The organism is Bradyrhizobium oropedii, from assembly GCF_020889685.1.
GTDB classification, from domain to species: Bacteria; Pseudomonadota; Alphaproteobacteria; order Rhizobiales; family Xanthobacteraceae; genus Bradyrhizobium; species Bradyrhizobium oropedii.
Genome location: NZ_JACMYO010000045.1, coordinates 1 through 51092 on the forward strand (window position 1 = coordinate 1; position 51092 = coordinate 51092).

At 65.2% G+C, this 51092-nt stretch carries 50 protein-coding genes and 1 riboswitch; of the genes, 31 read left to right on the plus strand and 19 right to left on the minus strand.

Going from position 1 to position 51092, the window contains the following annotated elements; translation table 11 throughout:
- Positions 1-320: 320 nt before the first annotated feature.
- Complete coding sequence (locus tag H8A95_RS14900; RefSeq protein ID WP_229183816.1) at positions 321-1547, minus strand: ABC transporter substrate-binding protein; 1227 nt, start codon at positions 1545-1547, stop codon at positions 321-323.
- Positions 1548-1729: 182 nt separating this feature from the next.
- Between H8A95_RS14900 and H8A95_RS14905 the strand changes: the two genes are divergently transcribed.
- Both H8A95_RS14905 and H8A95_RS14910 read left to right on the plus strand, forming a co-directional pair.
- On the plus strand, positions 1730-3361 hold the full coding sequence (locus tag H8A95_RS14905) for a flavin-containing monooxygenase (protein ID WP_229183817.1): 1632 nt from the start codon (positions 1730-1732) through the stop codon (positions 3359-3361).
- 159 nt (positions 3362-3520) lie between these two features.
- Positions 3521-3931 carry a (R)-mandelonitrile lyase gene (locus H8A95_RS14910; protein ID WP_229183818.1) on the plus strand — a complete coding sequence of 137 codons (411 nt, stop codon included), beginning with the start codon at positions 3521-3523 and terminating at the stop codon, positions 3929-3931.
- 11 nt (positions 3932-3942) lie between these two features.
- Here the strand turns inward: H8A95_RS14910 and H8A95_RS14915 are convergent, their stop codons facing one another.
- The 6 genes from H8A95_RS14915 to cobU all read right to left on the minus strand — a co-directional run bounded on the left by H8A95_RS14915 (position 3943) and on the right by cobU (position 7561).
- Positions 3943-5058 carry a LacI family DNA-binding transcriptional regulator gene (locus tag H8A95_RS14915; RefSeq protein ID WP_338027852.1) on the minus strand — a complete coding sequence of 372 codons (1116 nt, stop codon included), beginning with the start codon at positions 5056-5058 and terminating at the stop codon, positions 3943-3945.
- Between the two features lie 62 nt (positions 5059-5120).
- A complete protein-coding gene (locus H8A95_RS14920; protein ID WP_229183820.1) occupies positions 5121-5858 on the minus strand; it encodes a CbtA family protein in 738 nt (245 codons plus the stop codon).
- Positions 5859-5868: 10 nt separating this feature from the next.
- Entirely contained in the window at positions 5869-6060 is a 192-nt protein-coding gene (locus tag H8A95_RS14925; RefSeq protein ID WP_229183821.1) for a CbtB domain-containing protein, read from the minus strand.
- On the minus strand, positions 6057-6401 hold the full coding sequence (locus H8A95_RS14930) for a hypothetical protein (RefSeq protein ID WP_229183822.1): 345 nt from the start codon (positions 6399-6401) through the stop codon (positions 6057-6059). Before H8A95_RS14930 ends, H8A95_RS14925 begins: the two co-directional genes overlap by 4 nt.
- The gene (gene bluB, locus H8A95_RS14935) at positions 6379-7011 is read right to left on the minus strand and encodes a 5,6-dimethylbenzimidazole synthase (protein ID WP_229183859.1); all 633 of its coding nucleotides are present in this window, start codon (positions 7009-7011) and stop codon (positions 6379-6381) included. Before bluB ends, H8A95_RS14930 begins: the two co-directional genes overlap by 23 nt.
- 46 nt (positions 7012-7057) lie before the next feature.
- Positions 7058-7561 (minus strand): bifunctional adenosylcobinamide kinase/adenosylcobinamide-phosphate guanylyltransferase, encoded by a 504-nt coding sequence (cobU, locus tag H8A95_RS14940; RefSeq protein WP_229183823.1) that lies wholly within the window; start codon positions 7559-7561, stop codon positions 7058-7060.
- Between the two features lie 126 nt (positions 7562-7687).
- Between cobU and cbiB the strand changes: the two genes are divergently transcribed.
- Together cbiB and cobD are read left to right on the plus strand one after the other, a co-directional pair.
- Positions 7688-8629: an adenosylcobinamide-phosphate synthase CbiB gene (cbiB, locus tag H8A95_RS14945; protein WP_229183824.1), complete on the plus strand. Its 942-nt coding sequence runs from the start codon at positions 7688-7690 to the stop codon at positions 8627-8629.
- 11 nt (positions 8630-8640) lie between these two features.
- Entirely contained in the window at positions 8641-9606 is a 966-nt protein-coding gene (gene cobD / locus H8A95_RS14950) for a threonine-phosphate decarboxylase CobD (RefSeq protein WP_229183825.1), read from the plus strand.
- A 54-nt stretch (positions 9607-9660) separates the two neighbouring features.
- On the opposite strand, the gene H8A95_RS14955 is transcribed toward cobD, so the two are convergent.
- Both H8A95_RS14955 and cobO read right to left on the minus strand, forming a co-directional pair.
- Positions 9661-11109, minus strand: coding sequence for a cobyric acid synthase (locus tag H8A95_RS14955; RefSeq protein WP_229183826.1), 1449 nt, complete (start codon positions 11107-11109; stop codon positions 9661-9663).
- An 11-nt stretch (positions 11110-11120) separates the two neighbouring features.
- Entirely contained in the window at positions 11121-11774 is a 654-nt protein-coding gene (gene cobO / locus H8A95_RS14960) for a cob(I)yrinic acid a,c-diamide adenosyltransferase (protein WP_229183827.1), read from the minus strand.
- Positions 11775-11810: 36 nt separating this feature from the next.
- Positions 11811-12021, plus strand: a riboswitch (cobalamin riboswitch).
- A 93-nt stretch (positions 12022-12114) separates the two neighbouring features.
- Between cobO and H8A95_RS14965 the strand changes: the two genes are divergently transcribed.
- Genes H8A95_RS14965 through cobJ form a run of 7 tightly spaced genes read left to right on the plus strand, consistent with a single transcriptional unit; the run spans position 12115 to position 20019 of the window.
- The gene (locus H8A95_RS14965; protein ID WP_229183828.1) at positions 12115-12489 is read left to right on the plus strand and encodes a DUF1636 family protein; all 375 of its coding nucleotides are present in this window, start codon (positions 12115-12117) and stop codon (positions 12487-12489) included.
- A complete protein-coding gene (gene cobW, locus H8A95_RS14970) occupies positions 12486-13520 on the plus strand; it encodes a cobalamin biosynthesis protein CobW (protein WP_229183829.1) in 1035 nt (344 codons plus the stop codon). Before H8A95_RS14965 ends, cobW begins: the two co-directional genes overlap by 4 nt.
- Positions 13520-16768, plus strand: a complete 3249-nt coding sequence (gene cobN / locus H8A95_RS14975) for a cobaltochelatase subunit CobN (protein WP_229183830.1) — start codon at positions 13520-13522, stop codon at positions 16766-16768. Before cobW ends, cobN begins: the two co-directional genes overlap by 1 nt.
- Positions 16765-17925 (plus strand): precorrin-3B synthase, encoded by a 1161-nt coding sequence (gene cobG, locus H8A95_RS14980; protein WP_229183831.1) that lies wholly within the window; start codon positions 16765-16767, stop codon positions 17923-17925. The genes cobN and cobG overlap by 4 nt, the downstream gene beginning before the upstream one ends.
- Positions 17925-18554 carry a precorrin-8X methylmutase gene (locus tag H8A95_RS14985; RefSeq protein ID WP_229183832.1) on the plus strand — a complete coding sequence of 210 codons (630 nt, stop codon included), beginning with the start codon at positions 17925-17927 and terminating at the stop codon, positions 18552-18554. Before cobG ends, H8A95_RS14985 begins: the two co-directional genes overlap by 1 nt.
- Positions 18555-18556: 2 nt before the next feature.
- Complete coding sequence (locus tag H8A95_RS14990) at positions 18557-19288, plus strand: precorrin-2 C(20)-methyltransferase (protein WP_229183833.1); 732 nt, start codon at positions 18557-18559, stop codon at positions 19286-19288.
- On the plus strand, positions 19285-20019 hold the full coding sequence (gene cobJ / locus H8A95_RS14995; RefSeq protein WP_229183834.1) for a precorrin-3B C(17)-methyltransferase: 735 nt from the start codon (positions 19285-19287) through the stop codon (positions 20017-20019). The genes H8A95_RS14990 and cobJ overlap by 4 nt, the downstream gene beginning before the upstream one ends.
- Here cobJ and H8A95_RS15000 read toward each other — a convergent pair.
- A complete protein-coding gene (locus H8A95_RS15000) occupies positions 19995-20744 on the minus strand; it encodes a cobalt-precorrin-6A reductase (RefSeq protein WP_229183835.1) in 750 nt (249 codons plus the stop codon). The two genes, cobJ and H8A95_RS15000, sit on opposite strands and share 25 nt — an antisense overlap.
- Here H8A95_RS15000 and cbiE point away from each other — a divergent pair.
- Genes cbiE through cobF form a run of 6 tightly spaced genes read left to right on the plus strand, consistent with a single transcriptional unit; the run spans position 20743 to position 25869 of the window.
- Positions 20743-21924 carry a precorrin-6y C5,15-methyltransferase (decarboxylating) subunit CbiE gene (gene cbiE, locus H8A95_RS15005; RefSeq protein ID WP_229183836.1) on the plus strand — a complete coding sequence of 394 codons (1182 nt, stop codon included), beginning with the start codon at positions 20743-20745 and terminating at the stop codon, positions 21922-21924. The genes H8A95_RS15000 and cbiE overlap by 2 nt on opposite strands.
- Positions 21921-22289, plus strand: coding sequence for a cobalamin biosynthesis protein (locus tag H8A95_RS15010; RefSeq protein WP_229183837.1), 369 nt, complete (start codon positions 21921-21923; stop codon positions 22287-22289). Before cbiE ends, H8A95_RS15010 begins: the two co-directional genes overlap by 4 nt.
- On the plus strand, positions 22286-23083 hold the full coding sequence (gene cobM / locus H8A95_RS15015; protein ID WP_229183838.1) for a precorrin-4 C(11)-methyltransferase: 798 nt from the start codon (positions 22286-22288) through the stop codon (positions 23081-23083). The genes H8A95_RS15010 and cobM overlap by 4 nt, the downstream gene beginning before the upstream one ends.
- Positions 23080-24390, plus strand: coding sequence for a cobyrinic acid a,c-diamide synthase CobB (locus H8A95_RS15020; protein ID WP_229183839.1), 1311 nt, complete (start codon positions 23080-23082; stop codon positions 24388-24390). The genes cobM and H8A95_RS15020 overlap by 4 nt, the downstream gene beginning before the upstream one ends.
- Entirely contained in the window at positions 24387-25115 is a 729-nt protein-coding gene (gene cobA, locus H8A95_RS15025; RefSeq protein ID WP_229183840.1) for a uroporphyrinogen-III C-methyltransferase, read from the plus strand. Before H8A95_RS15020 ends, cobA begins: the two co-directional genes overlap by 4 nt.
- A gap of 7 nt (positions 25116-25122) precedes the next feature.
- Positions 25123-25869, plus strand: coding sequence for a precorrin-6A synthase (deacetylating) (gene cobF / locus H8A95_RS15030; protein WP_229183841.1), 747 nt, complete (start codon positions 25123-25125; stop codon positions 25867-25869).
- 36 nt (positions 25870-25905) lie between these two features.
- On the opposite strand, the gene H8A95_RS15035 is transcribed toward cobF, so the two are convergent.
- Entirely contained in the window at positions 25906-26097 is a 192-nt protein-coding gene (locus tag H8A95_RS15035) for a hypothetical protein (protein ID WP_050421878.1), read from the minus strand.
- A 401-nt stretch (positions 26098-26498) separates the two neighbouring features.
- Positions 26499-27035 carry a carboxymuconolactone decarboxylase family protein gene (locus H8A95_RS15040; protein ID WP_229183842.1) on the minus strand — a complete coding sequence of 179 codons (537 nt, stop codon included), beginning with the start codon at positions 27033-27035 and terminating at the stop codon, positions 26499-26501.
- Between the two features lie 130 nt (positions 27036-27165).
- On the opposite strand from H8A95_RS15040, the gene H8A95_RS15045 reads away from it, so the two are divergent.
- Positions 27166-28158, plus strand: coding sequence for an AraC family transcriptional regulator (locus tag H8A95_RS15045; RefSeq protein ID WP_229183843.1), 993 nt, complete (start codon positions 27166-27168; stop codon positions 28156-28158).
- 66 nt (positions 28159-28224) lie between these two features.
- On the opposite strand, the gene H8A95_RS15050 is transcribed toward H8A95_RS15045, so the two are convergent.
- Positions 28225-29151: a response regulator transcription factor gene (locus H8A95_RS15050; protein WP_229183844.1), complete on the minus strand. Its 927-nt coding sequence runs from the start codon at positions 29149-29151 to the stop codon at positions 28225-28227.
- Positions 29141-32509: a hybrid sensor histidine kinase/response regulator gene (locus H8A95_RS15055; protein WP_229183845.1), complete on the minus strand. Its 3369-nt coding sequence runs from the start codon at positions 32507-32509 to the stop codon at positions 29141-29143. The genes H8A95_RS15050 and H8A95_RS15055 overlap by 11 nt, the downstream gene beginning before the upstream one ends.
- Before the next feature lie 170 nt (positions 32510-32679).
- On the opposite strand from H8A95_RS15055, the gene urtA reads away from it, so the two are divergent.
- From urtA to H8A95_RS15090, 7 genes are all read left to right on the plus strand, one after another.
- Positions 32680-33942, plus strand: coding sequence for an urea ABC transporter substrate-binding protein (gene urtA / locus H8A95_RS15060; RefSeq protein ID WP_050400067.1), 1263 nt, complete (start codon positions 32680-32682; stop codon positions 33940-33942).
- A 116-nt stretch (positions 33943-34058) separates the two neighbouring features.
- Entirely contained in the window at positions 34059-34985 is a 927-nt protein-coding gene (gene urtB, locus H8A95_RS15065; protein WP_229183846.1) for an urea ABC transporter permease subunit UrtB, read from the plus strand.
- 17 nt (positions 34986-35002) lie between these two features.
- On the plus strand, positions 35003-36139 hold the full coding sequence (gene urtC, locus H8A95_RS15070) for an urea ABC transporter permease subunit UrtC (RefSeq protein WP_229183847.1): 1137 nt from the start codon (positions 35003-35005) through the stop codon (positions 36137-36139).
- A 12-nt stretch (positions 36140-36151) separates the two neighbouring features.
- On the plus strand, positions 36152-36907 hold the full coding sequence (urtD, locus tag H8A95_RS15075) for an urea ABC transporter ATP-binding protein UrtD (RefSeq protein ID WP_212023053.1): 756 nt from the start codon (positions 36152-36154) through the stop codon (positions 36905-36907).
- 11 nt (positions 36908-36918) lie between these two features.
- Entirely contained in the window at positions 36919-37608 is a 690-nt protein-coding gene (urtE, locus tag H8A95_RS15080; RefSeq protein ID WP_229183848.1) for an urea ABC transporter ATP-binding subunit UrtE, read from the plus strand.
- Between the two features lie 26 nt (positions 37609-37634).
- Complete coding sequence (gene fmdA / locus H8A95_RS15085) at positions 37635-38864, plus strand: formamidase (RefSeq protein WP_176532317.1); 1230 nt, start codon at positions 37635-37637, stop codon at positions 38862-38864.
- Positions 38865-38950: 86 nt separating this feature from the next.
- Positions 38951-39301, plus strand: a complete 351-nt coding sequence (locus H8A95_RS15090) for an FmdB family zinc ribbon protein (RefSeq protein ID WP_229183849.1) — start codon at positions 38951-38953, stop codon at positions 39299-39301.
- Positions 39302-39316: 15 nt separating this feature from the next.
- Here H8A95_RS15090 and H8A95_RS15095 read toward each other — a convergent pair whose 3' ends face one another.
- From H8A95_RS15095 to H8A95_RS15115, 5 genes are all read right to left on the minus strand, one after another.
- Positions 39317-40102: an ABC transporter ATP-binding protein gene (locus H8A95_RS15095; RefSeq protein WP_229183850.1), complete on the minus strand. Its 786-nt coding sequence runs from the start codon at positions 40100-40102 to the stop codon at positions 39317-39319.
- The gene (locus tag H8A95_RS15100; protein ID WP_229183851.1) at positions 40099-40872 is read right to left on the minus strand and encodes an ABC transporter permease; all 774 of its coding nucleotides are present in this window, start codon (positions 40870-40872) and stop codon (positions 40099-40101) included. The genes H8A95_RS15095 and H8A95_RS15100 overlap by 4 nt, the downstream gene beginning before the upstream one ends.
- 78 nt (positions 40873-40950) lie before the next feature.
- On the minus strand, positions 40951-41895 hold the full coding sequence (locus H8A95_RS15105; RefSeq protein WP_229183852.1) for an ABC transporter substrate-binding protein: 945 nt from the start codon (positions 41893-41895) through the stop codon (positions 40951-40953).
- 151 nt (positions 41896-42046) lie between these two features.
- Positions 42047-42790: a histidine utilization repressor gene (hutC, locus tag H8A95_RS15110; protein ID WP_229183853.1), complete on the minus strand. Its 744-nt coding sequence runs from the start codon at positions 42788-42790 to the stop codon at positions 42047-42049.
- Complete coding sequence (locus H8A95_RS15115) at positions 42787-44145, minus strand: formimidoylglutamate deiminase (protein WP_229183854.1); 1359 nt, start codon at positions 44143-44145, stop codon at positions 42787-42789. Before H8A95_RS15115 ends, hutC begins: the two co-directional genes overlap by 4 nt.
- Positions 44146-44230: 85 nt before the next feature.
- Here H8A95_RS15115 and hutI point away from each other — a divergent pair, with 85 nt between their 5' ends.
- From hutI to H8A95_RS15145, 6 genes are all read left to right on the plus strand, one after another.
- Positions 44231-45445: an imidazolonepropionase gene (hutI, locus tag H8A95_RS15120; protein WP_229183855.1), complete on the plus strand. Its 1215-nt coding sequence runs from the start codon at positions 44231-44233 to the stop codon at positions 45443-45445.
- On the plus strand, positions 45442-47001 hold the full coding sequence (gene hutH, locus H8A95_RS15125; RefSeq protein ID WP_229183856.1) for a histidine ammonia-lyase: 1560 nt from the start codon (positions 45442-45444) through the stop codon (positions 46999-47001). The genes hutI and hutH overlap by 4 nt, the downstream gene beginning before the upstream one ends.
- Before the next feature lie 17 nt (positions 47002-47018).
- Positions 47019-48686, plus strand: a complete 1668-nt coding sequence (hutU, locus tag H8A95_RS15130; RefSeq protein WP_229183857.1) for a urocanate hydratase — start codon at positions 47019-47021, stop codon at positions 48684-48686.
- Between the two features lie 373 nt (positions 48687-49059).
- Entirely contained in the window at positions 49060-50214 is a 1155-nt protein-coding gene (locus tag H8A95_RS15135; protein WP_206685311.1) for a transporter substrate-binding domain-containing protein, read from the plus strand.
- On the plus strand, positions 50211-50852 hold the full coding sequence (locus H8A95_RS15140; RefSeq protein WP_229183858.1) for an ANTAR domain-containing response regulator: 642 nt from the start codon (positions 50211-50213) through the stop codon (positions 50850-50852). The genes H8A95_RS15135 and H8A95_RS15140 overlap by 4 nt, the downstream gene beginning before the upstream one ends.
- 127 nt (positions 50853-50979) lie before the next feature.
- Positions 50980-51092: twin-arginine translocation signal domain-containing protein (locus tag H8A95_RS15145; RefSeq protein WP_229183860.1), on the plus strand; the 113-nt coding region annotated here is incomplete at its 3' end.

Here is a 51092-nt window from a genome sequence, read left to right on the forward strand (position 1 = left end):
AACCCCCGCGGCGGAGACTGTGAACGGGATTCGTCGTTCCGCCGTCGCGCTACAATCTGCCTCTGTGGTTATGGGTCCCTGCTTTCGCAGGGACGACATCGAATGTGTTGCGCGGGCGGTGGACCACAGCTCCGCATTCTCGCGACATGAGATGCCAGAGCTTTTGGATTTCGTTCCGCCCTCTCTTGCAGAGGACGCAGGGAAAGCCGGGTGCCGATCGCACCCATGGACCCCGAGCAAAGGGTAGAAAACTCGGGGATAGGGCCACAGGTGTAATCGGAGCGACCGTAGGCCACAACAAAGCATGACGCGCGGAGGTGCTACTCGCTGCCGACCTCGCCGGTGATGATGTTGCCGAACAGCTTCCAGCTCTCGCCTTCGAACCGCATCAGTTGCGACTGCTCGATCGGGCGGAAGTCGTTCGGGCCGGTGTTGATCCTGATTCCGGGCAGGATCATCTTCGGCGCAAAATCCTTCAGGCTGGCGGCCTGCTTCATGACGTTCTCGCGCGTGAGATCGTCGCCGCACTGCTTGAGCGCCTGCGCCAGCGTTTGCGCGGCGGCGTAGCCATAGACGTGGTTGCCGTTGGTCTTGTCGCCGTCGGGCATGTACTTGTCCATGAAGGCGCGCCATTCCTTCGTTTCGGCGTCGTCGTTCCAGATCGTGTCGGTCGGGTCCTTGAGGTAGGCGACCGAGATGATGCCCTGCGAGTTTTCGACGCCCGCGGCGCGCATGACTGAGGCGACCGAGGTCGCGGTCGAGGTCAGGAAGAAGGTCGGCTTCCAGCCGAGCTCGGCGACCTTCTTGATGGTCTGCGCTGCGCCCTTCGGCGCCGCCCAGGTGAACAGGATGTCGGCGCCCGAGGCGCGCAGCGCCACGATCTGCGAATCCAGCGTCGGATCGGTCAGTTCGTAGGATTTGTCGGCGACGATCATGCTGCTCGCTCTGTCGCCGAGGCCGTCACGCAGCCCCTTGAGCGCGTCCTTGCCGGCATCGTCGTTCTGCCATAGCACCGCGATCTTGCCGTTCGGGAATTTGTCGAGGATGTATCTGGCGTAGATGCGCCCCTCGCTCTGGTAATTCGGCTGCCAGCCCATCGTCCAGGGAAAGTTTTGGGGATCGCCAAAACGCGTCGCACCCGAGGCGATGAAGAGGTGAGGGACCTTCTTGCCGTTGAGATATTTCTGGATTGCGACATTGGGCGCGGTGCCGAGCGGCTGGAACACCAGCAGCACCTCGTCGCCTTCGACCAGCTTGCGCGCCTGCTCGACCGATTTCGGCGGCGAGAAGCCGTCGTCGTAGCTGATGAAGTTGATCTTGCGGCCGTTGATGCCGCCCTGGTCGTTGATCATCTTGAAATAGGCCGCCTCGGTGCGGCCGATCGCGCCGTAGGCGGAAGCGGGGCCGCTATAGGGCATGATGTTGCCGATCTTGATCTCGGTATCCGAGACCCCCGGGCCATAGCTCTTCTGCGCGAGAGCCGGCGACAGCGCGCCGATCGTTGCCGCGAGCGCTACGCACGCGCGAAGACAAAAGCCGTCCAACATCCCTTGGTCACTCCCTGATGATTCCCGATCGCCTCGTGACGTATGCGCAGCTCCCCTTGTCGGGGGCCGGCGCGTTGACGCCCGGCGACAATTATCGTATGCGCTTCCAGTCTGGAAACGTTTCCAGATTAGCGCGCGTTCCCACCGATGGCAATATTCCTGTGGCCGGAGAGATGTGACAAATGAGCAGACTGGAGCAGACGAGCCCGGACCATGGGTCGAGGCCGCCGCTGGTTGCCGAATGCGATGCCGTCGTGGTCGGTGCCGGCTTCGGCGGGCTGTATGCGATCTATCGGTTGCGCGAGCTTGGGCTGAAGGTGATCGGCATCGAGGCCGCGTCGGATGTCGGCGGCACCTGGTACTGGAATCGCTATCCCGGCGCGCGCTGTGACATACCGAGCCTGCTTTATTCCTATACCTGGTCGGAGGAACTGCGGCAGGAATGGCGCTGGAGCGAGAAATACGCCGGTCAGCCCGAAATCCTGCGCTATGCGCAGCACGTCGCCGACCGGTTCGAGCTGCGCTCCCTGATCCGCTTCGATACGCGCGTCATCAGTGCCGATTGGGACGAGGCCGGCGAGAGCTGGACCGTGCGCACCGATCGTGGCGATTGCATCGTTGCATCGACTTGCGTGATGGCGACCGGCAATCTCTCTGTTCCCAACAAGCCGAAACTGCCCGGCGTGGAGCGATTTCGCGGACCGATCTATCACACCGGGCAGTGGCCGCATCAGGAGATCGACTTCTCGGGCTTGCGCGTTGCGGTGATCGGCACCGGCTCGTCGGGCGTGCAGACGATCCCGATGGTCGCGAAGTCGGCGAGCCGCCTGACCGTCTTCCAGCGCACGCCGAACTATTCGGTGCCGGCACGCAATGCGCCGCTGTCCGACGCCGATATCGCGGCCGCCGAGCCGATGATCGCGAAATATCGCGAGAGCCTCGAGACGCCGGAGTTCGGACGGGTGCCGTCGAATGCGTTCGACGCACCGGTGCCCGAGCGGGATGTGCAATGGGCACGTTACGAACAGCTCTGGGAGCAGGGCGGCGGCGGCATCCTGACCGCATTCCCGAACATCCTGACCGATGAGGCCGTCAACGACGTCGCCTGCGACTTCGTGCGCGACAAGATCCGCGGCATGGTCGACGACGCGACGACGGCGGAGGCGCTGTCACCAAAGGATTATCCGCTCGGCGTCAAACGAATCTGCATCGATACCGGCTATTTCGCGACCTATAATCTGCCGCATGTCGAACTGGTCGATCTCCGCGCGGAGCCGCTGACGACGGTCACCGAGACCGGCCTCGAGACCGCGGCGCGGTCATTCGCGCTCGATGCGCTGGTGCTGGCGACCGGCTATGACGCGATGACCGGGGCGCTCGCCGCGATGAACATCCGTGGGCGCAGTGGTGTGACCTTGAACGAGGCCTGGGCCGAGGGACCCCGTGCCTATCTCGGCCTGATGGTGTCGGGCTTCCCGAACCTGTTCGTCGTGACCGGGCCGGGTAGTCCATCTGTCATCGGCAACGTGATCCATGCCTGCGAGAACCATGTCGAGTGGATCACGGCTTGTCTCGGCAGCATGCGCGCCAAGGGATTGACGCGGATCGAGCCGGAGCGCGATGCCGAACGCGCCTGGATGGCGCATGTTGCGGATGCTGCCAGCCGCACGCTCTATCCGAAGGCCAATTCCTGGTACCAGGGCGCCAACATCGCGGGGAAGCCGCGCGTGTTCATGCCCTATGTCGGCCAGGGCTATCGCCACCGGATCGCGCAGATCGCGCAGCGCAATTACGAAGGCTTTGTGCTGCGCTGACACCAGGGGCGGGCACAGTCGTCCTTGGTCATTGAGAGTGGCGATAGCGACGAAGCAATCGATCGCTCCGCGCGACCGGTAGCCGTGGATTGCTTCGCTTCGCTCGCAATGACGATAAACTGGAACCGTTTCCAGATTGGAACAGTCGGAGGACAGAAGATGGACATCAAGCGTGCAGGATCGATCGCAAGCCGGCGCGGTAACGCCGAGTGGTTCAGCGGCACCGTTTGGGCTGACTCGATTGTCAACGCATCCGCGCCGGCGCGGGTGCAGGCCGCGCGCGTCACCTTCGAGCCGGGCGCACGCACGGCCTGGCACACGCATCCGCTCGGTCAGACGCTCTACGTGACCGCCGGCGCCGGCTATGTGCAAAGCTGGGACGGTCCGATCCGGGTGATCCGACCCGGCGACGTGGTGTGGATCCCGCCGGGCGAGAAGCACTGGCACGGCGCGGCACCAACCACGGGCATGAGCCACATTGCGATCCACGAGACGCTTGACGGCGACTATGCGACCTGGATGGAGCACGTCTCCGACGCGCAATACGCAGCGGCGCCGCAGGCGGATTGACCGGTGCTAGGCTATTTCAGTCCGCGTGCGGGCGTCGCGGGCGCGGCGCAGGAATGGCGCAGGATCAGGCGCGTCGGCAGGAACACCGGGGCGCTGCTACCGGGCCTGTCGCTGTCGCGGATCCGCTCCAGTAACAATCGCGCGGCGGTGCGGCCGACCTCGTTCATGTCCCAGCTCAAGGCCGAGATCGCGGGCGTCGCGTGGCGGGCGAGGTCGGTGTCGCCGCTGCACACGATCGAGACGTCCTGCGGATAGCACAGGCCGTTGCTGGTGATCGCCTCCAGCACTTCGGCCAGCATGCTGGTGCCGAGCGAGATGATCGCGGTTGGTGGCTTGGCGGACTGCAAAAGCTGGCACACCGAGCTGAAGGCGGTGCTGGCGCCCTGCATGTGCGGACGGATCAGGCTAGCATCGACCTCGAGCTTCGCCTCCTGGTGTGCCTGCCGGTAACCCGCGAGCCGCTCCGAGCTCGGTAGCACCGCGGCGCTTCCGGTGAGCAGCGCGATCCGGCGATGGCCGAGGCCGATCAGATATCGCGTCGCCTCCAGCGCGCCGCCGCGGTGATCGACGCGAACCTGGATGCTATCCGGCACCTCGCGGTCGACGGTGACGCAGGGCAGATCGAGCGTCGCCAATCCCTTCATGAAGTCCTTGTGGGAGTTATCGCCGGCAAACAACAGTAACCCATCCATCTGGCGCCGGCGCACCGCCGACAGGAATGCCGCCTCGCGCGCCTCCTCGTGCTTGGTCGCGGCGAGCATCAGGAGGAAGCCGGCGCGCTGGAATTCCTCCTCGGCTGCGCTCACCATGCCGGTGTAGTGCGGATTGGAGAAATCGGCGACCATGCAGCCGATCGTGTTCGATGCCCGCGAGCGCAGCGCCTGCGCTGCCTGGTCGGGCTCGAAGCCGAGGCGCTTCACCGCGCGCATGATGCGGGCATGCAGTTCCGCGCTGGTATAGATGCCGCCATTGAGCGTGCGGCTGACGCTTGAGACCGACACGCCGGCCTCCGCCGCGACGTCACGAATCGTCGGTCGTGTCCGTCGCGCTTTGGTCATGGGTCGGTGGGCCCTGTCGGTTCGGCATCGCCGCCGCCACGCGCCGATTGCGGGCGCGCCGGACGGCATCGCCGAACCTAATCAGGCTCCGCCGCGAATCTCAAATGATTCCTGTCGCTAAGGTCGCGGGGTTACGCCGATGCGGGCCGGTCGAAATAGGCGAACGAGGCGCTGGTCAGGCTGCCGAGCAGCGACCAGAACACCAGGCTGGTCAGCGTGACCGCGACCACGAACTGATGCGACAAGGACGACGGCACGTTGGTCTCGACATGCTCGAGCTCGGGCGCACCGATCAAATGCGGCAGCATGATCAGGACCACGCCGGCGATCGCGGCGGGCGCCGAGCGCCGGAAAACGATCAGCCCGAGGCCCGCTGAGGTGGCCAGCACCGCCGTCGTCCACCAGATCTGGCGCGAGAGCAGCGGCGCGGCGGGGACCCCGGGTAATTCGGGCGGCAGCCCAAGGCCCGGCGCGAGGGTAAAGACGGCAAAACCTGCGAGGCCCCACATCAGGCCTTCGTGCCACGAGATCGCCTCGCCGGTCGCACCGCTGCGAACCGAAAAGAAGCCGCAAAGCAGAAGCGCAAAGCCGATTCCGGTCAGGATGTTCGCGCCGGCCGTATAGAGGTTGCGTTCCCAGCCGTCCTTCGGCTCCCAGGCCTCCGCACCATGAGCATTGTCTGCATGATCGTGCACGAGGATCGCCTGCGGCGGCGCCGAGGCTTCGTGCTTGTGCTCGGCCGCCTTCTCATAAACTTCGGCCCTGAGGATCAGGGGAACGGTGCCGAATTGCTGGACCGCCGTGACGATCAGGCCAACGATGAATCCGGCGATGACCGACGCGAAGACGATCGAGCGAAACGTGCTCATGCCGACGGGGTCAGTGGCAGGGGAATGCGTTGGAGTGGCGCACGTCGTGCGCGGCGTTGTGGATCACATCGATATGCGAGAAGCCGACCACGCCGACGATGAACAGGCCGAGCGTCATTGCCATCAGCGACTGGGCAAGCCGTCCGACCTGTCGAGTCGCGACCGGCAGATGCTGGGCTTGCGCGGACTGGGACTGGCTCATGATCGTTCTCCACGTTCGATTTGGTCGGCTTCTAGCAGCTTTCGGGCGATGTCGCGACTGGTAAGATGCAGATTTGTTCCAAGAGGTATGCGCTTGCGTAAAATCTTGGCGTGTGCCGCCGCCCTGAACGTCTCTCCATACCGCGCGAAATAGCCGATACACGCCTCAGGCGTCGGGTCCACGTCGAGCAGCGTGCGAAACGCGCCCCTATGCACCGCGCAGATCGCGCTGTGCTCTGGAACGGCAAACACCAGGGAGGCGATGTCGGCGCGCCAGTGGACATCGCTATTGGCGGCGGCGCTGACCGCTCGCGCGCTTTCAGCGCCGGATGGTGAATTCACCTGGGCCTCGCCGTGATTCCCACTTGGCCTGCTCGAGTTCCGGACGGTCGCATTCTGTCTGGGGGTAACCGATGCAGAGGTAGCCGATGAATTTCCAGGCGTCTGGTATCTCCAGGATCTCGTGAATGCGGCCTGGATTGAGGATCGATACCCAGCCGAGCCCGATGCCTTCGGCGCGCGCGGCGAGCCACATCGAGCAGATCGCGGCCACCACGGAATATTCAGAGGTCTCCGGCATCGTCGCGCGGCCGAGGCCGGAGCCGATGTGGTCGGTCTTCTCGGCGAACACGGCGAGATGGCCTGGCGCCTCTTCAAGACCCGACAGCTTCAATGCCGCATATTTTGCGGCGCGTTCGCCTGAGTAGGATCGCAGCGCATCGGCGTTGCAGGTCTTGAAGTCGTCGATCACGGAGCGGCGCCGCGCCGCATCGTCGACAATGACGAACCGCCAGGGCTGGCTCAACCCGACCGAAGGCGACAGGCAGGCGATCTCGATCAGCCGCTCGATCGACCCGTCAGGCAAGGGATCGGTTCGGAAGCGGCGCACATCGCGCCGCCACACGAACAACTCGTGCAGTTGCCGACGAAACGTATCGTCGAATGAGACCATCGCGGGGTCTTTGGCAGGATCGATCGCAGACATCATCTAAGCTTCATTACTTGAGCTTCATGGGCAGGCCTGCAACGACGAACTCGACCTCATCCGCCGCGCCGGCGATGCGCTGGTTCATCAGGCCGGCGGCATCGCGGAAGGTCCGCGCCAGGGCATTGTCGGGCACGATGCCGAGGCCGACCTCATTGGTGACAAGAATGACCGGGCTGCGCTGGCGCGGCAAGGCATCCGCCAGCCGCGCGACTTCCTGCGACCAGTCGCGCTCGGCATGCAGCAAATTGGACAGCCACAGCGTCAGGCAATCGACCAGCCTTGCGCCGCCACCGTCGGTCTCGGAGAGCGCCTCCACCAGATCGAGCGGCACCTCGCGCTCGATCCAGTCGCTGCCGCGCCGCGCGCGATGTTTTGCGATCCGCTCGTCCATTTCCGCATCGAGTGCCTCGGCGGTGGCGATATAGACCGGCTGCCCGGGAAAGCTGCGCGCACGAAGTTCGGCACGCCGGCTTTTCCCGGACCGGGCTCCACCCGTGATCAGAATGACGGCCATGCAATCTCCTGTTACGTCCGCTCTAACCACCAATCGCAGTGAAACACAAAGCCGAAATCCGCCACGGAGGGCTTGCACTCGGCCGATGTCTTGCGCATCAGGGGGATCGCGGCAAGGAGAGGGTGCGTGTTTTTTGCGGGAGCAATGGCGGTGGCGATGGCTTTGGATGCCCTGATCGGCTGGCCGCCTGCGTTGTTTGCACGCATCGGCCATCCCGTGACCTGGCTCGGCCGGCTCATCAATCTTGTCGATGGCGCCTGGAACCGGGACGCTGATGCGCCTGTGCTTCGGCGCGCCGCCGGCGTTGTGGCCGCGATCCTGGTGATCGCGCTGGCGACGGCGATCGGTTGGGCGGTCCAGTCCGTGCTCGCCTCCGGATGGGTGCGCGCTATTCTAGTGGGTGTTCTGGCGTGGCCGCTGGTGGCCTTGCGCTCGCTGCACGACCATGTCGCTGCGGTGGCGAATCCACTTGTCTCCGGCGACATCACGGCGGCACGTTCGGCGGTCGCGCAGATCGTCGGACGCGATCCGGCAACGCTCGACGATGCCGGCATTGCGCGCGCGACCATCGAGAGCCTCGCCGAGAATGCCTCCGACGGCATCGTGGCGCCGGTGTTCTGGGGCGCGCTGTTCGGCTTGCCGGGAATCCTCGGCTACAAGGCGATCAACACGCTGGACTCCATGATCGGGCATCGCACCGAGCGGCATGAAGCCTTTGGCTGGGCCGCGGCGTGGATCGACGATCTCGCCAATCTCGCTCCGGCGCGGCTGACCGGGCTCTTATTCGTGCTGCTTGCCCCAAACCGTTCGCGGGCGTGGTCATGCATGCTGCGTGACGCGCACCGCCATCGCTCGCCGAATGCCGGGTGGCCGGAAGCCGCGATGGCCGGCGCGCTCGATGTGCGGCTCAGCGGGCCCCGCATCTATCACGGGCACGTCGCGGATGAGCCGTGGCTGAATGAGGGCGCGCGCGATCCGGCGGCAGCCGACATCCTCGCCGGATTGACGCTCTATCGTCGCGCCATGATGCTGTTGGCCGGGGTGTTCGTCGCCCTGGCGTTGCTGTAAGAGACCGACGCATGCGAGAGCACGGCGGAAATCTCGACGTCGCCCAGCAACGCTTCGGTGGAGCTGGGGAAGACTGGATCGACCTGTCGACCGGGATCAATCGGGTGCCTTATCCCCTGGTCGATGTCGAGCCGCGGCAATGGAACGCGTTGCCGTCGCGATCCGAGATCGAGTCCCTTCACGCCGCCGCGCGGCAGGCTTACGCGACCGACGCGCCGATCGTGGCGATGGGCGGTGCACAGGCCGCCATTCAGTTGCTGCCGCGTCTCGCGCCTTGGGGACAGGCGTGCATCCTGGCGCCGACCTACAATGAGTACGCCGCGGTGTTATCGGTTGCCGGCTGGGACGTCAGTGAGGTGTCCGATCTCGCAGCGCTTGCCGGTGCGGACATTGCCGTCGTCGTCAATCCAAACAATCCGGATGGAAGACGCCACGATCGGAACGAACTGCTTGCATTGTTGCCGCGCGTCGGCCGGCTCGTCATTGACGAGAGCTTTGCGGACGCTGTACCCGACATCTCGCTGGCATCGGAAGCAGGACGGCCGGGTCTGCTGATCCTGCGTTCATTCGGGAAATTCTATGGCTTGGCCGGCTTGCGGCTCGGCTTCGCCCTCGGTTGCGAACCGGATATCGTCGCGCTTGCCGCGATGACTGGACCATGGCCGGTTTCCGGTGCCGCAATAGCGATCGGGCGGCGCGCTATGCTCGATCACGACTGGGCAAAGGCGACGGCTTCACGTTTGGAGGACGACTGCGTCAGGCTCGATGCCGAGGCGCGCGTGCAGGGGTGGACGCTGGTCGGTGGCACGCCGCTGTTCCGCCTCTACGATGTCGGCGATGCGCTGGCCGCGCAGGAGAAGCTTGCCCGTGCGCAGATATGGTCGCGTGTCTTCCAGCAAAAGCCGGGCTGGTTGCGCCTCGGTCTGCCGGGCAGCGAGACCGAATGGTCGCGCCTTTCTGCCGTGCTGTCGGTTTGATTTTTTGACGCGTTTTCTTCACGCGAAGCGGTGTCCACTTCGCTCGAAAACGCTTTAGCGCGCCAGCGCGAGCAGGCCTTCGACATCGAGATGGGTCTCGATGTGCTCGGCCAGCGCGTCGAGTGCACCCTCGACCCTCGCGCCGTATGGCTGATCCGCCGCGGGGATGTCGAGCTGCGCAAGGAACGCCTTGCGAAATTCGTCCGAAGTGAACAGGCCGTGCAGATAGCTGCCGTGTACGCGCCGATCACTGGAAACCGCGCCCTCTGCCGCGCCGTCAAGCGTTGCAAAAGGCCGGGCGCGATCCGCCCCGTCGGTGCGCCCGATATGGATCTCATAGGCACTGATCGGTTGACCGGTCGCGGCATGCAGCGCATTGACGCGGGTCAGCGTCTTCTGTTCGGTCATGACGGTCGTGACATCGAGCAGCCCGAGGCCGGGCGTTTCGCCGGCGCGACCCTCGATCCCATCGGGGTCGGCGACGGTGTGTCCGAGCATCTGGTATCCGCCGCAGAGGCCCAGCACATGGCCGCCACGGCGATGATGCGCCAGCAAATCGATGTCCCAGCCCTGCGCGCGCAGGAAGGCGAGGTCGCCGCGAGTCGATTTCGAGCCGGGCAGGATGACGAGCCTCGCATCGCCGGGGATGGCTTCACCCGGACGGACCATCACGAGATCGACGCCGGGTTCGAGCTTCAGCGGATCGAGATCGTCGAAATTGGCGATCCGCGACAGCGCGAGAAACGCGATCTTGCACTGGCCGGGCTTGCGCGCCTCGCCGAGCCCGAGTGCGTCTTCGGCAGGAAGCTCACCGGCGCGTGCGAACCAGGGCAGCACGCCAAAGCCGCGCCAGCCGGTGCGGGCTTCGATCAGACGGTAGCCGTCGTCGAACAGCGAGGGATCGCCGCGGAATTTGTTGATGACAAAACCCTGGATCATCGCGGCATCCTCGGGGTCGATCACCGCCTGGATGCCGACGAGCTGCGCGATCACGCCGCCGCGGTCGATGTCGCCGACCAGCACCACGGGCACGTCGGCCCGGCGTGCAAAGCCCATATTGGCGATATCGGACTTGCGCAGGTTCACTTCGGCCGGGCTGCCGGCGCCTTCGACCAGCACCAGATCGGCGCGGCCCTTCAGACGCCCAAAACTCTCCAGCACTGCGCCCATCAGCGATGGCTTCATGCCGGCATATTCGCGCGCGCGGGCGGTCGCGATCCGCTTGCCGTGCACGATGATCTGGGCGCCGACGTCGGTCTCCGGCTTCAGCAACACCGGGTTCATGTCGGTGTGCGGTTCGACGCCGGCGGCGAGCGCCTGCAAGGCCTGCGCGCGTCCGATCTCGCCGCCATCGACGGTGACGGCAGCGTTGTTCGACATGTTCTGCGGCTTGAACGGCAGCACGCGCAGGCCGCGTCGTCTGGCGGCGCGTGCGAGGCCCGCGACGATGAGCGACTTGCCCACGTCCGAACCGGCTCCCTGGATCATCAATGCGCGCGCCATGGTGCGGCCTGTCAGAACTCGACGCCCGGCTGCGCCTTGATGCCGGACCGGAACGGATGCTTCACCAGCGTCATCTCGGTGACGAGATCGGCGATCTCGATCAATTCCTCCTTGGCGTTGCGCCCGGTGAGCACGACATGCGTCATCGGCGGCTTCGACGTCGTCAGGAAGTCAACCACGTCGGCGATCGCCAGATAATCGTAGCGCAGCGCGATGTTGATCTCGTCGAGCACCACCATGCGCAAGCTCGGGTCTGCGATCAGCTGCTTGGCCTTTTCCCAGCCAGCCTGGGCGGCTGCGATGTCGCGGGCGCGGTCCTGCGTCTCCCAGGTAAAACCTTCACCCATCGCGTGGAATTGACAGAGGTCGCCGAAATGGCCGGTGAGCAGGCGGCGCTCGCCGGTATCCCAGGCACCCTTGATGAACTGCACGACGGCGCAGGGAAAGCCGTGCGCCACGCAGCGCACGATCATGCCGAAGGCGGAGGACGATTTTCCCTTGCCGGCGCCGGTATGAACGATGATCAGGCCCTTTTCACCGCTCTTGGTCGCCATGATCTTGTCGCGGGCGGCCTTCTTTTTCGCCATCTTGTCGGCATGGCGCGCATCCAGCGAAGAATCGGTGCCGACGGTCCCGCCCTCAGCGTCGTTTCCATCTGAAATCATCACGTTCCTTCGGCTTGACAAGTGCGAGGCTTGGACGAATGGTGGGCCCGCGTTGGTTCCTGTCCTACGACAGGCGAAGAGGGAATGCGATAGGGCTCCGCAAATGGAGCCTGAAGTGCAGCCGCCCCCGCGACCGTGACCGGAGAGATGTCCAAGCCACTGATTCCGCGAGGAGTCGGGAAGGTGGGCATCAAGGGAGAAATCCTGCTCCGCAAGCCGGGAGACCTGCCAACGCAGCAAAGTTGAGACCGGCGGACGGGGTGTTCCGCGACGGGGAACGGGCCTGTCCACGTCAGGTTCGTGTGCCTCATCGCTTCCCGTTGTTAATCCAGGAAGGGCGATGAGCGTTACACTTCATGTCTGCATCACCTGCCGTGCCGGCCAGACGCTGGCCGAAGGTGAGACCGCGCCCGGTGCGCGCCTGCATGCCGCGCTCGTTGAGGCCGGCGTGCCCGACGACGTCAATCTGGTTCCCGTCGAGTGCCTGTCGGCTTGCAGCCAGGGCTGCTCGGTCGCACTCAGCGCGCCGGGGCGGTGGTCCTATGTCTATGGTCGCCTGTCGGCAGACAATGCCAGGGATGTGATCGCCGGCGCGTCTGCCTATGCGGCGGCGCCGGACGGCATCGTGCCGTGGCGCAGCCGTCCTGAAATCTTCCGCAAGCAGTCGCTTGCCCGAATTCCACCTCTTCCCGTCGTGCCGGAGGCCGCCGAATGACCACGCTCGCCAAGATTCCTGTCACCGTCGTGACCGGCTTTCTCGGGTCCGGCAAGACGACGCTGATCCAGCATCTGATCCGCAACGCCAACGGCAAGAAGCTCGCGGTGCTAGTGAACGAATTCGGCAGCGAGGGTGTCGACGGCGACATCCTGAAGTCGTGCGCCGATGCCAATTGCCCGACCGAGAACATCGTTGAGCTCGCCAACGGCTGCATCTGCTGCACCGTCGCCGACGATTTCATCCCTGCAATGGAGCAACTGCTGGCGCGCCCCGTGCGGCCCGATCACATCGTGATCGAGACATCCGGTCTCGCTTTGCCGAAGCCCTTGCTGAAAGCGTTCGACTGGCCGGAGATCCGCTCGCGGATCACGGTCGACGGCGTGATCGCGCTGGCCGATGCGGAGGCGGTTGCCGCCGGGCGCTTCGCGCCGGATCCGGCCGCGGTCGATGCGCAACGCGCCGCGGACGACAATCTCGACCACGAGACGCCGCTGTCGGAAGTGTTCGAGGACCAGATCGCCTGCGCCGATATCGTGCTGCTGACCAAGGCCGATCTCGCCGGAGCCGAGGGGATCAAAGCGGCCAAGGCGGCGATCGCGGCCGAGATGCCGCGCGAGGTGCCGATGCTGCCCGTCGTCGACGGCGCCATCGACGCCCGCGTGATCCTCGGCCTTGAAGCGGCGGCGGAAGATGACCTCGCGTCGCGGCCGTCGCACCATGACGGTGAGGACGAGCACGAGCACAACGACTTCAATTCCGTGGTGATCGATCTTCCGGAGATCGCTGATATCGATGCGCTGGTCGCCTCGATCAAGGGACTTGCGCGCGAGCAGAACGTGCTGCGCGCCAAGGGCTACATCGCGGTCGAAGGCAAGCCGATGCGGTTGCTGGTGCAATCCGTCGGCGATCGGGTGCGGCATCAGTTCGACATGCCCTGGGGCGGTCGCCCGCGGCAGTCGAAGCTCGTCGTGATCGGCGAACACGGCGATATCGATGAAGCCGCAATCAAGGCACGGCTTGGTGTCTGATGCACGTCGTATTCCGCGAGAGCCGCGGCCTTGAAGAGACCGCGACACCCAGGGACCTCGGCCAGGATCCGGCCGATCTCGTGGTGTTGTCGTTCTCCGACAGCGATCTCGCGGCGTTCGCGGCCGGCTGGCGGCGCGGCCGCGCCGCGTTGCCGTCGCTGCGGCTCGCCAATCTCGCGGAACTGCGCCATCCGCTGTCGGTCGATACCTATATCGAGCGGACGCTGTCGCACGCGCGCGGCATCCTGGTTCGGCTGATCGGCGGCGAACCCTATTGGTCATACGGGCTGGCCGCGGTGCATCGGCTGGCGAAGGAGCGCGGCATCGCGCTGGTCGTGCTGCCGGCGGATGGCCGCGATGATCTGCGGCTGGATGAATTTTCGACCTTGCCGGTCTCGACGCTGCGTCGCCTGAAAGTTCTGTGCGACAAGGGCGGGCCCGTTGCCGCGCAGGCCGTGATCGCGCAACTGGCGCTGGCGTCCGGACTCTATGCCGGGCCCGTCGTCGGCGAGATCGATCTTCCCGAGATCGGCGTCTACGATTCGCGGCGCGGTGCCGTCACGGCGATGCCCGCACCGGACGGCCGGCCGCGGGTGCTCGTGACGTTCTACCGTTCCTATCTGGCGGCCGGCGACACGGCGCCGGTCGATGCATTGATCGATGCATTGCGCGAAAAGGGTTTCGATGCCCACGGCGTCTTCGTTACTTCGCTGAAGGCGGCGGGCGTTGCCGATTGGCTGCGCGACCAGTTCGCGCAACGCGCTCCGGCTGCAATCGTCAATGTGACTGCGTTCTCAGGGGTGGGTGACGATGGCACGACGCCGTTCGATGCCGCATCGTGCCCGGTGTTCCAGGTCGCCTTGTCGACGGCGCAGCGCGAGGATTGGGCCGGGTCACTGCGCGGTCTTTCACCCGGCGATCTTGCGATGCACGTCGTGCTGCCGGAGGTCGACGGCCGCCTGTTCGCGGGCGTCGTAAGCTTCAAGTCGCCGGGCGAGCGCGATCCCGACCTGCAGTTCGCGCATCTCGCGCATCGGCCGGATGCGGAGCGCGTTGCGGCGGTCGTTGGGCGCGTGACGGCCTGGCATCGGCTTGCCGGCAAGCCCGCGCACCAGAAACAGCTTGGGCTCGTGCTCTCGAACTATCCGGGCCGTCCACATCAGATCGCGCATGCCGTCGGCCTTGATGCGCTTGCTTCGGTCGAGGCGTTGCTGGCCGATCTCGCCACTGCGGGTTTTGATCTCGAGCCGGTGAGGTCGCTGGGTGATGTGCTCTTGCGCCGGACGTTGACGTGGAGCTTGGCCGACTATCGCACGGCGATCTCTGGCCTGCCGCAGCAGCTGCAGGACGAGCTTGCGCGCTCATGGGGGGCGCCGGAGGATGATCCTGACTGGCGTGACGGCGCATTTCATTTCGCCGCGATCCGGTGCGGACAATCGATCATCGCGGTCCAGCCGGAGCGCGGCGAGGCCGGTCACCGCGATGCGGATTATCACGATCTCTCGCGCACGCCGCGCCATGCCTATGTCGCGTTCTATCTATGGCTCAGGCAGCGGGGCATCGATGCCGTCGTCCACATGGGCGCGCATGGAACGCTGGAATGGCTGCCCGGCAAGTCGGTTGCGCTGTCATCGGCGTGTTGGCCCGAGGCACTGATCGGCGATCTGCCCGTTGTCTATCCCTTCATCGTCAACGACCCCGGCGAGGCGGCGCAGGCCAAGCGCCGGATCGGTGCCGTGACGATCGGCCATCTGCCGCCGCCGCTGGCACAGGCGGCGGTGCCGGAGGGCTTGCGTCGTCTCGAGCGCTTGCTTGATGAGTACTCCACCGCCGACGGTCTTGATCCAGCGCGGCGGCAGCGCCTGATTGCTGCGATCCGCGAAGAAGCGCGCATCGCCGGGTTGGAGGACGATCTCGGTCTCGCCGCATCGGTCTCGGCGGCCGAGGCCATTCCGCAGATCGATCGCTTCGTCTGCGATCTCAAGGAAAGCCAGTTCGGCGACGGCCTGCATGTGTTCGGGCAGGGCGCTTGCGGTGAGGCGGAGAAGGCCGCGCTGCTTGATGCACTCGCCGGCCGGCGTGTTGCGCCGGGGCCGTCGGGCTCGCCCTATCGCGGACGCAGCGACGTGCTGCCGACCGGACGCAATCTGTTTGCGGTCGATCCGCGCGCGGTGCCGACGCCGTCAGCGCATGCGCAAGGCGTGAAGCTCGCCGAGGAGCTGCTGCGCCGTCATTTGCAGGATCACGGCGACTGGCCGAAAGGGCTCGTCGTCGATCTCTGGGGATCGTCGACGATGCGGACCGCCGGCGAGGATTTTGCGATGGCCTTGCATCTCGCCGGCATCGCGCCGCGCTGGGATCATGGGTCGGGCCGGGTGTCGGGCTACGACATCATCGCGCCAGCGGAACTCGGCCGGCCGCGCATCGACGTGACGCTGCGCGTGTCGGGGCTGTTCCGCGACGTCTTTACCGGTCTTGCCCAGTTGTTCGAAGCTGCGACGGAGGCGCTGTCCGAACGCAGTGATGAGGCGGACGAGAATCCCTACCGGCAGCGAATCTCGCGTGTGTTTGGGCCTCGTCCGGGGCACTATGGTGCCGGCATCGCGTCTGTCCCGGACGTCTTCACAGAAGAGGCGCGCGACGCGGCCGGCGAAGCCTGGCTGTCGGCATCGTCCTGGGCGCTCGCATCCGACGGCGAGATCCGATTCGATCGCGCCGGCATCGAGGCAAGGCTCGCTGCTGCCGACAGTTTTGTTCATACCCAGGACTTGCCGGAGACTGATCTGCTGCTGGCGGCGGACTATGCCGCGCATGAGGCCGGCATCGCCGCGGCGGCCCGGCGGCTCGGCGCAAAAGCCCCGTCGCTCTATCACCTCGATGCGACACGGCCGGATCAGCCGCAGGCCCGCTCGTTGACCGAGGAAATCTCGCGGGTGGTGCGGGCGCGCGCCGCCAATCCTGCCTGGATCGCGGGCATGATGCGGCACGGCTTCCGTGGCGCCGCCGAGATATCGGCGACGCTGGAGCACATGGCGGCGTTCGCGCATCTCGCCGGTGCGGTGCCGCCGCATCTGTTCGACCTCTATTACGACGCGACGCTCGGCAATGACGACGTCCGTGCCTTCATGGCGCGCGAGAATCCGGCGGCGCTGGCTGCGATCGAAGCCTGCTTCACCCGGCTGCATGACGCGTCGCTCTGGCAGACGCGGCGCAATTCGATTGCGGCCGCGCTGCAGGAGGCCTCATGAGCGCGATCGCGATCAAGGGCTGGTGTCCCGGCGCGCTGCGGCCGATGCAATCAGGCGACGGCCTCGTGGTGCGCATCCGCCCGCGCGGCGGACGGCTGGAGGCGAGGCAGGCAGCGGGGATCGCCGACCTCGCTGCACGATACGGCAACGGCCTGATCGATCTGACCAGCCGCGCCAATCTCCAGATCCGCGGCGTCAGCGAAGGTTATCCGGCCCTGATCGACGGGCTCGCCGAGCTCGGCTTGCTGGACGCAGATTCGGATACCGAGGCGCAGCGCAACATTCTGGTGACGCCGTTCTGGACTGTCGATGACGATACGCATTCGCTGACGGCCGAGCTTGAGGGGGCGCTCGCAGGTGTCTCACTCGACCTTCCGACCAAGTTCGGTTTCGCAATCGATGACGGCAGCGAGCGCGTCCTGGCTGGCGCGTCGGCGGATATCAGGATCGAGCGCGATCGTAACGGAGGACCGCTGGTGCGTCCGGATGGCGCACAATTCGGGCTTTCCGTCGCGCGGAGCGAGGCCGTGCAGGTCGCGCTCGCGCTGGCTGAATGGTTCGTCGCCTCCGGCGGAGCCAGGGGTGAGAAGCGACGGATGGCGGCACATCTGGCTGATGGAGCGAGCCTTCCCGAATTGCTTCGCGGCGACGCCGAGCCCGCGGCTCCATCGGCGGACCCTTTGCCCGGCCTCTATCCGACTGGTGCGATGGTCGGCGTGGCCTTTGGGCACATGACGCACCAGGTGCTCAGCCAACTCGCCGGGTGCGGGCAGGCTCTCCGCGTGACGCCGTGGCGGATGGTGCTGGTTGAGGGGATGCATGAGATGCCCCGTGGCGTGGGCCTCATCACCGATGCCGACGATCCGGCGCTCCGCGTGATCGCTTGCAGCGGCGCGCCGCGCTGTCGTGAGGCGCATGCCGATACGCGCGCATTGGCATCGGCGCTTGCATCGTTTGTCCCGGCTGATGCCCGGCTTCATGTGTCCGGCTGCGCCAAGGGCTGTGCCCATTCCGGTTCGGCTGACGTCACCCTGGTTGCGTCAGGCGAGGGCTTTGACCTGATCCGTCGCGGCACGACGCGGGATGCGCCGGTCGTGCGAGGGCTGACCCGTTCGGACCTTATCGCAAATCCCTCCGTGCTAATGGGAGGCCATTGATGCCGCACGTCTATGAGACTGATGGTGCGGCGATCTATCGCCAGTCCTTTGCCACCATCCGGTCGGAGGCCGACCTTGCCCGTTTCACGCCCGACGAGGAGCCGGTGGTTGTGCGCATGATTCATGCCGCGGGGATGGTGGGCCTGGAAGCGCATGTCCGTTTCACGCCCGGCATGGCCGCGCGCGCACGCGCGGCCTTGCAGGAGGGCGCGCCGATCCTCTGCGACGCACGCATGGTGTCGGAGGGTATCACGCGCGCACGGCTGCCGGCCGGCAACGCCGTCATCTGCACGCTCGGTGATGTCAAGGTTCCCGAACTTGCGCAATCGATGCACAACACGCGTTCGGCGGCAGCGCTCGAACTGTGGCGGCCGCACTTGGCCGGCGCCATCGTCGCGATCGGTAATGCGCCGACGGCGCTGTTCCATCTGCTCAACATGCTCGAGAATCCCGATTGTCCGCGGCCGGCGGCGATCATCGGCTGTCCGGTCGGTTTTGTCGGCGCGGCCGAATCCAAGGCGGCATTGATGGCTGAGCCACCCGTGCCGGCGCTGACGGTTGAGGGCCGGCTCGGCGGTTCGGCGATCACGGTTGCCGCCGTCAACGCGCTGGCAAGCCGGAGCGAATAGCGATGGGACGCATCATCTGCTGCGGGCTTGGCCCTGGCGATCCGGACCTGATGAGCGTGCGCGCCGACCGCATGGTGCGCGCCGCGAAGCACGTCGCATACTTTCGCAAGAAGGGGCAGCTCGGCCAGGCGCGGCGGATCGTGGACGGCATGCTCGCCGCCGGCGTCAACGAATATCCGATGGAATATCCCGTCACCACGGAGATCGCTTTCGACAGCCCGGACTACACGCGGCTGCTCGCCGATTTCTATGACGCATGGGCCGAGCGCCTGGTGCGGCTCGCGCGCGAGGTCGATGTCGTCGTGCTCTGCGAGGGCGATCCCTATTTCTATGGCTCGTTCATGCATCTGCATGCGCGCCTGCAGGGACGCGTCGAGATCGAGGTGATTGCCGGCATTCCCGGCATGGTCGGCTGCTGGAATGCGGTCGGCCAGCCGATCGCGCTTGCTGACGACGTGACCACCGTGCTGATGGGCACGCTGCCGGAGGCTGAGCTCGCGCAGCGGATGCGCAGCTCCGACGCGCTCGTCGTGATGAAGACCGGCCGCAACCTTCCGAAGATCCGCCGCGCGCTCGCCTCCGCCGGCCGTCTCGACGATGCGTGGCTGGTCGAGCGCGGCACCATGCCGGATCAGCGCGTCGCCCGGCTCGCTGAGATCGGCGAGGCCGATTGTCCGTATTTTGCGATCGTGCTGGTGCATGGGTTGGGGCGGCGCAGGGAGGCGACGCCATGACCGGCACGCTGACCATCGCGGGACTGGGGCCGGGCGACGAGGCGCTGATCACGCCGGAGGTCTCCGCTGCACTCGCAACGGCGACTGACATCGTCGGCTATGCGCCCTATGTGACCCGTGTGCAGCCGCGCGACGGGCTCACGCTGCATCCCTCGGACAACCGCGTGGAATTGCAGCGCGCCGGCGAGGCGCTGCGGCTGGCGGCCGAGGGGCGGCATGTCGTCGTGGTGTCCTCGGGCGATCCCGGGGTGTTTGCGATGGCATCCGCCGTGTTCGAAGCGTTGGAGGACGCGCCGCAATGGCAAGACCTCTCTATTCGGGTTCTGCCCGGCGTGACGGCGATGCTGGCGGCGGCGGCGAGCGCCGGCGCGCCGCTCGGCCATGATTTTTGCGCGATCAACCTTTCCGACAATCTCAAGCCATGGCCGCTGATCGAGAAGCGGCTGCGGCTCGCCGCCGAGGCCGATTTCGCGATCGCGATGTACAATCCGCGCTCGGCCAGCCGGCCGGAAGGGTTCGCGCGGACGCTGGAAATTTTGAAAGAGGCGGGCTGCGGCGAGCGCATCGTGATCTTCGCACGCGCCGTCAGCGCGCCCGAGCAACGGATCGAGACGGTCGAACTGCGCGACGCGCGGCCTGACATGGCCGACATGCGAACGCTCGTGATCGTCTGCAATTCGGCGACGCGGCGGGTCGGCCGCTGGGTTTATGCGCCGAGGCAGGTCCGATGACCGAGCCACTCCATCACCTTGCTCACGCTTTCCACCCGCGGCCTGTCGGGCAGATGCGGCCGCGTGATCATGATGACGGGAAGGCCGAGCGCGCGGGCGGCATCGATCTTGGCGCGCGCGCCGGTTCCGCCGGAGTTGCGGGCGACGATCCACGCGATGCGACGCGCGCGCATCATCTCGAGCTCGCCCTCGAGCGTGAATGGACCGCGCGAGGCAATGACGTTGGCACCGGGCAAAGGCAGCGCTTGCTCGGGCGGGTCGACGAAACGCAGCGTATAGGCATGCTGCGGCCGAACACCGAAGGGCGCGATGTGCTGGCGGCCAATCGCGAGGAATACGCTGGCGCGGCTGTCCGGCAAGGCCGCGACCGCGGCTACGACGTCCGCGACCTCGATCCAGCGATCGCCGGAAATCTTGTCCCAAGGCGCGCGCTCGAGCGCGAGCAATGGCGTTGCGGTTTGCGCGCAGGCGGTGATCGCGTTCCGGCTCATCTCTGCCGCGAAGGGGTGCGTCGCGTCGATCACATGCGTGATGGCTTCACTGCGCAGATAGGCGGCAAGCCCGCTGACGCCGCCGAAGCCGCCGATCCGGGTCGGCAGAGGCTGTTCGGCAGGAGCCGCGGTGCGGCCGCCATAGGAATAGACCGCGTCGATGCCGGCGCGGGCGATCGCATCGGCAAGCAAATTGGCGTCGGCCGTTCCGCCCAGGATCAGGGCGCGCGTCATGGGTAATCCCTGGTTGACCATCATCGGTATCGGCGAAGATGGCCTTGCCGGGCTATCCGATGCAAGCCGAAAGGCGCTTGGTGAGGCGGAGGTGGTTTTCGGTGGCGAGCGGCATCTCGCGCTGGCCGGCATTACCGGGCGAGGCCGTGCCTGGCCGGTGCCGTTCGATGCGGAGATCGTGCTTGAATGCCGCGGTCGTCCGACGGTGGTGCTCGCCTCGGGCGATCCGTTCTGGCACGGCGCCGGCGGAAGTCTCGTCGAAAAGTTGCAGGCGGGCGAGTGGATCGCGTACTCCGCGCCATCGACGTTCTCGCTGGCTGCGGCGCGATTGGGCTGGCGGCTCGAGAATGTCATCTGTCTCGGCCTTCATGCTGCACCGTTCGAGCGGCTGTTACCGCACCTCGTGCGCGATGCACGGATCATCTGCCTGGTTCGCGACGGCAAGGCGGCGTCCGATCTCTCGCGCTGGCTCACTGAGCGTGGCTGGGGGGCGTCAGCGATGTGGACGCTTTCGGCGCTCGGCGGACCGCGTGAATCCATTACGCAGCATCGCGCCGACAATTATGCAGGCGATTCCCACGGCAGCTTGGTCGCGGTGGCGTTGGAGGCGCGGGGAGCGCGGGGGATCGCGCGCAGCACGGGTCTCCCGGACGCGCTCTTCGTGCATGACGGGCAACTGACCAAGCGCCCGGTCCGCGCACTTGCGCTGTCGGCGCTTGCGCCACGGCCCGGCGAGCGGCTGTGGGATGTCGGCTCGGGCTCGGGCTCGATCTCGATCGAATGGGTGCTCTGCGGCGGGACGGCGATCGCGGTCGAGGCACGCGCCGAACGCGCCGCCAATATTCGCAGCAATGCTGCGAGCTTCGGCGTGACGCATCGGATGACCATCATCGAAGGCGAGGCGCCCGGGGCCTTATCGGACCTCGCGGCGCCGGATGCCTTGTTCATCGGTGGCGGCCTCGATGCTGATATGTTCGATGCGATCTGGCCGCGCATCGCGCCGGGAACGCGGCTGGTTGCGCATGCGGTGACGCTCGAAACCGAGGCGCTGCTTTCCGATCTGCACCAGCGCCATGGCGGCGAACTGATGCGCCTCGAGATTGCGCAGGCCGAGCCACTGGGCCGGTATCGCTCCTGGAAGGCCGCGCGGCCGGTCGTGCAATGGAGCGCCATCAGATGAAGGTCGCGGGCTTGGGATTCCGGGGCAAAGCCAGCGTCGCATCCTTGCGCGAAGCACTCGACGCCGCCGGCGGCTCCGAAGGGCTTGCGGCGGTTGCAACGGTGAGTGACAAGGCCGATGCGGTAGCGTTGAAAGTGCTGGCACGGGAATTGGGGTTGCCGATCCGCGGCATCCCCGTCGCGACGTTGGCTGAGATAAAGACCGCGACGCAATCCGAGCTTATCAAGGCCAGGTTCGGAACGGGCTCCGTCGCTGAAGCCGCCGCAGTCGCGGCAGCAGGGCGCGGTGCGCGCCTGATCTCGGTCAGGGCGACGTCGCAGGATCGGATGGCCACCGCGGCGATCGCGGAAGGAGATGGCGAATGACGGTGCATTTCATCGGCGCAGGGCCCGGCGCCGCCGACCTCCTGACCCTGCGCGGCCGCGATCTGATCGCCTCTTGCCCGGTTTGTCTCTATGCGGGGTCGCTGGTGCCGTCAGGCGTTCTGGCGCATTGCCCGAAGGATGCGCGCATCGTCAACACGGCGCCGCTCTCGCTCGACGAGATCATCGCCGAGATCGCCGCGGCGCATGCCGAGGGCAAGGATGTCGCGCGGCTGCATTCGGGCGACCTCTCGATCTGGTCGGCGATGGGCGAACAGCTGCGCCGGTTGCGCGCGTTGAATATTCCGTATTCGGTGACGCCTGGCGTGCCGGCCTTCTCGGCGGCTGCGGCGGCGCTGGAGTCCGAGCTGACGCTGCCCGGCCTTGCGCAATCGGTGGTGCTGACACGCACGCCGGGCAGGGCGAGCGCGATGCCCGATGGCGAGACGCTCGCCGCGTTTGCCGCGACCGGCGCGGTGCTCGCGATCCATCTCTCGATCCATCTGCTCGACAAGGTCATCGCCGAGTTGACGCCGCATTATGGCGTAAACTGTCCGGTCGCGATCGTCTGGCGCGCGAGCTGGCCGGACCAGCGCATCGTGCGCGCCACGCTTGCGACGCTCGATGCCGCCATTGGACCCGAGCTCGAACGCACTGCGCTGATCCTGGTCGGCAAGACGCTCGGCGCCGGTGAATTCGCCGAAAGCCGTCTCTATGCGGCCGACTATGACCGCCGCTACCGGCCGGTGGGGGCGGAGCCGCGCTTTCCGGAACCATCGCCGGGATCATCGCAATGACCGCGGGGCTTGTGATCTCGGCACCAGCATCCGGCGTCGGCAAGACGACGCTGACGCTGGCGCTGGCGCGCGCCTATCGCAACCGCGGGCTGAAGGTGCAATGCCTCAAGAGCGGGCCTGATTACATCGATCCCGCCTTTCATGCGGTCGCAACGGGTCGCGCCTCCGTCAATATCGATAGCTGGGCGATGGCGCGCGAAGCGATCGCACATCTGGCAAGCCGCGGCGCGGATGCGGATCTCGTGCTGGCCGAGGGCTCGATGGGATTGTTCGACGGTGTCGCCGCGCCAGGCGTCTCCGGCACCGGCGCCACCGCCGACATTGCCGAGATGATGGGATGGCCGGTGCTGCTGGTGATCGACCCCTCCGGCCAAGCACAGACGGCGGCGGCGATCGCCGCGGGACTGCGCGATTTCCGCGCCGGCGTGCGGCTGGCAGGCGTTGTTCTCAACCGTGTCGCCAGTGCGCGGCATGAAGCCTTGGTGCGCAGTGCCATGGAAGGCGCGGGCATTCCGGTGCTGGGCGCGCTGCCCCGGCACGCCGAGATCGCACTTCCGAAGCGCCATCTCGGCCTGGTGCAGGCCGAAGAGCAGGCTCAGATCGACGGTCTGATCGACGAAGCCGCACGCTTCGTCGTCGAGCATGTCGATCTGGACGCTGTGATGCGATCGGCGCGGGTCTGGTCGCCGCAATCGGCCGCGCTCAGCTTGGACATCACACCGCCCGGCCAGCGCATTGCACTGGCGCGCGACGCCGCATTCTCCTTCGTTTACCCGCACATGCTGGAAGCCTGGCGCGCCGCCGGCGCTGACATCGTGACGTTCTCGCCCCTCGCCGACGAGGGCCCCGATGCGGACGCCGATGTGTGCTGGCTGCCCGGTGGCTATCCCGAACTGCATGCCGGCCGGCTTGCCGCCAACAGGCGATTCCTCGGAGGGCTGCGTGCCTTTGCCGAGACGAAGCCGGTACATGGCGAGTGCGGGGGCTACATGGTGTTGGGCTCAGCGCTCACCGATGCAGACGGTGTGCGCCATGCGATGGCAGGATTGCTCGGCCTCGAGACGAGCTACGCCAAGCGCCGGATGCATTTGGGCTACCGGCTCGCCGAGCTTGCGGCACCGATGCCCGGACACGGTTTCGGGGCACGGCTGCGCGGTCACGAATTTCACTATTCGACGATCGTCGCGCAGCCGGACACGCCGCTGGCTGTAGTGCGCGATGCGACCGGCGCGATCGTTGCGGAGACCGGATCGCGGCGTGGCAATGCAACGGGTACATTCTTCCATCTGATTGCGGGGGACCGGTGAGCGGAATAGTCTCCTTCGTCTCGGCCGGTCCCGGCGATCCCGAGCTCCTGACCATGAAGGGAGCCGCTCGGCTGCGCGAGGCCGACGTGGTGCTCTATGACGATCTTGCCTCGGGCGCGATCCTCGATCTCGCGCACGCCGGCGCCAACCTTGTCGCGGTCGGCAAGCGCGCTGGCCGGCTGTCGGCCCGACAGCATCATGTCAGCCGGCTGCTGGTCGACTATGCGGCGACCGGCGTGCGGGTGGTGCGGCTGAAATCCGGCGATGCCGGCATTTTCGGACGGCTCGAGGAGGAGATCGAGGCACTGCGCGCGGCCGGCATCGGCTACGAGATCATTCCTGGCGTGACCTCGGCTTCCGTTGCCGCCGCGCAGGCCGGCATTCCGCTGACGCGACGGCTGACGTCGCGCCGGGTCCAGTTCGTGACCGGCGCCGATGTCACCGGCGGGTTGCCCGCGGACCTGAATTGGGCGGCGCTGGCCGATCCGGAAGCGACCACGGTCGTCTATATGGGGCGGCGGACGTTTCCGGCGCTGGCCGCAAGGCTGATCGCGAATGGCCTCGCTCCCGAGACGCCGGCACTGCTGGCGGAGTCCCTCGGCCATGTCGACGAACGGCTTGTCCGCACCACGATTGCGGAGCTGGCCGAACAGCTCACGCATGCCGGCGCTGCGACGGCGGCTGCCATTATTCTGTTCGGTGCGCTGGCGCCGGATCAAAGGTGATGCGGCGATGTTGACGCTTTCCCTGATCGGTATCGGTTGTGGTGATCCCCGGCAGCTCACCCTTGCTGCGATCGCGGCGATCAATGACGCCGATCTGATCCTGATCCCGCGCAAGGGCACCGCGAAGTCGGACCTCGCCGAATTGCGGCGAGCGATTTGCGCGCAAGCGCTGAGCAACGACCGCACGCGCATTGCCGAGTTCGACCTGCCCGTGCGCGACGCCGGTGAGGAGGACTACCGCAAGGGCGTCGACGATTGGCATGATGCGATCGCCGCAATCTGGTCGCAGGAAATCACCCGTCATCTCGGCGGCGAGGGGCGCGTCGCGCTGCTGATCTGGGGCGATCCCTCGCTCTACGACTCCAGCCTGCGGATTGCACAGCGGCTCGACCCGCGGCCGTCGATCGAAATGATCCCGGGCGTCACCTCGATCCAGGCGCTGTGCGCGGCGCATGCGCTGCCGCTCAACGAGATCGGCGAGCCGTTCCTGGTCACGACCGGCCGGCGGCTGCGCGAGGGCGGCTGGCCGTCCGGGGTCGACACCATCGTCGTGATGCTCGACGGCGGTGCGGCATTCCAGACGCTGGATCCTGAGGGCCTGAAAATATGGTGGGGCGCCTATCTCGGCATGCCCGATCAGATCATCATGGCGGGGAATCTTGCGGAGACAGGTCCGCGAATCGTCGCCGCGCGGCAGGAGGCGCGCACGCAGCACGGCTGGATCATGGATTGCTATGTCCTGAAGCGAGCGTGATCGCGGATCGCGTCGGCACGCGATGCGTCGTGACTCTCAGGTCTTCAATCCGCGAATGGAAGGCTGGATGGTGAGGCGATAGGCGACGAGCTTGTCACCGTCGAACTGCTCCAGCGTTGTCTCGCAGACCGGGCAGCGATACTCGCCCTTGCTTGCTGATCCGGATGCCAGCTCAAGGCGCCGGAATCCAGCCCCGCAGCGCGGACACGTGACGTCGTCCTTCTTCATCAATTCACCCCAGAACAACACCGGCGGTCCTTCTTAGCGCAGACCGCGCGGCGGAACTATGTTCGTGTCCGGAGGACGACGGAGCATTCCTGCATGGGAATAAGCGAGGCGTCATCGTCGAGCGGGAAGTGGCGTAGCCGATCGCGCCGAACGGGTGGCTAATTTCAACGCATTCCGCAAATCCGGCAATGGGTTATGAAACGGCCTTAGAGGGTCACAGACGGTCGGACGTGCGCGACAATAATGGCTGCCATGTCGCGGTGTTCGGGCGATGCTGCGTCTGCTCAATCCCTCGGCAGCGGGCGATCGCCGGTGCGCGCGAGGTCACACCGGCGATCAATCGCGATCAGCCGAGATCGTCTATTGGCTAGTCAGGCGAGCCACATCCGGCCCCCGTCGCGTCACGCGACTGCGGGGAAGTCGATGTCGGTGTCGTTGATGCGGTTGAAGACGTTGGTGAAGATGATGGTCGCAAACGCGAGGCTGATCTCGACCAGTTGCGCGTCGCTGTAGCCGGCGGCCTTGATCGCGGCGAAATCCGCGTCGCTGACGGTGCCGCTCGACTGCGCAAGCTTGCGGACGAAACCGATCAGCGTGTCTTGCCTGGCATCGCCGGTCGGCGCTCCATCGCGGATCTGCTTCAATGCGTCGGCGTTCACGCCGGCGAGCCTGCCGAGATGCGAATGCGCGGCGACACAGTAATCGCAGCCACCGGCGGCGCTGATCACGAGCTTGATGATCTCCCGATCGCGCTTCGACAGGCTGCCGCCGGCGAGCACGGCATCGGCGGCCAGGATCGACTTGAGCGCGGCCGGCCCGTGGGCGGCGATTGCCGCATAGGCGTTCGGGACGCTGCCTGCCGCCTTCTTGATCTGGGCGTAGATCTGGCCCGACGGGCCGGTATCGGTTTCGAGATTGGGGACTGAGAGGCGAGACATGGTGCAACTCCGTGTTTGGGGTGGTGAACGAGTACGGACCGACAATAGGATTCGGATTTGAGACATTGAATGTTCATATTGCTCGATTATATGCTCAATCGTCTCATGAACTGCCTTGGGGGGATTGGCCATGGATTGGCTCAGCCGGCTATTCGAGATGATGCCGGTGCGCGGGCGGCTCGATATTCGCTGCAGTTACAGCGTCCCCTGGCGCATCGAGCAGGGCCCGGGCGCGACCAACGAGATCCCCTATCATGCGGTGCTTGCCGGCTCGGCGATCCTGGACGATCCCGCCGGTGGACGGCCGCTGCTGCTGAAGACCGGCGACATTCTTTTGCTGCCGGGCAACCCGCGACACGTGATGCACGACGGCAGTGGGGCGACACCGCTGCCGGCGCGCAACCGGGCGGCGCAGAATTTCACGATCAGCGAAAACCTCGGGTCGGATGACCGGCTTGACCTGTTGTGCGGGCATTTCGCGATCGCACCTCCGCACGACCGCCTGTTGCGCAACTATCTTCCGCCGCGTCTTGTCGTGCATGCCGGCACGCGGACGGCAAAGGGGACGGCTGCGCAGCTCGCCGGACTCGTGTCCCTGATGCGCAGCGAAACGGCCGACGATCAACTCGGCGGCCACGCCATGCTGAACGCGCTGTCCACCGCAATGTTCGCGCTTGTGCTGCGGCTTGCGAGCGAGACCGATGCAACGTCACAGGGGCTGCTCGCTCTGGTCGGCGATCCCCGGCTCGCGTCGGCGGTGGCCGCCATGTTCAACGCGCCCGAGCGTACCTGGTCCCTGCCGGATCTCGCACGTCTCTGCAACATGTCGCGCGCCACGCTGGCGCGGCAGTTCCAGGACAAGCTTGGGCGATCGCCCAGCGACCTGCTCACCGATATCAGGATGACGCTTGCGGCAAACGAGTTGAGGAAATCATCGCTTTCGACCGGTGCCGTTGCGGAGATGGTCGGCTACCAGTCCGAGGCCGCCTTTCAGCGCGCCTTCAAGAGTCATATGGGTGTAACGCCGGCGCAGTGGCGAAAAGCGCAGCCGGAATCGGACTTGTCGCTTGAACCTGCTGCATCCGCTGATCGAAGCGGGAGTTCGCCGACTGCGGATGCGTAGAGTGTCCCTGCGCTGCGCGCAGTTTCCAGCGTGCGAACCGGAGAGTGCGGCGGCTCCGGCGTCAGATCAGGACTTGCGATGCCTGGCGTTGACCGCGATCGCGGCCGCGGCGGTGCGGTTCTCGACGCCTAGCTTGGCATAGATCTGCTCGAGGTGCTTGTCGACGGTGCGCGGGCTGAGGCCCAGGATCTGCGCGATGTCGCGGTTGGTCTTGCCCTTGGAGAGCCAGGACAGCACCTCGCCCTCGCGGGTGGTCAAGCCGAGCTCGCTGGAGAACTCGGCCGGCATGTCGCCGCTGGTGTCCTTGGCGAGCCGCAGCAGGAACTCGTTGGGACCGAGCTTTCCCATGAACTGCAGGCGAAGCTGCTCGTTGCCGGGGAATGACGCCACGGTCGCGGTCTTTTTTCCCGCCACACCCTTCTGGGCCTGTTCAAGCCAATGCGGCATTGGCTCCGGCAGCACGAAATTGTCGGCGGCGTCGGCGAGCGTATCGGACAGCAGCCGCTGTGCCTGCGGCGTCGCCCACAGCAGCGAACCGGCGCTGTTGACCGCGAGCAGGTAGCGGCCGGAAACGTCGAGCGCTGCCCGGGCGCTCTGTGTCATCCGCGCATTGGCGAGATGGACCCGGATCCGCGCCAGCATCTCCTCGACAACGATCGGCTTGGTGACATAGTCGACGCCGCCGGCTTCCAGCCCGCGCACGATGTGCTCGGTTTCGGCAAGCCCGGTCATGAAGATGATCGGCACGCCGTCGAGCCCGGCGTCGCGCTTCAGCCGCCGGCAGGTCTCGAAGCCGTCCATGCCGGGCATCACGGCATCGAGCAGCACGATATCGGGGGTGATCTGGTCGACGATGCGCATCGCCGACGCCCCGTCGAGCGCGACCATCACGGTCATCCCGGCGCCGTCGAGCGCGTCGGTCAGCAGGCGCAACGTCTCGGGAGAGTCGTCGACGACGAGCGCAACGTCGCGCTTTCTTTGTTCAATGGTCATAGCTGTGCAATGTCTTCAACGTCGCCATATATTGATCGAGATCGAACCGGTCGATCAGCGTGCGCATCTGGCCGACGAAATCGGCATGTTCGGGATGTTCGTTGCCGATCTCGTCGAGCTTGAGTTGGATCGCCCTGATATAGCCGAGCTGGCCGAGGCTGATCAGCTCTTCGACATACTTCACCGGCGGGCGCGAACCAGTGTCGGGCTTCCATTGCGGGCTCGGAACCTGCTCGGCCTCATACTGCCACTCGATCTTGAGCAGTTGGCGGATGGTCTCCAGCAGCCGCGGGATGTCGATCGGCTTCATCAGATAGCCGTCGTGGAATGGTTGCGCCAGCGGCGCACCATGGGCCTCCAGCGCACTGGCCGAGATCATCAGGATTCGCGCCTGGTGATGGCCTTCGGAGCGCAAGGTTTCGGCGACGGTCCAGCCGTCCATGCCCGCCATCGAGATATCGAGCAGGAACATGTCGGGCCGGCAATGCTGGGCTAGGGCCAAGCAGCCGGGTCCGTCCGGCGCGCTGAGCAGGATGAAGCCGAGCGGCGCCAGGATCTCGCGGAGGAGGTCGCGGTGGGTCGGGTCGTCGTCGGTGATCAGGATGGTCTTGCGCGGCCCGTGATAGCCGTACACGGGAGCGTCGACCGGCGCATCGCGGCGCGGATTGGTGACCTCGGACAGCAGCAGCTTGACGCGGAACGTGCTGCCGGTGCCGACCGTGCTCAACACCTTGATGTCGCCGCCCATCACGCCCGCGAGCAGGCGGCTGATGGTCAGCCCAAGCCCGGTGCCGGTCTGCGGCTGGGTGACGCCGAGCGCGCCGCGTTCGAAGGGCGCGAAGATCCGTTCGAGATCGTCGGGCTGGATGCCCGGCCCGGTATCGATCACCTCGAACTCGGCGACGGGGCTGCGGTAGTGCACCACGAATTGCACCGCGCCGTGTTGGGTGAACTTGATCGCATTCGACAGCAGGTTGATCAGGATCTGTCGCAGCCGCTTCTCGTCGGCATAGACCACGAGCGGCAGCACAGTCGGCCGCCTGAACACGAAGTCGATGCCCTTGGCGGCGGCTTGCAGGCGGAACATGCCGACCAGCTGCTCGAGGAAATCGTTCAGCCGGACCTCGTCGCGCGACAGATAGAGCCGGCCGGCTTCGATCTTGGAGATATCAAGAATGCCGTCGATCAAGCCCGACAGATGATCGGCGCTGCGGCGGACCACGCGCACTTGCCCGCGTGGCCGCACGTGAAGGCTATCGTCCTGCTCCAGCAGTTGCGCGTAGCCGGAGATCGCGTTGAGCGGCGAGCGAAGCTCGTGGCTGAGGCCGACGACGTAGCGGCTCTTGGCGAGATTGGCCGACTCGGCGACTTCCTTGGCGCGCTGCAGCTCAGCATCGGTGCGTTTGTGGGCATCGATTTCCTGGATCAGCAAGGTGGTCTGCCGGCGTGTCTCTTCTTCCGCGGCGCGCCGGCTCTGTTGCGCCAGCACGAACAGCCAGGCGACGACGCCGATGATCAGGGTCAGCGCAAAGAACACTTTCCACAGTACGTCGGCCAGCAACTCGTTGGCATGCACGGCCGCGGTGGTCTGCAGGTAGATCAGCCCGAGCACCAGCGCCACGAGGCCGGCCGAAACCGCGAACACGCCGAGGTAATGTCCAAGCTGCGAGTTGATCCGGGCGTAGATCGGCTGCGGCATCACCTTGCCCAGCGCTTCCGCGACCTGCGCGCCGATCCGCCCATGCGGCTTGCAGAGGTCGTGGCAGCGCGCGTCGAGCGAGCAGCACAGGGAGCAGATCGGGCCGGCATAGGCAGGGCAGGCGGCCATGTCTTCGGGCTCGAACGCATGCTCGCAGATACAGCACTGGATCGATTCGATGTTCTGCCAGCTCCGCTTCGGCTTGCGCGCAATGTAGTATTTGCCGTCGGTCGCCCATGCAATCAAGGGAGCCGTGATGAAGGCGACGGCGAGCGCCACGAAGGCTGATAGCGCCTTCGCGGTCGGGCCGAACAGGCCGTAGAACGCGCTGATCGAGACCACGGTCGCAATCGTCATCGCGCCGACGCCGACCGGATTGATGTCGCAGAGATGGGCGCGCTTGAACTCGATGTGCTGCGGCCGCAAGCCAAGCGGCTTGTTGATGACGAGATCGGCCACCAGCGCGCCGACCCAGGCGATCGCGACGTTGGAGTAGAGCGCGAGCGTCTGCTCCAGTGCCTTGTAGACGCCGATCTCCATCAATAGCAGCGCAACCACGACATTGAACACCAGCCACACCACGCGGCCGGGATGCGAATGGGTGAGGCGGGAGAAGAAATTCGACCAGGCGATCGAGCCGGCATAGGCGTTGGTGACGTTGATCTTGACCTGCGACAGGATCACGAAGGTGCCGGTCAGCGCCATCGCGAGATCCGGCTGCGACAGCACGTAGCGGAAGGCTTCGAGATACATATTCGCCGGCTCGGCTGCGTGCTCGGCCGAGACGCCGTGGCTGAGCGCGAAGAAGGCCAGGAACGAACCGGCCAGCAGTTTGAGCGCGCCGAGCACGATCCAGCCGGGACCGGCAGAGAGCAGTGCGATCCACCAGGCCTTGCGTGAGGTACGCCGGTCCCGCGGCAGGAAGCGCAGGAAGTCGACCTGCTCGCCGATCTGCGCCACCAGCGCGAACACGACGGAGGCCGCCGTGCCGAACAGCAGCAGGTCGAGATTCCCTGCGGGATCGCCGTGCTCGCCGGCGAACTTGCGCCACTCGGTGAACGAATGCGGGTTAGCCCAGGCGATCGCGGCGAACGGCATGATGTGGAGAATGACCCACAGCGGCTGGGTCCAGAGCTGGAAGCGGCTGATCAGCGTGATGCCGTACACGACGAGCGGAATGATCACGACCGCGCTGATCAAATAGCCGATCGGCCGTGGGATGCCGAAGCACATGTCCAGCGCGCTGGCCAGGATCACCGCCTCGATCGCGAAGAAGATGAAGGTGAAGGAGGCGTAGATCAGCGAGGTGATGGTCGAGCCGATATAGCCGAAGCCGGCGCCGCGGGTCAGCAGGTCGATGTCGATGCCGCTTTTCGCGGCATGGTAGGCGATCGGCAGTCCGCAGAGGAAGATGATGACGCTGACGACCAGGATCGCGGCGGAGGCGTTCATCGCGCCATAGTTCAGCGTGATGGTGCCGCCGATCGCCTCCAGTGCGAGGAAGGAGATCGCGCCGAGGGCCGTGTTGGCCACGCGGGCGGCGGACCAGCGCCGCGCGCTCTTGGCGGTGAAGCGCAGCGCGTAGTCTTCCAGCGTCTGGTTGGCGACCCATTGATTGTACTGGCGCCTGACGCGGTCTATCCGCTGCCGCCCTGCCACTTCGTTTGAACTCCTGGTCCACGATGCTTTGATCGCGGGCAAATCCCGTACCAAAAACCTACGTCGCTATTTTGCGGTGCAGTATACGCGATCTCACGTATCAGTGCGCTGCACAAAAGTGAGCAATCCTCGCCCGATCAATAAGCGTTCTCGAACCAGATGGGGTGCTCATGTCAGACGAAACCAAACCAGGCCTGAAGTCTCCGCTCCGGCGCAAGCTCTTGATGGGAATGGCCGCATTGCCGGCCGTTTCGATGCTGGGCCGTCCCGCTTTTGCCGACGTTCCTGCAACCTCTGCGGTCAACACCACCGGTCTTGCAGTCACCGATAGCGAAGTCACGGTCGGCATCCTGCATTCGGTGACCGGCACCATGGCGATTTCCGAGACCGGATCGGTCGAGGCCGAGAAGCTCGCGATCGAGCAGATCAACGCCGCCGGCGGCGTGCTCGGCCGCAAGATCAAGTTCATCCAGGAAGACGGCGCGAGCGACTGGCCTACCTTCGCGGAAAAGGCCAAGAAGCTCTTGGTCAACGACAAATGCGCGGCCGTGATGGGCTGCTGGACCTCGGCCTCGCGCAAGGCGGTGCTGCCGGTGTTCGAGCAGTACAACGGCATGCTGTACTACCCGACCTTCTATGAAGGTCTCGAGCAGTCCAAGAACGTGATCTACACCGGTCAGGAAGCAACCCAGCAGATCATCGCCGGCCTCGACTGGGTCAACAAGACCAAGGGCGCCAAGAGCTTCTACCTGCTCGGCTCGGATTACATCTGGCCGCGCACCTCGAACAAGATCGCGCGCAAGCACATCGAGAACCATCTGCAGGGTTGCAAGGTGGTCGGCGAGGAATACTTCCCGCTCGGCTCGACCCAGTTCAACTCGGTCATCAACAAGATCAAGCTGACCAAGCCCGACGTGATCTACGCGATCATCGTCGGCGGCTCGAACGTCGCGTTCTACAAGCAGCTCAAGGCGGCCGGCATCGACCTGTCCAAGCAGACACTACTGACGATCTCGGTGACCGAGGACGAGATCGACGGCATCGGCGGCGAGAACATCGCGGGCGCCTATGCCTGCATGAAGTACTTCCAGTCGCTCGACAACCCGAACAACAAGGCCTTCGTACCCGCGTTCAAGAAGATGTGGGGCGAGAAGACCGTGATCGGAGACGTCACCCAGGCTGCCTATCTCGGCCCGTGGCTGTGGAAGTTGACGGTGGAGAAGGCCGGCTCCTTCGACATCGACAAGATCGCGGCGGCTTCCCCCGGCGTCGAGTTCAAGGGCGCGCCGGAAGGCTATGTCCGGATCCACGAGAACCATCACCTCTGGTCGAAGACCCGCGTCGGACGCGCCAAGGCCGATGGCCAGTATGAGCTGATCTACGAGACCGCAGATCTGGTCGAGCCGGATCCGTTCCCGAAGGGCTACCAGTGAGATTTGGCGCCTAGCGCGCAACCTCTCTCAACTCATCGCGGCGTGGACGTCACCGCCCACGCCGCCGATCGGGCGCCGCTTTGTCGCGGCGCATGCCCTGGATTGGAGGACGATAGATGTTCGGCGACTATTCGATCAGCGATCTCGGCGCCATCCTTGCAATGCAGGGATTTGCCGGGCTCATCCTGTTCTCCGTCTATGTACTGATGGCGCTGGGGCTTGCCATCATCTTCGGCCAGATGGGCGTCATCAACATGGCGCATGGCGAGTTCATGATTCTGGGTGCCTACGTCACCTGGATGACATCGAACGCCGTGCAGCACGTCGCGCCCTCGCTGTTCCCCGGTTACTTCTTCATCGCGATGATCCTGGCCTTCATCGCCGCCGGCGCGCTCGGCATGCTGGTCGAGTGGGCGCTGATCCGTCATCTCTACAAGCGGCCGCTCGACACGCTGCTGGCGACCTGGGGCCTCAGCCTGATCCTGCAGCAGGCGTATCGCTCGATCTTCGGCGCGCGCGAGGTCGGCGTCGAGCTGCCGGAGTGGATGATGGGCTCCTGGCAGGCGACCGACGCGATCCAGATCCCGATCAACGGCATGTTCGTGATGGCGCTGACCATCCTGATCACGATCGTTGTCTTCTACATCCTGTTCTGGTCGAGCTGGGGCAAGCAGGTGCGCGCCGTGGTGCAGAACCGCGTGATGGCGGGGGCCGTCGGCATCAACACCGAGAAGGTCGATCGCTACACCTTTGGGCTGGGTTGCGGCATTGCTGGCATTGCGGGCTCGGCCTTCACGATGATCGGCTCGACCGGGCCGACCGCCGGCCAGCTCTACATCGTCGACACCTTCCTGGTCGTGGTGTTCGGCGGCGCCGCTTCGCTGTTCGGCACCATCGCCTCCGCCTTCTCGATCTCGCAGACCCAGTCGACGCTGGAATTCTTCCTGTCGGGATCGATGGCCAAGGTGATCACGCTGCTGACGATCGTCGGGATCCTGATGGTGCGTCCGCAGGGGCTCTTCGCGCTCAAGGTCCGCAAATAAGAACGAGCAGGCAGGTCATGGTCATCAACTCGCGCTTTTTCAATCGCTCCGAACTGCTCGGCTTCCTTGCGCTCGCGGTGCTGCTGCTACTCATCCTGCCGCTGTCGCTGGATATCTTCCGCCTCAACCTGGTCGCCAAATACCTGACCTACGCCTTTGTCGGGATCGGCCTTGTGCTGTGCTGGGGTTATGGCGGCATCCTGAGCCTGGGGCAGGGCGTGTTCTTCGGCCTCGGTGGCTACTGCATGGCGATGTACCTCAAGCTCGAGGCGTCCTCGGTTGCGAACACCAAGATCCAGTCGACGCCGGGCATCCCCGACTTCATGGACTGGAACCAGCTCACGTCGGTGCCTTTGTTCTGGAAGCCGTTCCACAGCTTCCCAGTGACGCTGCTGGCGATCCTACTGGTTCCCGCGTTCTTCGCGCTGATCATCGGCGCCGCGATGTTCAAGCGCCGGGTCGGCGGCGTGTACTTTGCGATCATCACGCAGGCGATCGCCGCGATCCTCACCATTCTGATCGTGGGGCAGCAGGGTTACACCGGCGGCATCAACGGCATCACGGATCTGCGCACACTGCACGGCTGGGACATCCGCACCGATCACGCCAAGTTCATTCTGTATTTCGTCGAGGTTGTGCTGCTGTTCGGATGCATCGTCGCCGCGCAATTCATCCGGCTGACAAAACTCGGGCGCATCCTGGTGGCGATGAGAGAGCAGGAGGATCGCGTGCGCTTCTCCGGGTACAGCGTCGCCAACTTCAAGATCTTCGCGTTCTGTGCCGCGGCGGTGTTCGCTGCGATCGGTGGCGCCATGTTCACGCTCGAAGTCGGCTTCATGTCGCCGTCCTTCGTGGGCATCGTGCCGTCGATCGAGATGGTGATCTACACCGCGGTCGGCGGCCGGATGTCGATCTTCGGCGCGGTGTGGGGCGCGCTGCTGGTCAATTTCGCCAAGACCAGCCTTTCGGAATCCTTCCCGCAGCTCTGGCTGTTCGGCCTCGGCGCGTTGTTCATCGCGGTCGTGTTGGCCTTCCCGAACGGGCTGTCCGGCATCTGGGCGGATCACATCCAGCCCCGCATCGATCGCCTGCTGTCATCGCGCAAATCGAAATCGGCGGCCGGCATGATCGCCGACGGCGCACCGGCCGAGTGAGGAGGGACCATCATGCTCGTCGGCCATCAGCCCAAGGAATTCCTGCTCGCGGTTTCCGGTCTCACCGTGTCCTTTGACGGCTTCAAGGCCGTCAACGATCTCTCCTTCTACGTCGAGGAGAACGAGATCCGGGTCATCATCGGCCCGAACGGCGCCGGCAAGACCACGGTCCTCGACCTGATCTGCGGCAAGACTCGCGCCACATCGGGTTCAATCCAATTCCGTGGCCAGGAGCTGACGAAGCTCCGCGAGAACGAGATCGTGCAAGCTGGCGTCGGGCGCAAGTTCCAGACGCCGTCGGTGTTCGAGGACCTCACGGTGTTCGAGAACCTCGAGATTTCCTTCCCGCGCGGACGCACCGTGTTCGGCTCGCTGACCTTCCAGCGCGACGACACCGTCAAGCAGCGGGTCGAGGAGGTCGCCGAGATGATCTTCCTGAAGGACCGGCTCAACACCTATGCCGACCAGCTGAGCCATGGCCAGAAGCAGTGGCTCGAGATCGGCATGCTGCTGATACAGGACCCCGATCTCCTGATGCTCGACGAGCCGGTCGCCGGCATGAGCGTCTCCGAGCGTGCCAAGACCGCCGAGCTGCTCAACCGCATCATCAAGGACCGCTCGGTGCTGGTGATCGAGCACGACATGAAGTTCGTCGAGGACATCGCCCACAAGGTCACCGTGCTGCACCAGGGACAGATTCTGTCGGAGGGGACGATGGAGCACGTCAAGAACGATCCGAAGGTCATTGAAGTTTACCTTGGTCACTGAGGACTGGAACGATGCTGGCAATCAATGATCTTCACGTCGCCTACGGCCAGAGCGAGGTGCTGCACGGCCTCAATGTCAACGTTGCGCCCAACGAGATCGTCGCGATCATGGGCCGCAACGGCATGGGCAAGACCACGTTGATGAAGTCGCTGATGGGCATCCTGCCGGCCAAGAGCGGCAAGGTGACCATGGATGGTGCCGAGCTCGGCGCGATGAAGAGCTACGAGCGGGTGGCGAAGGGGCTCGCCTACGTGCCGCAGGGCCGCATGATCTTCTCCACCATGACGGTCAAGGAGAACATCGAGACCGGGCTCGTGGTGTCAGGTGGCTCCGAGGTGCCCGGTGATATCTACGAGTTGTTCCCGGTGCTGCTCGAGATGAAGGGTCGGCGCGGCGGCAATCTCTCGGGTGGACAACAGCAGCAGCTTGCGATCGCCCGTGCGCTCGCGACCAAGCCCAAGGTGCTGCTGCTCGACGAGCCGACCGAAGGCATCCAGCCTTCGATCATCAAGGACATGGCGCGGACCCTGAAGCGGATCCGAGATGAGCGGGGACTGTCGATCGTCGTCTCCGAGCAGGTGCTGAGCTTCGCGCTCGACATCGCGGACCGCGTGCTCGTCATCGAGAACGGCGAGATCGTCCGCGACGATCCGCGCGATAGCGTCGATGCCGCACAGATATCAAAATACCTGTCTGTCTAACCACTAACCTCAAGGGGAGCATTGCGATGCCAGATACACTGATCAAGGTCGATCTCAGCAAGTCGGCCTATGAGAACGACAAGATCCATAACCGCTGGCATCCAGAGGTTCCGATCGTCGAGTGGGTGAGCCCGGGCGACGACTTCATCATCGAGACCGTCGACTGGACCGGCGGCTTCATCAAGAACAACGATTCCGCCGATGACGTGCGCGACATCGATCTGTCGATCGTGCACTTCCTGTCCGGTCCGATCGGCGTCAAGGGCGCCGAGCCCGGCGATCTCCTGGTCGTCGATCTGCTCGACGTCGGTCCGTTGAAGGAGAGCCTGTGGGGCTTCAACGGCTTCTTCTCCAAGCAGAATGGCGGCGGCTTCCTCACTGACCATTTCCCGCTGGCGCAGAAGTCGATCTGGGACATCAAAGGCCTCTACACCTCGTCGCGTCACATCCCCGGCGTGAACTTCGCCGGCCTGATCCATCCCGGCCTGATCGGCTGTCTGCCCGACGCCAAGATGCTAGCGGCCTGGAACAAGCGCGAAGCCGAGCTGATCGCGACCAACCCGACCCGCGTGCCGGGCCTCGCCAATCCGCCGTTCGCGCCGACCGCGCATGCCGGCCAGGCCAAGGGTGACGTCAAGGCCAAGATCGGTCTTGAGGGCGCCCGCACCGTGCCGCCGCGTGAGCATGGCGGCAATTGCGACATCAAGGATCTGTCGCGCGGCTCAAAGATCTATTTCCCGGTCTATGTGCCAGGCGGCGGGCTCTCGATGGGCGACCTGCATTTCAGCCAGGGCGACGGCGAGATCACCTTCTGCGGCGCGATCGAAATGGCCGGCTGGCTGCACATCAAGGTCGACGTCATCAAGGACGGCGTCTCGAAATACGGCATCAAGAACCCCGTGTTCAAGCCGTCGCCGATCACGCCGAACTACAAGGACTATCTGATCTTCGAAGGCATCTCGGTCGACGAGGCCGGCAAGCAGCACTATCTCGACGTCCACATCGCCTATCGCCAGGCCTGCTTGAACGCGATCGAATATCTGAAGAAGTTCGGCTACTCCGGCGCCCAGGCATATTCGATCCTCGGCACCGCGCCGTGCCAGGGTCATATCTCCGGCGTGGTCGACGTGCCCAATGCCTGCGCCACGCTGTGGTTGCCGACTGAGATCTTCGACTTCGACGTGATGCCGTCGTCGGCAGGACCGATCAAGCACATCAAGGGCGACGTCCAGATGCCGATCTCGCCCGACAAGTGAATCCCTGCGCGAAGGGTGCGGGACGGCTGCGTATTGGCCGCCCCGCATCCATCGCCGGATCTCACGACTGCGCAAGGATTAGTGAAATGCCGATCTACGAATATCTCTGCAACGACTGCGGGCCCTTTACCGACATGCGGCCGATGGCGGAATGCGATTTGCCGCAGGACTGCCCGCAATGCGAGACGAGGTCGCCGCGCGTGATCCTCACCGCGCCGGCGTTCTTCTGCATGCCTTCGGACAAGCGCAAGGCGCACGCCACCAACGAGCAGAGCCGGCACGCGCCGAAGACGCTCGATCAGTACAAGGCGGCGCACGGCCCGGGCTGCGGCTGCTGCTCCTCATCGGGAAAGAAGAAGCCGGCGCGGCTGATGACCAAGACCAAGAGCGGCGCCAAGGGTTTTCCGACCGCGCGACCCTGGATGATCAGCCACTGACGGCGAGGCTAGTCGTCAGGCCTGTTCGGCAACCTTCAAGGCCTCGGTGCGGATTTCCTCGACCAGCCGCTCCTTCAGGGCGACGAATTCCGGCGTGGTCTTGATCTTGTAGGAGCGGGGATGCGGCAGGTCGACCGCAATCTCCGCTTTGATCCGACCTGGGCGGGCGCTCATCACGATGACGCGGCTGCCGAGGAAGATCGCTTCCTCGATGTCGTGGGTGACGAACAGCACCGTCTTCTGGTCGCGCTCCCAGATACCGAGCAGCATCTCCTGCATCAGGGCCCGCGTCTGGTTGTCGAGCGCGCCGAACGGCTCGTCGAGCAGCAGGATTTTTGGATCGTTGGCCAGCGCCCGGGCAATCGCCGTGCGCTGCTGCATGCCGCCCGATAGCTGCTTGGGCCAGTGATTTTCGAAGCCCGATAGTCCGACCCGGCGGATGAAGGCGTCGGCGATGTCGTGGCGCTCGGCCTGCGACACGCCGCGCTCGCGCAGGCCGAAGGCGATGTTCTCGCGCACGGTCAGCCAGGGAAACAGGGTGTAGGACTGAAACACCATGCCGCGATCGGCGCCGGGGCCGGTGACTTCGCGGCCGTCGAGCGTGACCCGTCCGCTGGTCGGCCGGTCGAGCCCGGCGATGATCCGCAGCAGGGTGGATTTTCCGCAGCCGGAGGGGCCGAGGATGGTGACGAAGTCGTTGTCGCCGACATCGAGCGTGGTGGGCTCGAGCGCGCGCGTCGGCGCGTTGCCGGCGCGGGCAGGGAAGGTTCGCGAGACCTGATCGATCCTGAGCACGGTCATGCGAGCTTCCATGGGAACAGCCAGGCGTTGAAGGCCTTGAACAGGAAGTCGGAGATCAGGCCGATCAGCCCGATGACGATGATGCCGAAGATGATCTGGCCGGTGTTGAGCAGCGCCTGGCTGTCCGTGATCATGTGTCCGATGCCCGACGATGAGCCGATCAGTTCGGCGACGATGACATAGGTCCAGGCCCAGCCGAGCACCAGCCGCAAAATCTCAGCGATCTCGGGCGCGGCGGAGGGCAGCAGCACGCGGCGGATGATGCCGCTGTCGCGGGCGCCGAGCGTGTAGGCGGCTTCGACCAGATCGCGCCGCGTGGCGCCGACAGTGACGGCCACCATCAGGATGATCTGGAACACCGCACCGATGAAGATCACGAGCAGCTTTTGCAGCTCGCCGATGCCCGCCCACAGGATCAGCAGTGGGATGAAAGCGGAGGCCGGCAGATAGCGCGCAAAGGACACGAACGGTTCGAGGAAAGCCTCGACCGGCTTGTAGGCGCCCATCAGCACCCCGATCGGCACAGCGATCACGGCTGCGAGGGCAAAACCGCCGATCACGCGCCAGATCGTCATGCCGATGTCGAACAGGAAGCCTTGCTTGGCGAGCAGCTCGTAGCCCTCCTGCACCATGGTCAGCGGATTGGCGAGGAATGTCTTCGACACATGGCCGCCGAAGGTTGCCCAGGACCAGAGAGCAATGAACAGCACGAAGAAAGCGAGGCCATAGGCCACGCGCTGCTTCGATGTGGTGGGTTCGAGGGGACGCATCAATTGATCCAAGCGTATCTCATGCGCCGATCCCGCCCGCAGTGTTGCGAGGCGGGACCGGCCAAATTCGTTGTTGTATTACTTGATGAAGCTGGCGTCGTAGATATCCTCGACCTTCGGCGCGGCCTTGATGATGCCGACCTCGAGCAGCAGCTCCGCGGCGTCCTTGTTGAAGGTGAGGAAGTCACCGGCGAAGAACTTCTGGTTGGCGGCCTTGTCCTGCCAGCGCAGATACTTTGCCGAGTTGCCGAACTGCTCGCCGGACTGTTTCACGTCGGCGCCCATGATTTCATAGGCCTTGGCCTGATCCTTGGCGATCATGTCGAGCGCCTCGAAATAGCTGTTGGCCAGCGCCTGCGCCGCCTTCGGATTGTCGGTCAGGAATTTCGGGGTGCAGCCGAAGGTGTCCATCACGATCGGATAGTCGAGCGTGGTCGCGATGATCTTGCCCTTGTCGGGGGCGGCGCGCACCGTCGATAGATAAGGCTCGTAGGTCATCGCGGCGTCGTTCTGGCCGGAGACGAAAGCCTGCGCCGCAGCAGCAGGCTCCAGGTTGACCACGGTGACGTCCTTTACCGTGAGGCCGTTCTTCTTCAGCATCCAGGCCAGCGCGAAATAGGGCGAGGTGCCCGGCGCCGATGCCGCAACGGTCTTGCCCTTGAGGTCCTTGATCGCGGCGACGTCATTGCGCACGGCCATGCCGTCGGCGCCATAGCTCTTGTCGAGCTGGAAGATCTGCTTGGTCGCGACGCCGTTGGCGTTCCAGGAGATCCAGGTCTCCACCGTCGTCGCGGCGCACTGGATGTCGCCCGAGGCGATCGCGAGATGCCGGTCCTTCTGCGGGATCTTCTTCAGGGTCACGTCGAGGCCGTTCTTCTTGAAGATGCCGGCTTCCTTGGCGAGCGTCAGCGGCGCGAAGCCGGTCCACCCGGAGATGCCGACGCCGACCTTGACGTCATCCGCTGACGCGGCGGTGGACGCGAGCAACACCGCGATTGCAGGCAATAGCTTGAAGGAACGCATGATTGTCGACCCCTTGAAAGATGGATTGAACCCAGTTGATGTCGTCATGTCAGTGATGTCTTCACGTCAGTCGCGGCGGATTGCCGCACGAAGCCTGTGGGCGGATGGTGGCCCATGATGCATTGCATGAAATATGCCGCGCAAGGCGTCCTCAGCCTCCCTTGAAGCGAGCCACCAGCCGGTGCGTCTCGCCTGGATAATGCAGCCGCACCGCCGTCACCGTGCGTGCGCTGCGCCAAGTGTAGCGGTCGATCACGAGACAGGGCGAGCCGACAGCGATGTCGAGCGCCTTGGCTGTGCGATCGTCTGCAACGACAGCGCTGATCGTATGTTCGGCCTCGGTCCACGGCACGTGATGCAGCAGCCACGATCCCGGCGGTTCGTGTGCAAAGTCCGCGGTAGCGGCCTCCGGAACCGTGGAGAGATCGATCAGCCTGTCCTCGACGGCGAACGGAACATTGTCGGCGCTGTGCCGGCAGGCGATCGCGATCACCTTGCCTGCCGTGCTCACGCCGAGCCGGGCGCGATCGGCTGCGGTCGCGGTGCGTCGCCGGCAATCGATCAGTTGATAACCGTAGCTGCGGCCGAGCGCGGTGATCTCGGCACGAATGTCGGAGATCTTGAGCACCGCCGACAGATGCTGCGGACGGCGCACGAATGAGCCGGCGCGCCGCCGCCGCTCGATCAGGTCGGCCTGCGCCAGTTCCGACAGCGCCTTGTTGACGGTCATGCGCGAGCAGCGGTAGCGCGCCATCAACTGGTGCTCGAACGGGATGCGGTGGCCCGGCGGCCACTCGCCGGTCAGAATCCGCGTCTCGATGTCGAGCCGGATCCGCTTGTAGAGCGTCGGCTTTTCGGCGGCGCCCGGCCTGGCCTGATCGGAAGCGAGGCTCATGCCACGAGCCTCCGGACGCAGGTGTTGAACCGCTCGCGCGCCATGTCGCGCAACCGGTGCCGTCCGCCAGCGACAACCTTGTCGCCGCCGGCCCAGACGCAGTCGATCGCGTCCCCTCCGGCTGCAAACAGCCAGCCATCGAGGACGGCATCGCCCAATCGCCCGGCCAGGGACGGGTGCGTGGTGTCGAGGCTGACGATGTCGGCGCGCGCGCCGGACACAAGCCCAGCGTTGGTTTGCGCGAGGGCCTGCGCGCCGCCGGCGAGTGCGTGATCGAACAAGGCGCGGCCGGTGGACGCGCCAGGACGCCCCGAGAGCACGTTGCGCTCGCGGTGCTTCAGCCGCTGGCCGTATTCGAGTTGGCGAAGCTCGTCGGCGACGCCGACCAGCACGTTGGAATCGGTCCCGATGCCGAACCGGCCGCCGGCGGCGAGGAATTCGCGCGCGGAAAAGATGCCGTCGCCGAGGCTTGCTTCGGTGACGGGGCAGAGGCCGGCCACGGCGCCGCTGCGGGCGAGCGCTGTGACTTCCTGCTCCGTCATGTGGGTTGCGTGGATCAGGCACCAGCGCTGATTGACCGGGGCGTTTTCGAGCAGCCATTGCACCGGCCGCTGGCCTGACCAGGCCATGCAATCTTCGACCTCACGCACCTGTTCGGCGGCGTGGATGTGGATCGGCTCCGCCCCGGCAAGCGGGATGATCGCCGCGAGCTCGTCGGGCGCCACTGCGCGCAGGCTGTGCGGGGCAATGCCGATGTTGGCGCCAGGGAGAGTCCGGATTGCCTCGCGCGAAGCTGCCATCAGCGCGGCGAACTGATCGACCGAGCAGATGAAGCGACGTTGCCCCGCATGCGGTGCCGCGCCGCCGAACGTGCCGTGGGCATAGAAGCTCGGCAGCAGCGTGAGCCCGATGCCGGAGGCATCAGTTGCCTCCGCAATGCGCACGGCCATCTCGGCAGGATTGGCATAGGGCGAACCGTCGCGATCGTGGTGGAGATAGTGAAACTCGCCGACGCGGGTAAAGCCGCGCTCGAGCATCTCGACATAGAGCAGCGTCGCAACGGCTGTGACATCGTCCGGCGTCATCGTCAGCGCAAAGCGATACATCGTCTCGCGCCAGGTCCAAAACGTATCGGTCGTATCGCCGCGCAGTTCGGCAAGGCCGGCCATGCCGCGCTGAAATGCGTGGCTGTGCAGGCTCGCCAATCCCGGAACCCCCAATTGATGGCGTTCGTCATCGACGGCGGGCGCAACGCCCGGCGTCATTGAGGCGATCGCGCCGTCGGCGATGACGACTTGCACATCATTGGCCCAGCCCGCAGGCAGCAGCGCGAATGCGAAATGCAGGCGTGTCATTTTTCCATGCCGGCTGGACAGAACCCGGGCACGATTATATGTCTAGACATATAAGTCAAGCATCCCAGCTCGAGGGGACGATCGCATGGCAGAGCGTTTCGACCGCATCTGGCACAACGCCCGGCTCGCCACGATGCGTGGCGATCGCGCCGATCTCGGTGAGATCGAGCAGGGCTTGATCGCAGCGCGCGACGGCCGCATCGTCTATGCAGGCACGCAGTCGGATTTTCCCGTCGATGCGGACGCCGTTGAACGGATCGATTGCGCCGGCCGCTGGATTACGCCGGGACTGGTCGATTGCCACACCCATCTGGTCTTCGGCGGCAACCGCGCGCATGAGTTCGAGCTTCGCCTGAAGGGCGCCAGCTATGAGGAGATCGCGCGCGCGGGCGGCGGCATCGTCTCGACCGTTGCCGCGACGCGCAAGGCGACCGAGGCCGAGCTCGTTGCCGGCGCGCTACCGCGGCTCGACGCGCTGATCGGCGAGGGCGCAACCACCGTCGAGATCAAGTCCGGTTATGGCCTCAATACCGAGACCGAGATGAGGCAGCTGGCGGCCGCACGCAGGCTCGGCCGCGAGCGGCCGGTTGCGATCCGCACGTCGTTTCTCGGTGCGCATGCGCTGCCGCCAGAGGCCGATGGCGACAAGGACCGCTACATCGATCTGGTCTGCAACGAGATGCTGCCGGCGGTGGCCAAGGCCGGTCTAGCCGATGCCGTCGACGGTTTCATGGAGGGCATCGCGTTTTCGGCCGAGCAGACGGCGCGGGTGTTCGAGGCAGCGCGCGCGCTCGGATTGCCCGTCAAGCTGCATGCGGATCAGCTGTCGAATCTCGGCGGCGCGGCGCTCGCCGCAAAATTCGCCGCGCTGTCAGCCGATCATCTGGAGCACACGGATGAAGCCGGTGCGGCCGCGATGGGGAAGGCGGGGACCGTGGCGGTCCTGCTGCCCGGCGCGTTCTATTTCATTCGCGAAACGCAGAAGCCGCAGGTCGAGCTGTTCCGGGAGCTCGGCGTGCACATGGCGCTGGCGACCGACTGCAATCCCGGCAGCTCGCCGCTGACCTCGCTGCTGCTGGCGATGAACATGGGTGCGACGCTGTTCCGCATGACCGTCGCCGAATGCCTCACAGGCGTCACGCGGGAAGGTGCGCGCGCGCTCGGCGTGCTCGCCGAGACCGGCACGTTAGATGCCGGCAAATGGTGTGACCTGGCGATCTGGGACATCGAGCGTCCGGCCGAACTGGTCTACCGCATCGGATTCAATCCGCTGCACCGCCGGGTGTGGAGGGGGCAATGAGCGATCCGGTCGCGTCTGATGTCGTAACCCCCGGAACAGTTGGCCTCGACGTGCTGGCGCGTGTGCTCGCCGGCGCACCCATCGTGCTCGATCCATCGTTCTGGCCGCGCGTCGAGGCGGCTGCAACGATCGTGGCGAAGGCAGCCCATATCGACGTTCCCGTCTACGGCATCAACACCGGTTTCGGAAAGCTGGCGTCGACGCGCATCGCGCCCGACCAGACCGCACTGCTTCAGCGCAACCTGATCCTGTCGCATTGCTGCGGCGTAGGCCCTGCCACACCGGAGCCGATTGTGCGCCTGATGATGGCGCTGAAGGTGATTTCGCTCGGCCGCGGTGCATCCGGCGTGCGGCGTGATGTCATCGAGCAGTTGCAGGGCATGTTGGCCCACGGCGTCTCACCGCTGGTGCCGCAGCAGGGCTCGGTCGGCGCTTCCGGCGACCTGGCGCCGCTGGCGCATATGACTGCGGTCATGATCGGGGAAGGGCAGGCATTCCTTGATGGCAAGATCGTGCCGGGTGGCGAAGCGCTGGCCGCTGCCGGCCTCGCGCCGTTGACGCTCGGTCCCAAGGAGGGGCTCGCACTGATCAACGGCACGCAATTTTCCACCGCCTACGCCATCTCCGGCTTGCTGCGCGCGCATCGTCTGGCCTGTGCCGCGCTGGTGACCGGTGCGCTATCGGTCGACGCGGCGATGGCCTCTACGGTGCCGTTCCGTCCGGAAATTCAATCCCTGCGCGGCCATGATGGGCAGATCGCTGCCGCCGCGGCTCTGACCGCGCTGCTCGACGGCAGCGACATCAGGCAATCGCACCTCGAAGGTGATGAACGCGTGCAGGACCCATATTGCCTGCGCTGCCAGCCGCAGGTCGCGGGCGCCGTGCTCGATCTGCTCGCGCAAGCCGCGCGCGGACTGACCATTGAAGCCAATGCCGTGACCGACAATCCGCTGGTCCTGGTCGAGACCGGCGAAATCGTCTCAGGCGGCAATTTCCATGCTGAGCCGGTGGCGTTCGCCGCCGACCAGATCGCGCTGGCGCTCTCGGAGATCGGTGCGACCAGCGAGCGCCGGATTGCGACCCTTGTCGACCCCGCGCTGAACTTCGGCCTGCCGCCATTCCTGACGCCGGAGCCCGGCATCAATTCCGGGTTCATGATCGCTGAGGTCACCGCGGCCGCGCTCTATGCCGAAAACAAGCAGCGTGCGATGCCGTGCTCGATCGATTCCACGCCGACCAGCGCCAACCAGGAGGATCACGTCTCGATGGCCGCGCATGCCGCGCGCCGGCTGTCCGACATGGCCGACAACCTTGGCGCCATCCTCGGCATCGAGCTGCTGGTTGCTTCGCAGGGCATCTCACTGCGCGCACCGCATGCGACCAGCGCGCCGCTCGCCGCCGTCATCGCCGCGTTGCGTGCGCATGTGCCGGCGCTCGCGGCGGACCGCTACATGGCCGATGATCTTGCGCGGGCAGCGAGGCTGATCGAGGCCGACGCGTTGCCCGCTGCCGCGATTGCGGCCCTTTCGACCGATCCATTTCCAAAACTTGCTTAGCCGACAGGACATCCGTCATGAATCGCCGACTGGATAACGAACGTATCATCCGTGCTCCCCGCGGCTCCGACATAAGCGCGAAGAGCTGGCTGACCGAAGCGCCGCTGCGCATGCTGATGAACAATCTGGACCCTGATGTCGCGGAGCGTCCCAGCGAGCTCGTGGTCTATGGCGGCATCGGCCGCGCTGCGCGCGACTGGGAGAGCTTTGACCGGATTGCGGCCTCCCTGCGCAAGCTCGAAGGCGACCAGACGCTGCTGGTGCAGTCCGGCAAGCCGGTCGGAATCTTTCGCACGCATGCGGACGCGCCGCGCGTGTTGATCGCGAATTCGAACCTGGTGCCGCATTGGGCGACGCTGGATCATTTCAACGAGCTCGATCGGCAAGGCCTGATGATGTTCGGCCAGATGACGGCGGGCTCATGGATCTATATCGGCAGCCAGGGGATCGTGCAGGGGACGTACGAGACATTTGTCGAGGTGGGCCGCCGGCACTATGGCGGCAGTCTCGCCGGCAAGTGGATCTTGACGGCCGGCCTCGGTGGCATGGGCGGTGCCCAGCCGCTGGCCGCGACCATGGCCGGCGCCTCGATGCTCGCCGTCGAATGCCAGCCGAGCCGCATCGAGATGCGGCTGCGCACGGGTTATCTCGATCGCCAGGCCACGACGCTCGACGAAGCCCTCGCAATCATTGCCGATGCTGCCGAAGCTCGGAAACCCGTTTCGGTCGGCTTGCTCGGCAACGCGGCCGAGATCTTTCCGGAACTGGTGCGCCGCGGCGTGCGGCCGGACATCGTCACCGACCAGACCAGTGCGCATGATCCGATCAACGGCTACCTGCCGAAGGGATGGTCGCTCGCCGATTGGGAAGCGCGTCGTGCCGCCGACCCGAAGGCGGTCGAGACGGCCGCCAAGACCTCGATGGTCGATCACGTGCAGGCCATGCTGAATTTCCACGCGCAGGGAATCCCGACGCTCGACTACGGCAACAACATCCGCCAGATGGCCAAGGACATGGGCCTGAAGCAGGCGTTCGATTTTCCGGGTTTCGTTCCGGCCTATATCCGTCCGCTGTTTTGCCGCGGCGTCGGTCCGTTCCGCTGGGCGGCGCTATCGGGGGATCCCGAGGACATCTTCAAGACCGATGCCAAGGTCAAGGAGCTGATGCCGAACGACGGCCACCTCCACAACTGGCTCGACATGGCGAAGGCACGCATCAAGTTTCAGGGGCTGCCGGCGCGGATCTGCTGGGTTGGTCTCGGCGACCGTCATCGCCTCGGCCTTGCCTTCAACGAGATGGTGGCACGCGGCGAGCTCAAGGCGCCGATCGTGATCGGCCGCGATCATCTCGACAGCGGCTCGGTGGCGAGCCCGAACCGCGAGACCGAAGCGATGCGCGACGGCTCCGATGCGGTGTCCGACTGGCCGCTGCTCAATGCGCTGCTGAATTGTGCGAGCGGCGCCACCTGGGTGTCGCTGCACCATGGCGGCGGCGTCGGCATCGGCTATTCGCAGCACGCCGGCATGGTGATCGTCGCGGACGGCACGCCGGAAGCGGCGCGCCGGCTCGAGCGCGTGCTGTGGAACGACCCGGCGACAGGTGTGATGCGTCACGCCGACGCCGGCTATGACACCGCGATCGACTGCGCGCGCGCCAACGGGCTCGATCTGCCGAGCCTGCGCTGACGCGGGTCCTTGGTTCGGGAGTTGCTCGCCGCCGGCTGTATCTCCTGATCTGGGGTTGCTGAGCTTAGCGAGCAATCTCCTTGCGGCTCTCAACCTTCCGGTTGATGTACGCGCGGTAACCGGCCGGATCTGTCTTGCAATCGGTGGTACAGCTACCGGAGATAGACGATCCGTGGCGCGCTGCACCTGTGATCGATTGCTGGCGACTTTTCCTCATGTGCCTGCTTTCGCGTCAGCGTCGCTGACAGGATGAGCGGCGAGGGTCCTTGTCTCGCGGCAGATGACATGCAATCTTCCGCTCCCGGCAATGCTGTTCGAGAGCAACAAGAACAATAATCCCTCTCGTCCCTCCAATTCTGTCGAGGGCCTGATCATGTCGAACCCTACCCAAACAACGTCCGCTCCTTGGCGGATAGGCGTGCTGTTCTCGCGCACCGGCTTCATGTCGGTGATCGAGGAGACTCAGTATCAGGGCACGCAGCTCGCGATCGAGGAGGTGAACGAGGCGGGCGGCGTCTGCGGCCGCGAGCTGGTTCCGGTTGCCTATGACCCGGGATCGGATTCGGCCGCCTATGGCCACTACGCCAAGCGGCTGATGGTCGAGGATCAGGTCAGCACCATCTTCGGCTGCTACACCTCGTCGAGCCGCAAGGCCGTGCTGCCGGTGGTCGAGCGGCTGAACGGCCTGCTTTGGTACCCGACGCTTTATGAAGGCTTCGAGGCGTCACCTAACGTCATCTACACCGGCGCCTCGCCGAACCAGAACAGCCTCGCGCTGTGCCGCTATTTGATGGATACGTTCGGAACACGGTTCTATTTCGTGGGATCGGATTACATCTATCCGCGCGAATCCAACCGGGTGATGCGGGAACTGCTCAAGAGCAATGGCGGCTCGGTCGTCGGCGAACGCTACGTCAACGTCTATGCGCGCTGGCAGGACTTCGTGCCGATCATCCAGGACATCAAGCGTGTCAGGCCAGACGTGATTTTCTCGACCGTCGTTGGCGAGGGCACCGTCTTTCTCTATCAGGCCTACGCGAATGTCGGGCTCGATCCAAAGCAGGTGCCGATCGCCAGTCTGACCACGACGGAAGCCGAAATAGCTGCCATGGGCTTCGACGTCGGAGAGGGACACGTGACGGCGGCATCGTATTTTCAAGGCGTCGAGGGCAGCGCCAACAACGCGTTTGTGCAGCGCTTCAAGAAGCGGTTTGGCGCCGATATCTCCACCAACATGTGCGCCGAGGCATCCTATTTCCAGCTGCATCTGTTCGCGAAAGCGCTTCAGCAGGTCAATTCGCTCGACACTGAAGTGCTCCGCTCGATGGTGTTCGGCACCAGCTTTGATGCACCGCAAGGCGCGGTCACCGTCAACCCGATGTCGGGGCATACTGATCTGTGGACCCGCATCGGACGCGCCAATCGCCAGGGCCAGTTCGATGTCGTCAGTCAGTCAAAAGAGCCGGTGCATGCCGATCCGTTCCTGATCGGATATGGTCGTGCAACGCAAACAGGAAGCGTCCAATGAACGAAATGTCGCGTAAGCCGCAGCTCAGCCGAGACGTCGGCGGACGCAAGACCATGGTTCAGGAACTTGCCGATCTGTCGGCCGTGGTGGTCGCGCCGGTCGACGATCAGGTCGGCATGTTGCTGCGAGAATTGCAGCGGTTCAGGATGCGGGTTCGTCAGATCTGGCCGATGCCGGAGAGCGTGCCGGCCGATGCCGACGTAGTGTATTGCGAATATTCCCCGGATCTGGCGCGGCGTTTGCCGTGGATTCCCGGCGATGCGCGTTCGGCGCTGGTCGTGATCCTGCCGGCGACGGAAGCGGTTCACGCCGACGCGCTGTGTCATGCGACGCCCAACGCCGTTCTGCCGCGTCCGTTCACGCAGAATGCAGTGCTGTCCAGCCTCGTGCTGGCGCGCAGCCAGTTCAGCTACGAACGGCGACTGCGCAGCAAGATCGAGAAGCTCGACGACAATCTGCGCTCGATGCGCACGGTCGAACGCGCCAAGGCGATTCTGATGGCGACGCGGCAGATGCCGGAAACCGAAGCCTATGGCTTCATCAGACGGCAGGCGATGGATCGTCGCGTGTCCGCAAGTGCAGTCGCTGCGGCGATTGTTGACTCGTTCGAACTGCTTGGCTACGATCATCAACAGTAAGCCCCAATAGCGGGGCCGGCGGCGACAGCGCCGCCTTCGACACAACCGGCAACAAAGCCCTCCCAATGCTCGCGTAAGCGCGCATCGGGAGGGCTTTTTGTTTTTTCAGTCCTGAAGGGAGCTAGGGATGAGCATTTCAAGGCGGACTTTGCTGAGGAATACCGCGGCGCTTGGTGCGTTTGCCGGCGCTGGACTGCCGCACATCTGGATCAAGAACGCCGACCTTGCTTACGCCGCCGG

Coding starts and splice junctions, on each gene's coding strand:
- H8A95_RS15140 (WP_229183858.1), top strand. CDS start 50,211: ATGAACGAAATGTCGCGTAAGCCGCAGCTCAGCCGAGACGTCGGCGGA.
- urtA (WP_050400067.1), top strand. CDS start 32,680: ATGTCAGACGAAACCAAACCAGGCCTGAAGTCTCCGCTCCGGCGCAAG.
- H8A95_RS15000 (WP_229183835.1), bottom strand. CDS start 20,744: ATGACGCGCGCCCTGATCCTGGGCGGAACGGCCGACGCCAATTTGCTT.
- urtC (WP_229183847.1), top strand. CDS start 35,003: ATGGTCATCAACTCGCGCTTTTTCAATCGCTCCGAACTGCTCGGCTTC.
- H8A95_RS14905 (WP_229183817.1), top strand. CDS start 1,730: ATGAGCAGACTGGAGCAGACGAGCCCGGACCATGGGTCGAGGCCGCCG.
- H8A95_RS14910 (WP_229183818.1), top strand. CDS start 3,521: ATGGACATCAAGCGTGCAGGATCGATCGCAAGCCGGCGCGGTAACGCC.
- hutU (WP_229183857.1), top strand. CDS start 47,019: ATGAATCGCCGACTGGATAACGAACGTATCATCCGTGCTCCCCGCGGC.
- cobJ (WP_229183834.1), top strand. CDS start 19,285: ATGACCGGCACGCTGACCATCGCGGGACTGGGGCCGGGCGACGAGGCG.
- cobO (WP_229183827.1), bottom strand. CDS start 11,774: ATGATTTCAGATGGAAACGACGCTGAGGGCGGGACCGTCGGCACCGAT.
- H8A95_RS14915 (WP_338027852.1), bottom strand. CDS start 5,058: ATGCCGTCCGGCGCGCCCGCAATCGGCGCGTGGCGGCGGCGATGCCGA.
- H8A95_RS15115 (WP_229183854.1), bottom strand. CDS start 44,145: ATGACACGCCTGCATTTCGCATTCGCGCTGCTGCCTGCGGGCTGGGCC.
- cbiE (WP_229183836.1), top strand. CDS start 20,743: ATGGGTAATCCCTGGTTGACCATCATCGGTATCGGCGAAGATGGCCTT.
- H8A95_RS15020 (WP_229183839.1), top strand. CDS start 23,080: ATGACCGCGGGGCTTGTGATCTCGGCACCAGCATCCGGCGTCGGCAAG.
- H8A95_RS14965 (WP_229183828.1), top strand. CDS start 12,115: ATGAGCGTTACACTTCATGTCTGCATCACCTGCCGTGCCGGCCAGACG.
- H8A95_RS15045 (WP_229183843.1), top strand. CDS start 27,166: ATGGATTGGCTCAGCCGGCTATTCGAGATGATGCCGGTGCGCGGGCGG.
- cobG (WP_229183831.1), top strand. CDS start 16,765: ATGAGCGCGATCGCGATCAAGGGCTGGTGTCCCGGCGCGCTGCGGCCG.
- cobM (WP_229183838.1), top strand. CDS start 22,286: ATGACGGTGCATTTCATCGGCGCAGGGCCCGGCGCCGCCGACCTCCTG.
- H8A95_RS15050 (WP_229183844.1), bottom strand. CDS start 29,151: ATGACCATTGAACAAAGAAAGCGCGACGTTGCGCTCGTCGTCGACGAC.
- H8A95_RS14955 (WP_229183826.1), bottom strand. CDS start 11,109: ATGGCGCGCGCATTGATGATCCAGGGAGCCGGTTCGGACGTGGGCAAG.
- H8A95_RS14990 (WP_229183833.1), top strand. CDS start 18,557: ATGGGACGCATCATCTGCTGCGGGCTTGGCCCTGGCGATCCGGACCTG.
- bluB (WP_229183859.1), bottom strand. CDS start 7,011: ATGGTCTCATTCGACGATACGTTTCGTCGGCAACTGCACGAGTTGTTC.
- H8A95_RS15035 (WP_050421878.1), bottom strand. CDS start 26,097: ATGAAGAAGGACGACGTCACGTGTCCGCGCTGCGGGGCTGGATTCCGG.
- H8A95_RS15135 (WP_206685311.1), top strand. CDS start 49,060: ATGTCGAACCCTACCCAAACAACGTCCGCTCCTTGGCGGATAGGCGTG.
- H8A95_RS14920 (WP_229183820.1), bottom strand. CDS start 5,858: ATGAGCACGTTTCGCTCGATCGTCTTCGCGTCGGTCATCGCCGGATTC.
- H8A95_RS15105 (WP_229183852.1), bottom strand. CDS start 41,895: ATGCGTTCCTTCAAGCTATTGCCTGCAATCGCGGTGTTGCTCGCGTCC.
- cobU (WP_229183823.1), bottom strand. CDS start 7,561: ATGGCCGTCATTCTGATCACGGGTGGAGCCCGGTCCGGGAAAAGCCGG.
- H8A95_RS15090 (WP_229183849.1), top strand. CDS start 38,951: ATGCCGATCTACGAATATCTCTGCAACGACTGCGGGCCCTTTACCGAC.
- cobF (WP_229183841.1), top strand. CDS start 25,123: ATGTTGACGCTTTCCCTGATCGGTATCGGTTGTGGTGATCCCCGGCAG.
- H8A95_RS14985 (WP_229183832.1), top strand. CDS start 17,925: ATGCCGCACGTCTATGAGACTGATGGTGCGGCGATCTATCGCCAGTCC.
- urtB (WP_229183846.1), top strand. CDS start 34,059: ATGTTCGGCGACTATTCGATCAGCGATCTCGGCGCCATCCTTGCAATG.
- H8A95_RS15095 (WP_229183850.1), bottom strand. CDS start 40,102: ATGACCGTGCTCAGGATCGATCAGGTCTCGCGAACCTTCCCTGCCCGC.
- urtE (WP_229183848.1), top strand. CDS start 36,919: ATGCTGGCAATCAATGATCTTCACGTCGCCTACGGCCAGAGCGAGGTG.
- cobW (WP_229183829.1), top strand. CDS start 12,486: ATGACCACGCTCGCCAAGATTCCTGTCACCGTCGTGACCGGCTTTCTC.
- hutH (WP_229183856.1), top strand. CDS start 45,442: ATGAGCGATCCGGTCGCGTCTGATGTCGTAACCCCCGGAACAGTTGGC.
- fmdA (WP_176532317.1), top strand. CDS start 37,635: ATGCCAGATACACTGATCAAGGTCGATCTCAGCAAGTCGGCCTATGAG.
- H8A95_RS14925 (WP_229183821.1), bottom strand. CDS start 6,060: ATGAGCCAGTCCCAGTCCGCGCAAGCCCAGCATCTGCCGGTCGCGACT.
- H8A95_RS15040 (WP_229183842.1), bottom strand. CDS start 27,035: ATGTCTCGCCTCTCAGTCCCCAATCTCGAAACCGATACCGGCCCGTCG.
- cobD (WP_229183825.1), top strand. CDS start 8,641: ATGCGAGAGCACGGCGGAAATCTCGACGTCGCCCAGCAACGCTTCGGT.
- H8A95_RS15010 (WP_229183837.1), top strand. CDS start 21,921: ATGAAGGTCGCGGGCTTGGGATTCCGGGGCAAAGCCAGCGTCGCATCC.
- cobN (WP_229183830.1), top strand. CDS start 13,520: ATGCACGTCGTATTCCGCGAGAGCCGCGGCCTTGAAGAGACCGCGACA.
- hutI (WP_229183855.1), top strand. CDS start 44,231: ATGGCAGAGCGTTTCGACCGCATCTGGCACAACGCCCGGCTCGCCACG.
- H8A95_RS15100 (WP_229183851.1), bottom strand. CDS start 40,872: ATGCGTCCCCTCGAACCCACCACATCGAAGCAGCGCGTGGCCTATGGC.
- hutC (WP_229183853.1), bottom strand. CDS start 42,790: ATGAGCCTCGCTTCCGATCAGGCCAGGCCGGGCGCCGCCGAAAAGCCG.
- urtD (WP_212023053.1), top strand. CDS start 36,152: ATGCTCGTCGGCCATCAGCCCAAGGAATTCCTGCTCGCGGTTTCCGGT.
- H8A95_RS14900 (WP_229183816.1), bottom strand. CDS start 1,547: ATGTTGGACGGCTTTTGTCTTCGCGCGTGCGTAGCGCTCGCGGCAACG.